General features: G+C 51.6%; 54 protein-coding genes and 1 other RNA gene (1 of these 55 running past the window's edge). 37 read left to right on the forward strand and 18 right to left on the reverse strand.

The features are described 5' to 3' along the window. Both C9J01_RS20495 and C9J01_RS20500 read right to left on the reverse strand, forming a co-directional pair. Positions 1-760, reverse strand: the 5' portion of a protein-coding gene (locus tag C9J01_RS20495; protein WP_107300007.1) for a KpsF/GutQ family sugar-phosphate isomerase. 212 nt of this gene lie to the left of the window's left edge; 760 of the gene's 972 nt are visible here — the first part of the coding sequence; the start codon lies at positions 758-760; its stop codon lies off the left edge, out of view. Between the two features lie 14 nt (positions 761-774). Then, positions 775-1,743, reverse strand: a complete 969-nt coding sequence (locus tag C9J01_RS20500) for a calcium/sodium antiporter (RefSeq protein WP_107300008.1) — start codon at positions 1,741-1,743, stop codon at positions 775-777. A gap of 456 nt (positions 1,744-2,199) precedes the next feature. On the opposite strand from C9J01_RS20500, the gene mlaF reads away from it, so the two are divergent. Genes mlaF through murA form a run of 7 tightly spaced genes read left to right on the forward strand, consistent with a single transcriptional unit; the run spans position 2,200 to position 6,823 of the window. After that, positions 2,200-3,024 carry a phospholipid ABC transporter ATP-binding protein MlaF gene (gene mlaF, locus C9J01_RS20505; RefSeq protein WP_107300009.1) on the forward strand — a complete coding sequence of 275 codons (825 nt, stop codon included), beginning with the start codon at positions 2,200-2,202 and terminating at the stop codon, positions 3,022-3,024. Continuing rightward, positions 3,024-3,803, forward strand: coding sequence for a lipid asymmetry maintenance ABC transporter permease subunit MlaE (mlaE, locus tag C9J01_RS20510; RefSeq protein ID WP_201797854.1), 780 nt, complete (start codon positions 3,024-3,026; stop codon positions 3,801-3,803). Before mlaF ends, mlaE begins: the two co-directional genes overlap by 1 nt. A gap of 37 nt (positions 3,804-3,840) precedes the next feature. After that, on the forward strand, positions 3,841-4,317 hold the full coding sequence (mlaD, locus tag C9J01_RS20515; RefSeq protein WP_107300011.1) for an outer membrane lipid asymmetry maintenance protein MlaD: 477 nt from the start codon (positions 3,841-3,843) through the stop codon (positions 4,315-4,317). A 12-nt stretch (positions 4,318-4,329) separates the two neighbouring features. Then, a complete protein-coding gene (gene mlaC / locus C9J01_RS20520) occupies positions 4,330-4,974 on the forward strand; it encodes a phospholipid-binding protein MlaC (RefSeq protein WP_107300012.1) in 645 nt (214 codons plus the stop codon). Next, positions 4,967-5,278 (forward strand): STAS domain-containing protein, encoded by a 312-nt coding sequence (locus C9J01_RS20525; RefSeq protein ID WP_107300013.1) that lies wholly within the window; start codon positions 4,967-4,969, stop codon positions 5,276-5,278. Before mlaC ends, C9J01_RS20525 begins: the two co-directional genes overlap by 8 nt. Before the next feature lie 20 nt (positions 5,279-5,298). Further along, positions 5,299-5,556 carry a BolA family iron metabolism protein IbaG gene (gene ibaG / locus C9J01_RS20530; protein WP_107300014.1) on the forward strand — a complete coding sequence of 86 codons (258 nt, stop codon included), beginning with the start codon at positions 5,299-5,301 and terminating at the stop codon, positions 5,554-5,556. 10 nt (positions 5,557-5,566) lie between these two features. Next, complete coding sequence (gene murA / locus C9J01_RS20535) at positions 5,567-6,823, forward strand: UDP-N-acetylglucosamine 1-carboxyvinyltransferase (RefSeq protein ID WP_107300015.1); 1,257 nt, start codon at positions 5,567-5,569, stop codon at positions 6,821-6,823. A 218-nt stretch (positions 6,824-7,041) separates the two neighbouring features. Here murA and degS read toward each other — a convergent pair whose 3' ends face one another. From degS to zapG, 3 genes are all read right to left on the reverse strand, one after another. Beyond that, a complete protein-coding gene (gene degS, locus C9J01_RS20540; RefSeq protein WP_107300016.1) occupies positions 7,042-8,109 on the reverse strand; it encodes an outer membrane-stress sensor serine endopeptidase DegS in 1,068 nt (355 codons plus the stop codon). 191 nt (positions 8,110-8,300) lie between these two features. Further along, positions 8,301-9,668 carry a Do family serine endopeptidase gene (locus C9J01_RS20545; protein ID WP_107300017.1) on the reverse strand — a complete coding sequence of 456 codons (1,368 nt, stop codon included), beginning with the start codon at positions 9,666-9,668 and terminating at the stop codon, positions 8,301-8,303. A 110-nt stretch (positions 9,669-9,778) separates the two neighbouring features. After that, positions 9,779-10,228 carry a Z-ring associated protein ZapG gene (zapG, locus tag C9J01_RS20550; RefSeq protein ID WP_107300018.1) on the reverse strand — a complete coding sequence of 150 codons (450 nt, stop codon included), beginning with the start codon at positions 10,226-10,228 and terminating at the stop codon, positions 9,779-9,781. A 240-nt stretch (positions 10,229-10,468) separates the two neighbouring features. Here zapG and zapE point away from each other — a divergent pair, with 240 nt between their 5' ends. From zapE to sspB, 8 genes are all read left to right on the forward strand, one after another. Continuing rightward, the gene (zapE, locus tag C9J01_RS20555; protein ID WP_107300057.1) at positions 10,469-11,566 is read left to right on the forward strand and encodes a cell division protein ZapE; all 1,098 of its coding nucleotides are present in this window, start codon (positions 10,469-10,471) and stop codon (positions 11,564-11,566) included. Between the two features lie 285 nt (positions 11,567-11,851). Beyond that, positions 11,852-12,280: a 50S ribosomal protein L13 gene (gene rplM / locus C9J01_RS20560; protein WP_107300019.1), complete on the forward strand. Its 429-nt coding sequence runs from the start codon at positions 11,852-11,854 to the stop codon at positions 12,278-12,280. 15 nt (positions 12,281-12,295) lie between these two features. Then, positions 12,296-12,688, forward strand: coding sequence for a 30S ribosomal protein S9 (gene rpsI / locus C9J01_RS20565; RefSeq protein WP_107300020.1), 393 nt, complete (start codon positions 12,296-12,298; stop codon positions 12,686-12,688). A gap of 446 nt (positions 12,689-13,134) precedes the next feature. Beyond that, complete coding sequence (gene petA, locus C9J01_RS20570) at positions 13,135-13,725, forward strand: ubiquinol-cytochrome c reductase iron-sulfur subunit (RefSeq protein ID WP_107300021.1); 591 nt, start codon at positions 13,135-13,137, stop codon at positions 13,723-13,725. Beyond that, entirely contained in the window at positions 13,725-14,990 is a 1,266-nt protein-coding gene (locus C9J01_RS20575; protein ID WP_107300022.1) for a cytochrome b, read from the forward strand. Before petA ends, C9J01_RS20575 begins: the two co-directional genes overlap by 1 nt. Further along, the gene (locus C9J01_RS20580) at positions 14,987-15,724 is read left to right on the forward strand and encodes a cytochrome c1 (RefSeq protein WP_107300023.1); all 738 of its coding nucleotides are present in this window, start codon (positions 14,987-14,989) and stop codon (positions 15,722-15,724) included. Before C9J01_RS20575 ends, C9J01_RS20580 begins: the two co-directional genes overlap by 4 nt. A gap of 85 nt (positions 15,725-15,809) precedes the next feature. Next, complete coding sequence (sspA, locus tag C9J01_RS20585) at positions 15,810-16,448, forward strand: stringent starvation protein SspA (protein WP_107300024.1); 639 nt, start codon at positions 15,810-15,812, stop codon at positions 16,446-16,448. 2 nt (positions 16,449-16,450) lie between these two features. Further along, positions 16,451-16,945 (forward strand): ClpXP protease specificity-enhancing factor, encoded by a 495-nt coding sequence (sspB, locus tag C9J01_RS20590; protein WP_107300025.1) that lies wholly within the window; start codon positions 16,451-16,453, stop codon positions 16,943-16,945. Between the two features lie 104 nt (positions 16,946-17,049). Here sspB and C9J01_RS20595 read toward each other — a convergent pair whose 3' ends face one another. Genes C9J01_RS20595 through C9J01_RS20610 form a run of 4 tightly spaced genes read right to left on the reverse strand, consistent with a single transcriptional unit; the run spans position 17,050 to position 20,382 of the window. After that, entirely contained in the window at positions 17,050-17,589 is a 540-nt protein-coding gene (locus C9J01_RS20595; protein ID WP_107300026.1) for a BON domain-containing protein, read from the reverse strand. Positions 17,590-17,609: 20 nt separating this feature from the next. Then, a complete protein-coding gene (locus C9J01_RS20600) occupies positions 17,610-18,200 on the reverse strand; it encodes a phosphoheptose isomerase (RefSeq protein WP_107300027.1) in 591 nt (196 codons plus the stop codon). A 3-nt stretch (positions 18,201-18,203) separates the two neighbouring features. Continuing rightward, positions 18,204-18,572, reverse strand: coding sequence for a YraN family protein (locus C9J01_RS20605; RefSeq protein ID WP_107300028.1), 369 nt, complete (start codon positions 18,570-18,572; stop codon positions 18,204-18,206). Further along, positions 18,556-20,382, reverse strand: a complete 1,827-nt coding sequence (locus C9J01_RS20610; protein WP_107300029.1) for a penicillin-binding protein activator — start codon at positions 20,380-20,382, stop codon at positions 18,556-18,558. The genes C9J01_RS20605 and C9J01_RS20610 overlap by 17 nt, the downstream gene beginning before the upstream one ends. A gap of 61 nt (positions 20,383-20,443) precedes the next feature. Between C9J01_RS20610 and rsmI the strand changes: the two genes are divergently transcribed. The 16 genes from rsmI (at position 20,444) to lpxC (ending at position 38,956) form a co-directional block, all read left to right on the forward strand. Continuing rightward, a complete protein-coding gene (gene rsmI, locus C9J01_RS20615) occupies positions 20,444-21,304 on the forward strand; it encodes a 16S rRNA (cytidine(1402)-2'-O)-methyltransferase (RefSeq protein WP_107300030.1) in 861 nt (286 codons plus the stop codon). Between the two features lie 283 nt (positions 21,305-21,587). Next, an RNA gene (gene rnpB, locus C9J01_RS20620) (RNase P RNA component class A) lies at positions 21,588-21,976 on the forward strand. Between the two features lie 312 nt (positions 21,977-22,288). After that, positions 22,289-23,236 carry a 16S rRNA (cytosine(1402)-N(4))-methyltransferase RsmH gene (gene rsmH / locus C9J01_RS20625; RefSeq protein WP_107300031.1) on the forward strand — a complete coding sequence of 316 codons (948 nt, stop codon included), beginning with the start codon at positions 22,289-22,291 and terminating at the stop codon, positions 23,234-23,236. Continuing rightward, positions 23,233-23,553, forward strand: a complete 321-nt coding sequence (gene ftsL, locus C9J01_RS20630; RefSeq protein WP_107300032.1) for a cell division protein FtsL — start codon at positions 23,233-23,235, stop codon at positions 23,551-23,553. The genes rsmH and ftsL overlap by 4 nt, the downstream gene beginning before the upstream one ends. Further along, a complete protein-coding gene (gene ftsI, locus C9J01_RS20635; RefSeq protein WP_107300033.1) occupies positions 23,553-25,331 on the forward strand; it encodes a peptidoglycan glycosyltransferase FtsI in 1,779 nt (592 codons plus the stop codon). Before ftsL ends, ftsI begins: the two co-directional genes overlap by 1 nt. Beyond that, complete coding sequence (gene murE, locus C9J01_RS20640; RefSeq protein ID WP_107300034.1) at positions 25,318-26,829, forward strand: UDP-N-acetylmuramoyl-L-alanyl-D-glutamate--2,6-diaminopimelate ligase; 1,512 nt, start codon at positions 25,318-25,320, stop codon at positions 26,827-26,829. Before ftsI ends, murE begins: the two co-directional genes overlap by 14 nt. Beyond that, positions 26,826-28,217: a UDP-N-acetylmuramoyl-tripeptide--D-alanyl-D-alanine ligase gene (gene murF, locus C9J01_RS20645; protein ID WP_107300035.1), complete on the forward strand. Its 1,392-nt coding sequence runs from the start codon at positions 26,826-26,828 to the stop codon at positions 28,215-28,217. Before murE ends, murF begins: the two co-directional genes overlap by 4 nt. Beyond that, the gene (mraY, locus tag C9J01_RS20650) at positions 28,214-29,296 is read left to right on the forward strand and encodes a phospho-N-acetylmuramoyl-pentapeptide-transferase (RefSeq protein ID WP_107300036.1); all 1,083 of its coding nucleotides are present in this window, start codon (positions 28,214-28,216) and stop codon (positions 29,294-29,296) included. The genes murF and mraY overlap by 4 nt, the downstream gene beginning before the upstream one ends. A 1-nt stretch (position 29,297) precedes the next feature. After that, a complete protein-coding gene (gene murD / locus C9J01_RS20655; RefSeq protein ID WP_107300037.1) occupies positions 29,298-30,662 on the forward strand; it encodes a UDP-N-acetylmuramoyl-L-alanine--D-glutamate ligase in 1,365 nt (454 codons plus the stop codon). Then, a complete protein-coding gene (gene ftsW, locus C9J01_RS20660; protein WP_107300038.1) occupies positions 30,662-31,870 on the forward strand; it encodes a cell division protein FtsW in 1,209 nt (402 codons plus the stop codon). Before murD ends, ftsW begins: the two co-directional genes overlap by 1 nt. After that, on the forward strand, positions 31,857-32,930 hold the full coding sequence (gene murG / locus C9J01_RS20665) for an undecaprenyldiphospho-muramoylpentapeptide beta-N-acetylglucosaminyltransferase (protein WP_107300039.1): 1,074 nt from the start codon (positions 31,857-31,859) through the stop codon (positions 32,928-32,930). The genes ftsW and murG overlap by 14 nt, the downstream gene beginning before the upstream one ends. Positions 32,931-32,944: 14 nt before the next feature. Further along, positions 32,945-34,402, forward strand: a complete 1,458-nt coding sequence (gene murC / locus C9J01_RS20670; RefSeq protein WP_107300040.1) for a UDP-N-acetylmuramate--L-alanine ligase — start codon at positions 32,945-32,947, stop codon at positions 34,400-34,402. Positions 34,403-34,618: 216 nt separating this feature from the next. Next, positions 34,619-35,386, forward strand: a complete 768-nt coding sequence (locus tag C9J01_RS20675) for a cell division protein FtsQ/DivIB (protein ID WP_107300041.1) — start codon at positions 34,619-34,621, stop codon at positions 35,384-35,386. 52 nt (positions 35,387-35,438) lie between these two features. Beyond that, positions 35,439-36,695, forward strand: coding sequence for a cell division protein FtsA (gene ftsA / locus C9J01_RS20680; protein WP_107300042.1), 1,257 nt, complete (start codon positions 35,439-35,441; stop codon positions 36,693-36,695). Positions 36,696-36,729: 34 nt separating this feature from the next. Then, positions 36,730-37,923 (forward strand): cell division protein FtsZ, encoded by a 1,194-nt coding sequence (ftsZ, locus tag C9J01_RS20685; RefSeq protein WP_107300043.1) that lies wholly within the window; start codon positions 36,730-36,732, stop codon positions 37,921-37,923. 115 nt (positions 37,924-38,038) lie between these two features. After that, positions 38,039-38,956, forward strand: a complete 918-nt coding sequence (lpxC, locus tag C9J01_RS20690) for a UDP-3-O-acyl-N-acetylglucosamine deacetylase (protein ID WP_107300044.1) — start codon at positions 38,039-38,041, stop codon at positions 38,954-38,956. A 66-nt stretch (positions 38,957-39,022) separates the two neighbouring features. Here the strand turns inward: lpxC and C9J01_RS20695 are convergent, their stop codons facing one another. Then, positions 39,023-39,487: a DUF721 domain-containing protein gene (locus tag C9J01_RS20695; RefSeq protein WP_107300045.1), complete on the reverse strand. Its 465-nt coding sequence runs from the start codon at positions 39,485-39,487 to the stop codon at positions 39,023-39,025. 433 nt (positions 39,488-39,920) lie between these two features. Between C9J01_RS20695 and secA the strand changes: the two genes are divergently transcribed. Both secA and mutT read left to right on the forward strand, forming a co-directional pair. After that, positions 39,921-42,647 (forward strand): preprotein translocase subunit SecA, encoded by a 2,727-nt coding sequence (gene secA, locus C9J01_RS20700; protein ID WP_107300046.1) that lies wholly within the window; start codon positions 39,921-39,923, stop codon positions 42,645-42,647. Between the two features lie 142 nt (positions 42,648-42,789). Further along, entirely contained in the window at positions 42,790-43,188 is a 399-nt protein-coding gene (gene mutT, locus C9J01_RS20705; protein WP_107300058.1) for an 8-oxo-dGTP diphosphatase MutT, read from the forward strand. Positions 43,189-43,265: 77 nt separating this feature from the next. On the opposite strand, the gene yacG is transcribed toward mutT, so the two are convergent. The 8 genes from yacG to nadC form a co-directional block, all read right to left on the reverse strand. Further along, the gene (yacG, locus tag C9J01_RS20710) at positions 43,266-43,484 is read right to left on the reverse strand and encodes a DNA gyrase inhibitor YacG (protein WP_039459319.1); all 219 of its coding nucleotides are present in this window, start codon (positions 43,482-43,484) and stop codon (positions 43,266-43,268) included. Positions 43,485-43,492: 8 nt separating this feature from the next. Further along, positions 43,493-44,230, reverse strand: a complete 738-nt coding sequence (gene zapD, locus C9J01_RS20715; protein WP_107300047.1) for a cell division protein ZapD — start codon at positions 44,228-44,230, stop codon at positions 43,493-43,495. Between the two features lie 19 nt (positions 44,231-44,249). Continuing rightward, complete coding sequence (gene coaE / locus C9J01_RS20720) at positions 44,250-44,870, reverse strand: dephospho-CoA kinase (protein WP_107300048.1); 621 nt, start codon at positions 44,868-44,870, stop codon at positions 44,250-44,252. A gap of 3 nt (positions 44,871-44,873) precedes the next feature. Further along, positions 44,874-45,743 carry a prepilin peptidase gene (locus C9J01_RS20725; RefSeq protein ID WP_107300049.1) on the reverse strand — a complete coding sequence of 290 codons (870 nt, stop codon included), beginning with the start codon at positions 45,741-45,743 and terminating at the stop codon, positions 44,874-44,876. Between the two features lie 339 nt (positions 45,744-46,082). Further along, a complete protein-coding gene (locus tag C9J01_RS20735) occupies positions 46,083-47,303 on the reverse strand; it encodes a type II secretion system F family protein (RefSeq protein ID WP_107300050.1) in 1,221 nt (406 codons plus the stop codon). 59 nt (positions 47,304-47,362) lie between these two features. Beyond that, entirely contained in the window at positions 47,363-49,063 is a 1,701-nt protein-coding gene (gene pilB / locus C9J01_RS20740; protein ID WP_107300051.1) for a type IV-A pilus assembly ATPase PilB, read from the reverse strand. Continuing rightward, entirely contained in the window at positions 49,064-49,492 is a 429-nt protein-coding gene (locus C9J01_RS20745; RefSeq protein ID WP_107300052.1) for a prepilin-type N-terminal cleavage/methylation domain-containing protein, read from the reverse strand. Positions 49,493-49,861: 369 nt separating this feature from the next. After that, on the reverse strand, positions 49,862-50,749 hold the full coding sequence (gene nadC, locus C9J01_RS20750) for a carboxylating nicotinate-nucleotide diphosphorylase (protein ID WP_107300060.1): 888 nt from the start codon (positions 50,747-50,749) through the stop codon (positions 49,862-49,864). Between the two features lie 392 nt (positions 50,750-51,141). On the opposite strand from nadC, the gene ampD reads away from it, so the two are divergent. The 4 genes from ampD to C9J01_RS20770 form a co-directional block, all read left to right on the forward strand. Next, a complete protein-coding gene (ampD, locus tag C9J01_RS20755) occupies positions 51,142-51,696 on the forward strand; it encodes a 1,6-anhydro-N-acetylmuramyl-L-alanine amidase AmpD (protein ID WP_107300053.1) in 555 nt (184 codons plus the stop codon). Between the two features lie 314 nt (positions 51,697-52,010). Next, positions 52,011-52,784, forward strand: a complete 774-nt coding sequence (pdhR, locus tag C9J01_RS20760; RefSeq protein WP_107300054.1) for a pyruvate dehydrogenase complex transcriptional repressor PdhR — start codon at positions 52,011-52,013, stop codon at positions 52,782-52,784. An 82-nt stretch (positions 52,785-52,866) separates the two neighbouring features. Then, positions 52,867-55,530, forward strand: coding sequence for a pyruvate dehydrogenase (acetyl-transferring), homodimeric type (aceE, locus tag C9J01_RS20765; RefSeq protein ID WP_107300055.1), 2,664 nt, complete (start codon positions 52,867-52,869; stop codon positions 55,528-55,530). 14 nt (positions 55,531-55,544) lie between these two features. Continuing rightward, a partial coding sequence (locus C9J01_RS20770; protein ID WP_336596081.1) for a biotin/lipoyl-containing protein occupies positions 55,545-56,368 on the forward strand: 824 nt, incomplete at its 3' end.

Genomic DNA, 56,368 nt, shown 5'->3' on the forward strand with positions numbered 1-56,368 from the left:
GCAGGTCACCATCGGTAAAGATACCAAGTAGTTGTTGGTCTTTATCAATGATAGCTGTCATTCCCAAGCCTTTGCGAGAGACTTCCAGCAAGGCATCTTTGATCAACGCCTCTTCGCCAACCAACGGAAGGCGCTCGCCCGTGTGCATGATATCGCTGATACGGAGTAGCAACTTGCGGCCCAGCGCACCGCCTGGATGGGATAGGGCAAAGTCATCGGCGGTAAAGCCACGCGCTTCCATCAGGGCTATTGCCAGGGCATCGCCCATTGCTAGGGTTGCTGTCGTGCTGGATGTTGGTGCGAGGTTCAGCGGACAGGCTTCTTTGTTAACAGTGATCTGCAAGTGGATCTGAGACAGTTGTGCCATGCTAGATTCTGGCTTTCCCGTCATGCTGATCAATGGAATGCCCAAGCGTTTGATCACTGGAAGCAAGGTCATAATCTCCGATGCTTCCCCTGAGTTGGAAATTGCCAGTACTACGTCACCTTTTTCAATCATGCCCAAATCGCCATGGCTAGCCTCGCCTGGGTGAACAAAAAAGGCCGGCGTGCCGGTGCTAGCCAAAGTGGCGGCAATCTTGTTACCGATATGGCCCGATTTCCCCATCCCCATCACGATGACTTTACCGTTACATTCATGAATGAGCTGGCAAGCCTGAGTGAAGCTGCCATTGATGTAATGGGTCAGGCCATGAAGCGCTTCTGCTTCAATTTCAATAACTTTGCGGCCAATTTCGCAATAATCAAACGCTGTAGACATAATTTTCCTCTCCATTAGGCGGCCAGATTATAAAACAGATAACCTTGATAGGCGATAAAGGTCACCAATAGGATCAAGCCTTCTACACGGTTGATTCGGCGGCGCTTTCCAAGCGCCATCAAGACAAGCAATACTGATACACCCAGCATGACATAGTAATCACGCCCCATCGCCAGTGGGCTTAGGGTCGATGGGTTTAGCAGGCCAGGGATCCCCATAACAGCCAGAATATTGAAGACATTGGAGCCGATAATGTTACCGACCGCCATATCATCTTCGCCTTTGAACAAGCTGGCAACGGAAGCCGCGAGCTCCGGTAAGCTGGTACCAATCGCAATAATGGTTAGGCCAATTACCAGATCGCTCATGCCGAAGTATTTAGCAATGGTGACCGCTGAATCAACCAACATGCTGGCTGCATAAGGCAGTAGCACCAAACCAATAAGTGTCCACATAATTGCTTTCGGGTTGCTGACACCATCGGGAATATCGGATTCTTGCTCTTCAACAAGAGGATCACCGCCAGTGGCTTTGGCGTTGCGGCTGATTCTTAGCATTGCCAGCAAAAAGGCAACGAACAGCACGACGAGCAGCACACCTTCAAAGAAACCCAGGTGGCTATCCCACAGCAGGACACCGGCAATCAAGGTGACGCCCATCATCAGCGGCAGTTCTCGGCGGATAATCTCAGAGCTGATTGAAAGGGGTTTTATCAGTGCAGTAATACCTAGGATAAGGGCAATATTGGCAATATTTGAACCCAGCACATTGCCGACAGCGGTGTCTGTTTTGCCATCCAGAGCAGCGGTGGCCGACACCATCATTTCAGGCGCCGACGAGCCCATGGCAAGGATGGTCATACCGATGACCAGCGGGGTGACACCAAGATTTTTCGCAAGCGCCGCAGCGCCATAAACAAGTCGATCTGCGCTCCATACCAGTAAGGTCAGGCCGATACAGAGAAACACGATGGCTTCGAGCATTGTTATCCCTTTTGTAAAAATGTGCTGGATTGAATCACAACAGCATGCCGATAAAGCGGCAGCGATCCAATTGGGGTGATTAATTATAAGAGACTAATTTTGACGGTTCGGCCATGAAAAAGAAAGCAAAAGGGGTGAGAAATTACTTATTGCCGGCGCTTTTTTAATAGCTTGGGGCAATGGCTAAATAAGGTAAGGAGTTTTAATCATAATCGTGTTGGGTATTGAGGGCTGCAGATGATTTCTTTCTAGCCCGTATAGGGGACAAAGGGGTATCCGTAGTGCCGTGCTGACTAATAAATCACAGACTTCTTACAGTTCATCTCTTGAGTTGGTTGCATAATCTACCTATCATCAAAGACATAAAGATAACTAATTAATTCTATTCATATAATGTCGCTTGTTATTTTAGCAGGCCGACTTTTGGACTGGCAGGACAGCCATAATAAGGTAACTATGGAGCAGACAGAGGCGCTGGTTTCTATCCGGCAAATGACCTTCTCCCGTGGTGAACGGAAAATCTTTGACGATGTTTCGTTGGATGTGCCCAAGGGCAAAGTGACAGCAATTATGGGGCCGTCGGGAATAGGTAAAACGACCTTGCTACGTTTAATCGGCGGCCAGATCTTGCCTGATAGCGGTGATATCTGGTTTGAAGGTTGGAATATTCCAGCATTGAGCCGCCGTGAACTGTATCTGGCCCGCAAGAAAATGAGCATGCTTTTCCAATCCGGCGCCTTGTTCACCGACATGACGGTGTTTGACAACGTAGCGTTTCCGCTCCGTGAGCATACCCAACTTCCCGAAGACTTATTGCGTACCCTTGTGCTGCTCAAGCTCGAAGCTGTTGGGCTCCGAGGAGCTGCGCAATTAATGCCGAGTGAGTTGTCGGGTGGTATGGCCCGCCGGGCTGCGCTCGCTCGTGCAATCGCCCTGGACCCTGATCTGATCTTGTACGACGAGCCTTTCGTTGGCCAAGATCCGATCACCATGGGGGTACTGGTTAAGCTGATCCGTGATCTTAATCAGGCTCTAGGGACGACGTCAGTGATCGTCTCTCACGATGTGCCAGAGGTGATGAGTATTGCTGATTATGTTTACATTCTTTCAGGCAGTAAGATCATTGGCCAGGGGACACCACAGCAACTGCTTGATAACCCGGACCCGCGCATTCGTCAGTTCCTCGATGGTGATGCCGATGGGCCGGTACCGTTTCGTTTCCCGGCCGAGCCGATGGAGCAGGAATTGTTTGCGCTTGACGGTAAGGAGCGCAGTGCATGATGACTGAATTTATTTCCCGACAGGGGCGTCGGGCGCTGGATATTTTCCAGACCATGGGGCGAGCGACCCTTGTGCTATTCGGCGCCTTGGTCAGTCGGCCACAGCCTGGCAAGATGTTCCCGCTACTGGTACGCCAACTCTACAATGTAGGTGTCTTGTCCGTTGCTATCATCTTGGTCTCTGGGCTGTTTATCGGCATGGTGCTTAGCTTGCAGGGCTACATTGTGCTGGTGGATTTCGGGGCTGAAACCAGCTTGGGCCAGATGGTTGCCTTATCCCTGTTACGGGAGTTAGGGCCAGTGGTGACCGCCTTGCTATTTGCCGGCCGAGCAGGCTCGGCATTGACGGCTGAAATCGGCTTGATGAAAACCACCGAGCAATTGTCGAGCATGGAAATGATGGCGGTAGACCCGCTGCGCCAGGTTATTGCCCCGCGCTTCTGGGCTGGCGTGATTTCAATGCCATTGCTGGCGATGCTGTTCTGTGCCGTGGGTATTTGGGGTGGCGAGTTGGTGGGTGTCGAGTGGAAAGGGATCGATCACGGCAGCTTCTGGTCAGTGATGCAGTCTTCTGTTGACCTTGGCTACGACATCGGCAACAGCATAATCAAATCTGTCGTTTTCGCAATTACCGTCACATGGATTGCGGTTTTCAATGGTTACGATACAGTGCCGACTTCTGAGGGGATCAGCCGCGCGACCACACGTACCGTGGTGAATTCGTCACTGGCTGTATTGGGACTGGACTTTGTCCTAACGGCACTGATGTTTGGCAACTGATAAAGCCGCAATGCGGTAATACAACAGGAATTAACTGATGCAGCAAACGAAAAAACTAGAATTATGGGTAGGCAGCTTTGTATTGGCTGGCCTTGCTGCCCTGCTGGTCTTGATCTTCAAAGTTGCCGATGTCCAGAATTTAGGTGGCTCGGAGACTTATACCCTCAAGGCCCATTTCGACAATATTGGTGGCCTGAAAGTGCGCTCACCGATCAAGGTGGGTGGCGTAACCGTTGGTAAAATCACCAACATTACCTTGGATACAGAAACGTATGTCCCAGTGGTAACACTGTCAATCGAGAAGAAGTATGGCTACTTCCCAGAGACCAGTTCGGCAGCCATTCTTACCTCTGGCCTATTGGGTGAGCAGTACTTGGGCATTTCCCCGGGCTTTGTTGATGAAGACATTGAAATGCTGGGAGACGGTGATCTACTTGAGGACACCAAGTCTGCACTAGTATTGGAAGATATGATTGGCCAGGTGCTGTATAGCATCGGCGGAGACAGTAACTAAGAGAGCACAATTATGAAATGGTTTCGCTATGTACTTATGATGTTTGTCTGCCTGCCGTTGGTATCACAGGCAGCACTGGTTGATAAGACAAATCCTTATACCATGATGGATCAGGTTTCGCAGAAGACCTTTTCCCGCCTGAAGTCCGAGCAGAGTTTGATTCAGCAAAACCCTGAGCGCTTGCGTACCGTCGTACAGCAGGAGTTGTTGCCTTACATCAATACCCGCTATGCCGCTTATAAGGTGTTGGGGCCGCAACTGAAGAAAACGACCGCTCAGCAGCGCAATGATTTCGTAGCAGCGTTTACCGATTACCTGGTGGCGTCTTATGCCCAGGTACTGACTCAGTACACCGATCAGGATATTGAAATTGAATCGCCAAAATCGATTCCTGCTGATCGTAGCGTTGTGTCTGTTCGGGTTGATATCGTCGATAGCAAACGCCCTCCTATCCGTTTGGACTTCAAGTTACGCAAGAACAAGAAGACTGGTGAGTGGCAGGGCTTCGATATGGTGGCCGAAGGGGTTAGCATGATCTCGACTAAACAGAGCGAGTGGAGCGGTCAGTTGCGTAGTCAAGGTATAGACGCTGTGACCCAGGATCTGAAGCGATTGGCCGCCAAGCCAATTCGCCGTGAGCCAGAAAACAATGACTAAGCAAAAGATTGAGTGGCAAGCTCAGGAAAATGGTCTTTACTGCTTGTCAGGGGCATTGGAACGTGACACAGTTCCAGCTTTTTGGCAGCAACGCCATGAATGGATGCCGAAGGATAGTCAGGTTAAGTTGGATCTGGCCTCAGTCGGGCGTATCGATTCTGCCGGTATGGTGATGTTGCTACACGTATACCAACAGCTGAGCCAGAATGGGTCTGAGCTGAAAATATTGAATGTGCCAGAGCAGCTAGTCACGCTGCTTCGTCTGAGTCACGTTGAGTCAATGTTAGCAGCTTGCATCGAGTGAGCTGCGAAAGAGGATAGCTTGTGGAAATCTCTGAAATTAAAGAAATTCTAGAAAATGCTCTGGAACTTGACGAAGTGATCGTCAAGAGCGACGGCAGCCACTACGAAGTGATTGCGGTTGGCGCCATGTTCGAAGGTATGAACCGTGTGAAGAAGCAGCAGGCTATTTACGGTCCGCTGATGGGACAGATCGCAGCGAATGAAATTCATGCGTTGAGCATCAAGACGTACACACCGGAAGAGTGGGCACGTGACAAAAAATTGATGTCGCTGTCTTAAGAGGTTAATGATGCAGAAGTTTCGAATCCAGGGCGGTGGCCCATTAAGTGGCGAAGTCTCCATTTCTGGTGCTAAAAATGCAGCATTGCCTATTTTGTTCGCAGCTTTGCTGGCCGAAGAGCCGGTAGAAGTCGCGAATGTACCAAAGCTACGTGATATCGACACAACCATGGAGCTATTGAGCCGCCTGGGTGCCAAGGTATCGCGCAACGGTTCTGTGTACGTAGATGCAGGTCCGGTTAATGAATTTTGTGCGCCGTATGATTTGGTAAAAACCATGCGTGCGTCTATCTGGGCTTTGGGTCCATTGGTAGCGCGTTTTGGCCAGGGTCAGGTATCACTACCGGGCGGTTGTGCGATTGGTGCCCGTCCAGTTGACTTGCACATTCACGGCCTTGAGCAGCTAGGTGCGGAAATCATCTTGGAAGAAGGTTACGTCAAAGCGACAGTTGATGGCCGCCTGAAAGGTGCCCACATCGTGATGGACAAAGTCAGTGTGGGTGCGACGGTAACTATCATGTCTGCAGCAACATTGGCTGAAGGCACAACCGTGATCGAGAATGCGGCCCGTGAGCCAGAAATCGTCGATACAGCGGATTTCCTTAACACCCTCGGTGCGAAAATCACTGGTGCAGGTACTGATACCATCACTATCGAAGGTGTTGAGCGTTTGGGCGGTGGTTACCATGAAGTGGTTGCTGACCGTATCGAAACCGGTACTTTCCTTGTCGCAGCTGCGGTATCTGGCGGTAAGATCATGTGTCGCCACACCCGTCCATCACTGCTAGAAGCAGCGTTGGCAAAACTAGAAGAAGCCGGTGCCAAGATTGAAACCGGTGACGACTGGATCAGCTTGGACATGACTGATCGTGAGTTGAAGGCGGTAAATATCCGTACCGCTCCGCACCCTGGTTTCCCAACCGATATGCAGGCCCAGTTCTCGCTATTGAACCTGATCGCCAAAGGTACAGGTATCATTACCGAAACTATCTTCGAAAACCGTTTCATGCACATTCCTGAGCTGATCCGTATGGGCGCCCGTGCTGAAATCGAAGGTAACACAGTGATTTGTGGTGATACTGATGGTTTGAGCGGTGCACAGGTAATGGCAACAGACCTGCGTGCGTCTGCTAGTTTGGTCATCGCCGGCAGCATCGCCAAAGGTGAAACGATCGTTGACCGCATCTACCACATCGACCGTGGTTACGAGCACATCGAAGACAAGTTCAGCGCCCTAGGCATGAGCATCGAGCGCTTTAGCGAGTAAGAGCGGTTTTGCTTGAACTGAATATGTGAAAAATCCCCGGCCTTGGTCGGGGATTTTTTTATTGGGTGGACAGAATATGGCCCTAGGAAAAGCGGGCCCTAGGCGCTGGGAAGAGCCGAAGAGCATGACAATGATTTAGCTCCTGGCTTTGTTCGTTTTTTCCTCTAGCCCCGAGCCGAGGACCCAGGACCTGAGCCTTTGGCTCATAGCCCTTCGGCTCAGTATCCATTCGGCTCATCGCCAATCTGGACTGTTAGGTCGGTTGGTTGACCGTTGCGCAGGACCTTCATTACCACTTCGGTTCCCGGGCGAAGCTCGGTGACGATATCCAGTACGTTGCGGCGGTCGGTGACCCGCTTGCCGTCAATCTCGATCAGGATATCCTGTACCTTGAAGCCGGCTTTGGCGGCGGGCCCATTCGGATCCATGCCCATGACAATGATCCCACTGATCTGTTCAGCATCGTAAAGCCTTGCCATGACCGGGTTGATATCCCGTGCCTCCAAACCGATATAACCCCGGATAACGCGTCCGTCGGCAATCAGCTTGTCCATGATTTTACGGGTCAGTTCATAAGGGATCGCAAAAGAAATGCCGTAAGTTTCAATGTCGGTAGCCTGCTGGAAGGAGGCGGTATTGATCCCGACCAACTCACCACGGGTATTGACCAAGGCACCACCGGAGTTACCTTCATTGATTGCTGCATCGGTCTGCAGGAAGTCTTGCCTGCCGTAAAAACTCATGCCTGAACGGCCAGTGGCCGAGATAATGCCGTAAGTTGTTGTCTGTCCAAGGTTGTAAGGATTACCTATGGCTAGCACAACGTCGCCAACGGCCGGGCGGTAGTCTGGACTTGTTGGGATCACCGGTAGGTTTTCGGCTTGGATCTTCAATACCGCGAGGTCGGTACGTTGGTCTTTACCAATTAATTGGGCGGTAAGGATGCGACCGTCTTGCAGGGCGACAATGACCTGATCGGCTTCGGCGACAACGTGGTAATTGGTAACGATGTAGCCTTTGTCACTCATGATCACGCCTGAGCCTAGGCCCTGGGTACTGAGCTGTAGGCGGTCTTCGGCGTTGTAGCGACGATTGTAGATATTCACCACCGCTGGAGAGGCACGGCGTACTGCGTAGTTGAAAGAGACTTGGGTCTGGTTTACTTCAACAGGAGCCAATACCTGAGGTGTATCAAGCATTTGGGTCCGGAGATCAGGGAAGATCAGTAGCAGGGCGGTGGCCGTAATGACACCAAGCAACGTGGATCTAGCCAAAAAAGCCAGCATGTGTGCTCCCTTGAATGAATAAACTACTGATAATAACCGAAGAGGGTACCATTACCTTAGACAAGATAACAAATGTTGGCTGTGTATTTTATTGAATAATGTAGCGAAAGCTTAACCGCAACTTGTCTGCGGCAGCTGATATGGAGAGGGGGTATAGCAGCCGGTGTTGGCCGGCTGCCGGGGGATCAAGCTTAACGGATAATGAGGTAAAGGACGCTGTTATCTCGTTTCACTTCGAGGGCCAGCACGCTAGGTTTTTTATCCAGCGCTTTTCTCAACTCTCCGAGGTTTCGGATTGGCTGGCGGTTAACACCCTGAATGATGTCGCCTTCGCGCAAGCCATAACGGGCCGCTTCGGAGTTCTCCTGCAGAGCGGTGACTTTGACGCCTTTGGCACCGTCCTTCGAGGTTGTGTTGGCAAACTCGGCACCGGTAAGGCCTTCGTGCATACTCTCGGCTTTCACCTTGTTAACCGTAGCCTCCTGCAGTTTGGCAGTGACATCCATTTCCTTTCCGTCACGGACAATACCCAGGGATACATCTTTGCCTGCGCCAAGGGTCGCGATTTTCGCCCTTAGCTCACCGAAGGTGCGGATCTGTTTGCCATTAACCGACACAATAATATCACCGGCCTTCAGGCCTGCTTTTTCGGCGGCAGAATCAGGCATTACCTGGTTGATAAAGGCGCCATGGTTGGTTTCGTAGCCGAAGGCTTCAGCCAACTCGGAGGTGAGCTCACCACCTTGTACACCGAGGATACCGCGTTTGACTTCACCGAATTCAATGATCTGCTCGGTCAGGTTCTTCACCATATTGACCGGAATCGCAAAGCCGATACCGACGTTACCGCCGTTAGGGCCAAGGATTGCGGTGTTGATACCGACGAGCTCACCATTGAGGTTGACCAGTGCGCCGCCGGAGTTACCGCTGTTGATAGCTGCATCGGTCTGGATAAAGTTTTCGAAGTTCTCGATATTCAGGCCGCTGCGGCCAAGGGCTGAGATGATCCCGGAGGTGACAGTCTGGCCAAGGCCAAATGGGTTACCGATGGCCACGGCAAAATCACCGACACGTAGCTTGTCTGAGTCGGCCAGTCTGATTTCGGTCAGGTCGCTGGCGTCTTTGAGTTTGAGCAGGGCGATATCTGACATCTCGTCGCTACCAATCAGCTCGGCAGTGACTTCACGGCCATCATGTAGCTGGACCATGATTTTATCCGCACCACCGATAACGTGGTGGTTGGTGACGATATAGCCCTTGTCGGCATCGACAATTACCCCTGAGCCCAAGCCGCGGAATGGGCGCTCTCGCATTTGTTCTTCAGGGAAGTCGGGACCGAAAAAGAAGCGGAATGTTTCTGGTAAGCGTTGTCTGGATACTTGTTTACCTTCAACGGCAATACTGACGACAGCAGGGGTCACTTGCTCTAGCATTGGGGCCAGGCTGGGAACCTGCTGGTTGTTGACTGACTGGGGAAGGGCGGCGGTCGCCGTCACAGGGGTAATAACTGAGCTGATGCCGATTGTCAGGGCACTTAAAACAAGTAATGTTTTTTTCATTATTACTAAACTCCGGTTTTCAAGTCCAATCGCAGCCATACATCCTAGTGTATTGATATGGCTGCTTAATCTCAGACTTGAAAACTGGTGTTTAGTTCCTAAGAATTTTCTTAGCTTGCCTTTGACTCTTCAGCGACAGGCTTTGTTTCTTCGGAAACCACTTCAGGCTTTTGGTCCTTTAGTAGGCCCGTTGCACCATTGGCGTAATCGCGAGGTTGCTCGTCTTGGCTCTCTTTGACGTCCTTGACTGCTTCCAGTGTGCTAATACGGTGGGCAAATGGGTTGTCTTGCTCTGGTAGGTTAGGCATCAACTCGGTAGAGGTTTTCGCCATGTGCTCGTATAGCTTGCTGTAGTCTTTGGCGATGTTATCCAGTAGCTCTGAGCTCTGGGCGAAGTGGTCGACCAACTCCTGGCGGAATTGCTCTAGTTCGTATTTTGACTTATCCAGCTCTTTTTTCAGTTCTTTTTGCTGTTTCAAGCCTTTATTGCTCAGCCTCGTGGCAAAGGCACCGACAATGGCACCGGCAATGAAAATCAGCAGCGCATAAATCCAAGCCATGAAAAACTCCTTTTGCTCTTCTCTTATAGGGACAGGGGGATAACGTACTACGGCAGGCTGGCCTGCTGGGGGAATGGTGTACGTACGTCATCATGCCTGTTGTATAACATCAAGATTTAATTGGTGCTGAATAGCACGTCAACTTCATCTGCGCATCAACTTGTCTAGATACTATACATGTACATGAAGCAGCATGGTACTATCTCGCATACGGAGAATGACGGTTTGGGCTTTACAAGGATGACCCCACAACAAAAATACCAGCAAGATCTGAAGCGTAGCGATTTTATTGCCGATCCGGCCCAGGCCGCCGCTGTCGGCCACCTTGATGATTTGTATCACCGACTTCAAGCACCGAAACCCGAAATGACCCGGAGTTGGGTTGATCGCTTGATGCGTCGCCCAGTCGAGCCACTGGCGCCGGTAAAAGGCCTCTATTTCTGGGGCGGGGTGGGGCGAGGCAAGACCTATTTGGTCGATACCTTTTTTGACTGCTTGCCGACAGAGCGCAAAATGCGGGTCCACTTCCACCGGTTCATGCACCGGGTGCACCAGGAAATGAAGCAGTTAGAGCAGCAAAGTGATCCGTTGGAAACCGTAGCTGAGCGGTTTGCCGCTGAGACCGATATTATCTGCTTCGATGAGTTCTTTGTGTCGGATATTACCGATGCCATGATCCTTGGCACCTTGTTCGAGGCGTTGTTCCGCCGGGGGATCACCTTAGTGGCTACTTCGAATATCCCACCGGACGAGCTCTACCGCAATGGCCTACAGCGGGCTCGCTTCCTGCCAGCCATCGACCTAATCAATACCCACTGTGAAGTGGTTAATGTCGACTCAGGGGTCGACTACCGCCTGCGTACACTTGAACAGGCCGAAATCTACCATTATCCGCTGGATGCTCAGGCGGAGCAGAATATGCTGCACTATTTCCAGCAGTTGGCTGCCGGCGAGCAGCGTGAGGGCGGCTTGATAGAAATCAATAATAGGGACTTGCCAATCCGGCATGAAGGGGAGGGGGTGATCCATTTTGATTTTGCTACCCTGTGCCAAACAGCCCGCAGCCAAAGTGATTATATGGAGCTGTCGCAGATCTACCATACCGTCCTGCTCTCAGAGGTCGTCCAGATGCAAGAGGATGACAGTGATGCCGCAAGGCGCTTTATCGCTTTAGTGGATGAATTTTACGAGCGGAATGTCAAACTGATCATCTCGGCTGAAGTCGAGCTGGCACAGCTTTACCAAGGCGAAAGGCTGGCTTTCGAGTTCAAGCGCTGTTGCTCAAGGCTTATCGAAATGCAGAGCCACGACTACTTGGCTAGCCCACATATTCCATAACGCTACGTGTACTGGGCCAGTCATCTGTGATGGGAAAACCGCCCAAATTAGAGGTTGATAACCTGCTGTTTTGGGCCTTAAACCGCTCCAGAGAAAAAATCGCAATTTTTTTTCAAAAAAAGGTGATTTTTTCTCCACCCTTCCCTATAATCTTGCGACCCACCGTACCTGTAACGGCAAAAGCCGGGAGTGCCAACCACTCGAAGGGGTGATGAGAGGGCTCTGTACAGAGGGAGCATTATGCTCCTATGAAGTGAAACTATTTAATTTTGGGTAAGAATTAGCATGAAAACTTTCGTTGCTAAACCAGAAACTGTAAAACGTGACTGGTATGTTGTTGACGCTGAAGGTAAAACTCTTGGTCGTCTAGCAACTGAAATCGCATCTCGTCTACGTGGTAAGCACAAGCCGGAGTACACTCCGCACGTTGACACTGGTGACTACATCGTAGTTATCAACGCTGAAAAAGTTGCAGTAACTGGTGCTAAGCGCACTGACAAGATGTACCACCACCACACTGGCTACATCGGTGGTCTGAAGTCTATCAGCTTCGACAAGCTTCTTGATAAGAAACCAGAAATGATTATCGAGACTGCTGTTAAAGGCATGCTTCCTAAAGGTCCTCTAGGCCGTGCTATGTACCGTAAGCTGAAAGTTTACGCTGGTACTGAGCACAACCACGCTGCACAACAGCCTAAAGTTCTAGACATCTAATTGGGGAAGATGACAATGGCAGAGAATCAATACTACGGCACTGGTCGCCGCAAAAGCTCAGCTGCTCGCGTTTTCATTAAACCGGGTACTGGTAACATCGTAATCAACAAGCGTAGCATCGAAGAATACTTCGGTCGCGAAACTGCTCGCATGGTTGTTCGTCAGCCACTTGAGCTAGTTGAAATGATTGAGAAACTAGATCTATACATCACTGTTAAAGGTGGTGGTATCACTGGTCAATCAGGCGCTATCCGTCACGGTATCACTCGTGCACTTATGGAATACGATGAGACTCTACGTCCAGCACTACGCGCAGCGGGTTACGTAACTCGTGACGCACGTAAAGTTGAGCGTAAGAAAGTTGGTCTACGTAAAGCACGTCGTCGTCCACAGTTCTCTAAGCGTTAATTTTACGCTTCAGAATTTATTCTGGAAACTGTGTGCAAAAGCTCAACCTTCGGGTTGGGCTTTTTTATTGCCTGAAATTCAGCGCTTGGTATTTCTCTCGGTTGTCACATCTAGGCAACAAACCACGGCTTTCTAGCCCGTAATCCGCACCAATATCTTTCCTCTTTTCCCAATCAAAATACCGTAGCAACAGCTGTTTGCATTACAGGTAGTAACAAAAAGCACATACCTCTCACATTTGTTGCGAAAAAGTAGCTTTATCTTGTCAAAAGGTGGGGTTTTTTTTATCATTTGGCGTGATAAGCAACAGCTTTATACCGCCACTTTAGCCTTCCGGGTTGGAAGGGGTCGCTGTTGTTTCTTTCCGTTGAAAGTTAGCCGTAAGCTCCAGGGACGCAAAAGGACATAATAATAATCCAGAGCGGGAGCACATGGGAGAATGTTGGATGAGCAATGCGCCAGTAAGTAACGGCCGACGCCGCTTCCTGACTGCAACGACTTCGGTTGTTGGAGGCTTGGGTGCAGCTGCTGTAGCTGTGCCTTTTATCAAATCTTGGAACCCGAGCGCGAAAGCAAAAGCCGCCGGTGCGCCAGTTGAAGTTGATATCAGCAAGTTGGAAGAAGGCCAGATGGTCCGCGTCGAGTGGCGTGGTAAACCTGTCTGGGTAGTCCGCCGTAGCGATGCTGTTTTAAATGAATTGGGTGGCCATGATGGTCAGCTTCGTGATCCGTCTTCGGCGGAGCCGCAGCAACCCGAATATGCCCAAAATAAATTTCGTTCAGTTAAACCTGAAATCTTTCTAGCCGTAGGTATTTGTACCCACCTAGGCTGTTCACCTACTTATTTACCCAATACCTTCAGTGAGCAGGTAAGTGGTATTTCAGCCGGTTTCTTCTGTCCTTGCCACGGGTCGAAGTTCGATATGGCTGGCCGGGTCTTTGCGGGGGTGCCAGCACCATTGAACCTGGTTGTGCCGCCTCATACGTTCCTGGATGACAATACCATTCTGGTTGGTGTAGATGAGGAGGCAGCCTAATGGACGGTTTACTTGGATGGGTTGAAAAACGCCTGCCAATGATGAATGCCTATAAAAAGCATTTGTCTGAATACCCGATGCCAAAGAACTTCAACTTTTGGTATCTGTTTGGATCGCTAGCCATGCTGGTACTGGTCAACCAGATCATTACCGGGATCTGGCTGACTATGAACTACGTGCCTTCCGGCGACGGGGCCTTTGCCTCGATCGAATACATCATGCGTGATGTAGAGTACGGTTGGCTACTCCGTTATATGCACTCGACGGGAGCCTCGGCCTTCTTTGTCGTGGTTTACCTGCATATGTTCCGTGGTTTGATCTACGGCTCTTACCAGAAACCCCGTGAGCTGCTATGGCTGTTCGGGATGCTGATCTTCTTGGTACTGATGGCTGAAGCCTTCATGGGCTACCTACTGCCATGGGGCCAGATGTCTTACTGGGGTGCGCAGGTAATCATCTCGCTATTTGGTGCGATTCCGGTCATCGGTGATGACCTCACGCTTTGGATCCGTGGTGACTACGTGATCTCCGGCGCGACCCTGAACCGCTTCTTTGCCCTCCATGTTATCGCATTGCCTATCGTGTTGTTGCTGCTGGTTGTTCTGCACATTCTTGCGCTGCACGAAGTGGGTTCTAACAACCCAGACGGTATCGAGACCAAGCTGCCTAAGGGTACCAAGGGTGAGGACTACAAAACTCAGTTCCCATTCCATAGCTACTACAGCAAGAAGTACGACATTATCGACTCTATTCCTTTCCACCCATACGGGACGGTGAAGGATATGGTAGGTATTGCCGTGTTCGCTTTCTTGTTCAGTTACGTGATCTTCTTCAACCCAGAGATGGGCGGCTACTTCCTTGAGCCACCTAACTTTGAAGCGGCTAACCCGCTGAAGACCCCAGAGCATATTGCCCCGGTTTGGTACTTCACACCGTTCTACGCTATTTTGCGTGCGGTTCCTGACAAACTGCTGGGTGTTGTGGCGATGGGTGCCTCGATCGTGGCGTTGTTCCTGCTGCCATGGCTTGACCGCTGTAAGGTGCGTTCTTACCGCTACCGCAGCAAATTGCACTTGGCTAACATTGTCCAGTTCACCATCAGCTTCATTGCTTTGGGTATTCTGGGTGCATTGCCGGCAACCCCGACATACACCATCTTGGCGCAGATCTTCAGCTTTGCGTATTTCATGTTCTTCGTCCTGTTGTTCTTCTACAGCAAGAATGAAGCAACCAAACCGCTACCAGAGAGGGTGACATTCAAATGAAGAAGTTGATTGTAATGCTATTTGCCCTGCTGCCTTCTCTGGCTATGGCAGCGGGTCCATCGGTGCCACTGGATAAAGCTGGTAATGACCTGACGGACAAGGCCTCGCTGCAGCGCGGTGCCCAGACCTTCATGAATTACTGCTTTGGTTGTCACGCGACCCAGTACCAGCGCTATGAGCGAGTGGCGACGGATCTGGGGATCCCAGCTGATCTAATGATGGATAACATGGTGTTTGACCCAGAAGCCAAAATTGGTGACCTGATGGTCAATGCTATCCCGACCGAGTACGCTGCGGCTTCGTTCGGTGCTCCGGCGCCGGACCTGACCATGGTTGCCCGTGTTCGAGGTAGCGACTGGCTTTACACTTACCTACGCTCTTTCTACGCGGATCCTAGCCGTCCGTTTGGAGTCAACAATGTTGTCTTCCCGAGTGTAGGTATGCCCCATGTTCTGGAAGAGCTGCAAGGTGTACCGACTAAAGTGTACGAAACCCGCCTGATTGACGGTGAAGAAGTACAGGAATATGTTGGTATCAAATCTGACGGCACGGGTGAGTTGAATGATGAAGAATATGACGAGGCTGTTCGCGATCTGGTCAATTTCCTCGAATATTCAGCAGAACCAATGAAGTTGGAACGCCAGCGTCTGGGTTACTGGGTAATGGGCTTTATTGCCGTATTCTTTGTACTAACATTACTGTTGAAGAAAGAATATTGGCGTGATGTCCACTGATCAGGTAATCTAGTGGGTTAGAATCTCGCAATGGGGGCCGGTGCCCCCGTTGCTTTTTGTGTATTTAAGTATACTGGAGGGGTTAATGGCTGTTGCTGCCAATAAACGCTCTGTGATGACTCTGTATTCTGATGCTTCTGACATCTACAGCCATCAGGTGCGTATCGTACTAGCAGAAAAAGGTGTAAGCGTTGAAATCGAGCTGGTTGACCCAAACAACCTGCCGGAAGACTTGCTAGACCTAAACCCGTACAACTCTGTGCCGACTTTGGTTGACCGTGAGCTTGCACTTTACCAAGCAAGCATCATTATGGAGTATCTGGATGAGCGTTTCCCTCATCCACCATTGATGCCTGTTTACCCTGTTGCTCGTGGTAACAGCCGTTTGATGATGTACCGTATCGAACGTAACTGGTACACACTGGCAGAAAAAATTAACAAAGGCTCTGGTGACGAAGCTGATAAAGCACGTAAGCAATTGCGTGAAGAGCTACTCGCTCTTGCTCCTGTATTTGCTGAGTTCCCTTACTTCATGAGCGATGAGTTCAGCCTAGTTGATTGCTACCTTGCCCCACTGTTGTGGCGTTTGCCTGAAATGGGTATCGAACTGACTGGCGCTGGCGCTAAAGAAGTTAAAAACTACATGACCCGCGTTTTCGAACGTGATTCATTCTTGGCTTCATTGACTGAAGCTGAGCGCGAAATGCGTTTGGCTGGCAGCTGATGATGGACATCGACAACATGACACCGCGTCGACCGTATTTGCTGCGCGCTTTCTATGATTGGTTGGTAGATAACGATTTGACCCCTCACTTGGTGGTCGACGCTACGCTACCGGGTGTCAAGGTTCCGATGGAATTTGTCAGTGACGGACAGATTGTCCTGAACGTAGCCCCGCGTGCAGTGGGTAACCTGGAATTAGGTAATGAGGCGATCAGCTTCAGTGCCCGTTTCAGCGGTCGTCCTCACTCGGTGATTGTTCCACTTTATGCCGCTATGGCTATCTACGCGCGTGAAAACGGTGCTGGCACCATGTTCGAGCCAGAGCCTGCCTATGCGACAGACATGGCAGATATCGAAGAAGTGGAAGAAATCGCAGAAGAGCAGATGCAGGATGCACTAGCGCCTGTTGAGCCTGTGACTGAAGCGGTTTCAGATATCGAACCTGATGATGAGCCACCACGTCCTCGTGGCCGCCCAAGCTTGCGAGTTGTGAAGTAATTTCATAGCACCCATCGCTTGGTAAGCTTACCGCATTAAAAAACGCAGCATTCGCTGCGTTTTTCTTTTTCTGGCGGAGTGTCGGTGACCTTTGCCGATAACCTCTATTTCTCAGGGTACTCAAAGACCTTGACGACTTTTTTGACCCCGGAAACATTGCGGGCGATATCTGCTGCGACATTACCTTGTTCACGGCTGACATAGCCGAGCAGGAAGACTTCCTGGCCTTCGGTGATGACTTTGATCGTCGCATCGCGCAGTTGCTTGCTGCCAATCAGCTGAGCTTTGACCTTGGTGGTTAGCCAGCTATCTTTGCTCACTTCGCCAAGTTGCGGCAGCGGACGGATCTGGATTTGGTTATAGACGGTATTGACGTTTTTCAGCTCACGGACCTGTTGTTCTAGTTGGTTGCTATAGGTTGACTCTGTGGCTTGGCCAACCAGCAATACCTTGCCATCGACAGCTATTGCATTAACCCGGGTTTGCTGGCGGTAGGGTGGTTTGTTGGCCAGCCCACCGACTTCCATTTCGATCTCTTGGTCATACCATTGCTGCTTGGTCGAGCGGGTATCAGCTGGATCCAAAGCAGCACAGGCCTGCAGGCCGAACGCCAGCAGAAGAACAATAAGCGGACGCCAGTTCATGGTTACCTTCCTTGTTGTATTTATCCTTCGTGATGAGGGAACAGGACCTTGTCGATCAGATCACACAGGCAGTGGACGACCAATAGCTGGCCTTCCTGGATCCTCGCCGTGCGCTGGGACGGAATACGGATCTCGACGTCTTGGATACCCAGCAACCCTGCCATTTCGCCACCGTCTTTACCGGTCAGGGCGATGATGGTCATATCACGGGTCAGGGCGGCTTCCATCGCCTTGATGATGTTCTTGCTGTTGCCGCTTGTCGATAGCACAAACAGGATATCCCCACCTTGGCCTAGAGCCCTGACTTGCTTGGAGAAAATCTCGTCGTGGTGATAGTCGTTGGCAACAGCCGTCAAGGTGGTGGTATCCGCGGTCAGCGCTAATGCTGGCAGGCTTGGACGCTCGGTCTCGAACCGGTTGATCAGGCAGGAGGCAAAGTGCTGTGAGTTTGCCGCCGAGCCACCGTTACCGCAGCAGAGGATTTTGTTGCCATTGAGCAGGCTTTGCACCATGACCTGTGCTGCCTGGGAAATTGCGTCTGGCAGGGCCTCGGCGGCGGCAATCTGGGTTTGGATGCTTTCGGTGAAACTTTCTTTGATGCTCTCTAGCATGGATTAACCTTCTACTAGGGTGTTGGTAAACCATTCGATCTGTGGTGGTGTGCCCTCAAGCGAGACCACATCAAACCGAAACTCTGTATGTTCAATGGCGAAGCCATTTTTCTTTAGCCAAAACAAGGCCGCACGCTTAACACGTTGTTGCTTGCGCCAGTTTACCGCTTCTGCGGCCGAACCGTAATGATTGTTTTTGCGGAATTTGACTTCAACAAAGACCCAGCACTGCTGGGAGCGCATGATCAGGTCAATTTCGCCGCTGCGGCACTGGAAGTTGCGGGTGTGGGGGTGTAGGCCATGGCGGCAGAGGTACTGCTCGGCCATGGCCTCGTAGGTTTGCCCTTGTTGGCGCTTATTGAGCAGGCTCAATACCGTTCCCGGTATAGATTGCCCAGCTTAGCTGGCGCTGGATGACACACTGGTCATCAAGGCTCAGTTGGCCGGTGTTGCCCTGGGTGCTGTAGTTATCGACGACACGCATCTGCGGTAGCTCAGACACCATCTTGTAGGCATCCATCCCGAAGGCGTGGAGACGAACATCGGTATTCTTGCTGTCCGGCCACAACTCTTCATAACGGTTCATGAAGTTGTGGTTAGCATCGACTAGCAACGGGATGTCGCTGAACTCGATACCACGGATCTCGGAGGTATCTGCGTTGCGGTCAGGGTAACTGCGCGAACTGGCGTATAGCTTTGGCTGGGAAGCATCCGGGTTAATAGCGACTTCGATAAACGGCTTGAGCAAGGTCAGCTCATTGACGTTGGCAATTAGGTAAACCGAATCGGTATCCCGGCGACTACGCGGTTCGGCTTCCAGTTCCATACCCAACACCTGCTGCATTTGCTTGATGCGGTTCTGGCTGTCGGTTAGGCCGAACACCGAGGCAATTTCTTGCTGGATCTGCTTACGTGAGCTGAACTGACGGGTTGCTGGTGTCTTACCTGTCAATTGCTGCCATTGCTCGATGAACGCATTGCTGACGCGTTCGCCGTAGCTGTTGCCTGGAGCCAAGACCATCGGGTACTGGTGCCCCTTAGCAAACAGGTGGCGGGCAGCCTGTTCAGCTTCCTGTTCTGGAGATAGCGAGAAGTAACAGGCATTGTCCTGGGTAAGCTGGCTTGGGTCTGGCTCGTTCAAGGCCAACAAGGCAATATTGCTGCTATTCGCACGTTGGAACTCGGTAATCTTGTTCTTGCGCAGCGGACCGATCACCATTTCGACACCGGTTTGCTCGAGCTTGGCCATAATAGAAGCCATGCTTTCAGCCTCGGTATCATAGACCGTCAGCTCAGTCTGTGCCTCACGGCCAGAGTCATCGAGCATGGCGTTGATAAAGCCATCGCGCACTGCTTTGCCTGACTGTTCGAAACGACCAGTCAGTGGAAGTAACAGGGCCACGTTATCTAGCTGGGCAATTTCCAGAGACATGATGCTCTCGAGATCTGCCGGTAGGTATTGGTTGGCTGGATGGTATGGGTTGCTACCAAGCCACTCTTCGACCATCGCCTTGAGCTTGGCTGGGCGCTGGGAGTAGGTGTTTTTCAGAACTGCCAACTGAATCCAGCCCCGCAGCACTTCTTCATCACCGGCTAGGGTGACAGACTGCAGTTGGTTGTTGTTGTAGTTGGACAGATCCTGCCACAAGTTCTGCCAGTTGGCCGCTTTCTTGTCATTGCTCAGGTACTGGTCCAAAGCTGTGCGGGAGCGGGCAGCATTGAGTGGCTGGTTGGTTTGGCGGAATAATTCTGCGCGTAGCATGTGGTAGCGCAGGTACTGGCTGTCAGCCAGTGTCCACCATGGTTGGAAGTTGAGTGAATCAAGGGCCGCTTTAGGCTGGCCTTGCTGGTAGCGCAGGGTCGCACGTGCCAGTTGCCATTCGGCCATTTGCAGCGGGTCCATATTCATCCGGCTCAGGCGATCCGCCAGTTGCTCGGCCTGATTCCATTGGCCTTCCTTGATCAATGCCTTGAGTGCCAAGATATTAAAGTTGATGCTTTCGGCACCTTCACTTGACTCGGCTTTGATCAGATAATTGGCTGCGCTATCAGTAGCGGCAGCTGTAATATCGGTGACCACGACAGGTTGGTTAGAGGTACTACAGCTTGCCAGAAGCACGGCAAGGGCTACAGGGGCTAACAGTCGTGATACACTTTTACGCTTATGGGTAAAATTGAGCATTGAATTCATTCAACTGTGACAAATTACTCTCTATATTAATTGCAGATGAGATCTTAGACAAATGAGTGAGACCAATTCATGCACGGTAGATGTCGCAACTTTGTACATCGTACCTACTCCAATCGGTAATTTGGCGGATATCACGCAGCGTGCATTGGACGTATTGGCAAATGTCGATCTGATTGCCGCCGAGGATACGCGACACACATCGCGCCTGCTGACCCATTTTTCGATCTCGACCCGCACCTTTGCGCTTCACGATCACAACGAGCAGCAAAAAGCTGACTATCTGATCGAAAAACTTCAGGCCGGTACCAGTATCGCACTTGTGTCCGATGCTGGTACGCCGCTGATCAGTGATCCAGGATACCATCTTGTCAACCGTTGTCGTCAGGCGGGTGTTAAAGTTGTCCCTCTTCCAGGGCCTTGTGCCGTTGTCACTGCGCTGAGTGGTGCCGGTCTGCCGTCGGATCGCTTCAGTTTTGAAGGCTTCCTGCCGCCAAAAAGTAAGGGCCGCCGTGATCGTTTCCAAGAGTTGGCCAACGACGAGCGCACTATGATTTTCTACGAGTCACCGCACCGCATCATGGACTCGCTGGCCGATATGCTGGCTGTACTTGGCCCTGAACGCCAAGTCGTACTAGCCCGCGAACTAACCAAGACCTACGAGACTATCCACGGCGCGCCGCTGGGCGAGTTGATTGACTGGTTGGGTGAAGACAGCAACCGTACCCGTGGCGAAATGGTACTGCTGGTGGCCGGCCACCGCGCCGAGAAAGAAGACCTTCCGGCTGACGCTCTGCGCACCCTTGGCCTGCTGGTTAAAGAACTTCCCCTGAAGAAGGCGGCAGCACTGACAGCAGAAATCCACGGCGTGAAGAAGAACGCGCTGTATAAGTGGGGGTTGGAGAATTTAGATTGATAAGAGTGGGTTCGAGGAAGAGCTGGTCCTCGCCCCTAGGAAAAGCGGAAAGCAGAAGCTTGAACTATCGCAGCTAAAAGCGAATACTGCCTGCAGGACCCAGGACCCAGGACCCAGGACCCAGGACCCAGGACCCAGGACCCAGGACCCAGGACCCAGGACCCAGGACCCAGGACCCAGGACCCAGGACCCAGGACCGCTCTTGCTTCCTTTTCCACCGCTTCGCGCTTTTGTCGGCTTTTTCACTGGTAACTGTGAGCCAAGTCCTATACAATCGCCCGCCTGAGTTGGCCAGGTAACCGCTGCCTCGTTGATGTCCTTTGGGAGACTGACGGGGGGGAGGAAAGTCCGGGCTCCACAGGGCAGGGTGCCAGATAACGTCTGGGAGGCGTGAGCCTACGACCAGTGCAGCAGAGAGCAGACCGCCGATGGCCCATTCTTCGGAGTGGTGCACAGGTAAGGGTGAAAGGGTGCGGTAAGAGCGCACCGCGCGGCTAGTAATAGTTCGTGGCACGGTAAACTCCACCCGGAGCAAGACCAAATAGGTCCCTAATGGCGTGGCCCGCGTTGGGGACGGGTAGGTTGCTTGAGCCTGTGAGTGATTGCAGGCCTAGAGGAATGGTTACCACCGCGCAAGCGGGACAGAACCCGGCTCATCGGCCAACTCACCCCTTTAAGTACAAAAGGTGATGTGAGGTCTCAAATGAGGCTTTACATCACCTTTTGTCGTTTTGGGCCCGGTGAATTTACCGTGAGCCTCTGCCTTAGCCTCCGTAATTTATTTCAAGTGATTGTTAGAATTGCGGCCCTCGGCTTGACATCTTTTTTATCAAATACGTACACTTTGCGGTGGGAATTTGCGGAAAATGCTTTTAAAACAGTGTTTTAATATCCTAAGTTAATGAATTTCCACTGTTACTGGATTTTATGCTGACTTGTTGACTAACGGGTTGGCTCGCTTTTACAAGAGCTGAATAATTACTTATGTCTGAACAGTTTGAGCACGTCTCGGTTTTACTTCATGAATCTGTTGATGGCTTGGCCATCAAACCAGATGGTATCTACGTCGATGGTACATTTGGTCGCGGTGGACACAGCCGCCTGATCCTATCCCAGTTAGGTGAAAACGGACGCCTTTACAGTATTGACCGCGATCCCCAGGCGATTGCCGAAGCCCAGAAGATTGATGACCCACGCTTTACGATTATCCATGGCCCGTTTTCTGGCATGGAAAAATACATGGAAGAGCGCGATCTGATCGGCCGTGTTGACGGTGTGTTGCTGGACTTGGGGGTTTCTTCCCCGCAATTGGACGATGCCGAACGTGGCTTTAGTTTTATGCGCGATGGGCCGCTTGATATGCGTATGGACCCAACGTCTGGTATTTCTGCAGCAGATTGGCTGGCAGAAGCGGAAGCGGATGACATTGCTTGGGTATTGAAAGAATTTGGTGAAGAGCGTTTCGCCAAGCGTATTGCCCGTGGCATTGTGGCTTACCGTGAGGATCCTGAGAACGAGCCTTTGACCCGTACTACACAACTGGCTAAGCTGATTGCGGATGTTTCGCCGTTCAAAGATAAGCACAAGCACCCAGCTACCCGTAGCTTCCAGGCGATCCGTATCTATATCAACAGTGAGCTTGAAGAGATTGAAACGGCCCTTAAAGGTGCGATGAATATCCTAGCTACAGGTGGCCGCCTATCGGTGATCAGCTTCCACTCGCTGGAAGATCGTATGGTTAAGCGCTTTATTCGTAAGCAGAGCAAAGGGCCAGAAGTCCCGGCGGGTCTGCCATTGACTGAAGAGCAGATCAAAGCACTGGGCAGTCCTGATCTCAAGCCAGTCGGCAAAGCGATCAAGCCATCGAAAAACGAAGTGAGCGATAACGCTCGTTCCCGTAGTTCTGTATTGCGATTGGCTGAACGCCTATGAACCAGCAGCCGGAACCAACTGACAACCTGGCCCAGATCATTGGCCGGGATTTGATTTCTGTCGGCCGTATTCCGCTGATAATGTTGGTTCTGGTACTGATTTCTGCAATGGGGGTGGTATTGATCACCCACCATTCACGCCAGTTGATTGCTCAGCAAGAGCAGCTGCTTATTGAGCGGGATCAGCTCGATATCGAGTGGCGAAATCAGATCCTTGAAGAAAGTTCATTGGCCGAGCACAGTCGCATTGAACGTCTAGCCGAACAGGAGATGGAGATGCAGCGTCCATCCCGTGATAGCGAAATTATTGTTAAATAATGAAAATAACAAAACCCTTCAAGCGTTCTGACAAACAGAATCAACGACGCCAGAAAGCGCCACCGGCATTCATCCCGTGGCGCTTTGGTGTTATTTGTATATGTATTTTACTGGCGGTGATCGCATTAATTGCGCGCTCGGCCTATATCCAGGTCCTCGAGCCTGGCAAGTTAATCCAGGAAGGTGACCTGCGCTCGTTACGAGTCAAGGCACTCCCATCTGCACGCGGTATTATTTCCGATCGTAATGGCGAACAGCTAGCGGTCAGTGTGCCTGTCCAGGCGGTGTGGGCTGATCCGGTCCAGATCTTCAAAAATGGCGGCTTGGCCCAGGCTGAGCGTTGGTACGCCCTGGCAGATGTGCTGGGGCTTGATCGCCAAGGCCTGATGACGCGCCTCGAGAAGAACAGCAAGCGCCGCTTTATTTACCTGCAACGCCAAGTTAGTCCTGCCATGGCAGCCTATGTCAGCAAGCTCAAGCTACCCGGCATTGGCCTCAAAGACGAATCCCGCCGTTTTTATCCTGCCGGTGAAGTCAGTGCCCACCTGATTGGTGTGACGGGGATTGATAGCCACGGCCTTGAAGGCGTGGAGCGTACCTATGATGGTTGGCTGACAGGTGAACCGGGCCGCCGCACCGTCCGAAAAGACCGCTATGGCCGGGTGGTTGAGAATATCTCCCTCAAGAAGCGTGAGCCGGGCCAGTCACTTAGCCTGAGTATCGACCAGCGCTTACAGGCTGTTGCATACCGCGCGGTAAAACAGGCCGTTGCCGATTACCAAGCAACTTCAGCGTCGGTGGTTATGGTGGATGTGCGTACCGGCGAGGTACTGGCGATGGTCAATGCACCGTCCTACAACCCGAACAACCGCGACCAGTTACAGAGCTTCAGGATGCGCAACCGTGCAATCACCGATGCGATGGAGCCGGGCTCGACCATCAAGCCCTTTGTGGTATTGGCAGCGATGGAAAACGGTGTTGCAGATGAAGATACCGTTATCGATACCGGAAACGGGCTGATGCAGATCGGTGGTAGCCGGGTGCGTGATGTGTCCCGGGTTGGCAAAGCAAACCTTGCGAAGATCTTGCAGAAATCCAGTAATATCGGTGTTAGTAAACTGTCGTTAGCGATGCCGGTCGATGCCGTGTTGGGTATGTACAGCAGTGTTGGTATGGGGGATGCCTCGGGCATCAACCTGATCGGTGAGGCACAAGGCTTCTTCCCAGATCGCCGCCGTTGGTCTGACTTTGAGCGCGCCACCCTGTCTTTCGGTTACGGCATTTCTGTTACCCCTATCCAGTTGGTACGTGCATACGCGACGCTGGGCGCAATGGGTGTCAACCGACCGCTATCTATTCTAAAGACCGAGTCGGTGGTGCCGGGACGCCAGGTCGTGTCGGCTGAAAATACCCGCAAGTTGCTCAATATGCTTGAGCTGGTTACCCACAAAGGGGGCAGTGCCCGTCGTGCAGCTGTACCTGGTTATCGAGTGGGTGCTAAAACCGGTACTGCGAAAAAAGCAGCAGCCGGTGGTTATAGCGATGAATATGTCGCGATGACCGCCGGATTGGCCCCGATCAGTAATCCGCGATTGGCGATGGTTGTGGTGGTTAACGAGCCACAGGGTGATGCCTATTATGGTGGTGCGATTGCCGCACCGATCTTCTCCGAAGTGATGGAGAGCGCCTTACAGATTTTGAATATCCCGCCGGATGCGGGAACGCTTGAAGAGTTAAACGTTGTGAACCACAGGGGCAATACCCATGCCGGAACCTAAACAAATACACGCTATCGGTGAGCTGTTGTCACCATGGCTGGAAGGCCTTTGCCTGCCGCAATCATTGGCAGCAGAGACAATTTCTGGGATGACCCTTGATAGCCGGCAGATCAATGCTGGAGAGATGTTTGTTGCCGTGAAGGGCCACACGGTTGATGGCCGTCAGTTTATCGGCAAGGCGCAACAAGTCGGTGCGGCTATCGTGTTGGCTGAAGCGGATACCGATCAACCTTATCTTGAACACACTGACAATGGTGCCGTGATTTATCTCCCATTACTTGGTGATTTGCTGTCGGCGATTGCCAAGCGCTTCTATGGGGCACCGGACGAACAGATCGAAGTGGTTGCCGTAACGGGAACCAATGGTAAAACCACCATCAGCCAGATACTGGCCCAATGGACAATGCTGCTAGGTAAGCCAGCAGGGGTGATGGGGACGACTGGCAATGGCCTTTTGGGGCATATCCAACCGGCAACCAATACCACCGGCAGTGCACTGGAGATCCCTTGCGTACTTCAGCAAATGGCTGGCCAAGGTGCCCGTTTTGCCGCAATGGAAGTCTCTTCCCATGGTTTGGTACAAGGGCGGGTGAAAGCGCTAGAGTTCAAAGCCAGTATCTTTACCAACCTTAGCCGTGACCACCTTGATTACCATGGTGATATGGCGAGTTATGCCGCCGCGAAGAAAACCCTGTTTACTGAGCACCAGAGTGGTGTTGCGGTGATCAATGCCGATGATGAGGTTGGTCGTGAATGGTTAACTGATCTGCCGCAGGCTGTCGCTGTTGCTATGTCCCAGGCAAATGTAGTGGGACACCAAGGACAGTCACTATGGCTGGAGTCGGTTGAGTACAGCGCAAAAGGCGTGACCGTCGCTTTTGATTCAAGTTGGGGGGCAGGGCAGTTTACGGCGCCTTTGGTTGGTGCCTTTAACGTGACTAATTTGCTGCTATCTTTGGCTACCTTGCTAGCGACAGGCCATGAGATGGCTGCGCTTTTGGCTGTGGCGCCACAACTTCAGGCGGTCACTGGCCGGATGGAAGTTTTTCAAAAGCCTGACAAACCTATGATGGTTGTTGATTATGCTCACACCCCTGATGCACTGGAAAAAGCCCTGCAGGCGCTACGCGTACACTGCCATGGCAAACTCTGGTGCATTTTTGGTTGTGGTGGTGACCGTGACCGTGGCAAGCGCCCTTTGATGGCGGTAGCGGCAGAGAGCCTGGCAGATAAGGTGATCCTGACCGACGACAACCCGCGTAGTGAAGCACCAGAAGCGATAATGGCTGATATGCTGGCAGGTCTGGCGCAGCCAGATCAGGCTCGAACCATTCACGATCGCCGAGAAGCCTGTCAGTGGGCACTTACCCATGCCGGTGCCGATGATATCGTGTTGGTGGCGGGTAAAGGCCATGAGGATTACCAAATCTTGGCTGATCGCACTATTCATTACTCTGACCGTGAAACGGTCGCCGAATTGCTGGAGGCAAAGGGATGATCCCGGTTCAACTTTCTCTATTGGCTGACGTATTGGATGGCCAGTTGATTGGCTCTGATACGACTATCTCGGCAGTTTCTACCGATACCCGCCAGATAGCAGATGATACCCTTTTCATTGCTTTGGTCGGCGAGCGTTTTGATGCCCATGACTTTTGCCAGAACGCCAAAGAGCAAGGCGCATCGGCATTGCTAGTAAGCAAGCACTTACCTGTCGACTTGCCACAGCTGGTGGTTGAAGATACCCATCAGGCGCTAGGCCAATTGGGTGCTTGGCTTAAAGCCGAAATGGAACAGCGTCATGGCCTGAAGACAGTGGCACTGACCGGAAGCTGTGGTAAAACCACGGTCAAAGAGATGACAGCCGCTATCTTGGCGCACAAAGGCAAGGTGTTGGCAACGGGCGGAAACTTCAATAATGACATTGGTGTCCCGCTGACTTTGCTTCGCTTGGAACCTGAGCATGAATTTGCGGTGATTGAGCTAGGCGCCAACCACCAGAAAGAAATTTCCTACACCACCAACTTGGTCAAGCCCCAAGTGGCATTGATCAACAACCTAGCTGCCGCCCACCTTGAAGGGTTTGGCTCGCTGGACGGGGTGGCGAAAGCTAAAGGGGAGATTTTCGAAGGGCTTGAGGAACGCGGTAAAGAAGCTGTTGCGATCATTAATCTAGACTCTAATGACCAGAAAAAATGGCAGTCGATGCTGGACAAGCACCAGTTGCAGACATTTTCTGCCACTCAGCCAGAAGCAGATTTTCACGCTCTTGACATAAACATTAACAGTATGGGGCGCGCTTGCTTTACAATGCGCACCCCCTTGGCAACATTTCCGGTCAGTTTAACACTGGCAGGTGGCCATAATGTCGCCAATGCCCTAGCAGCGGCAGCGTTAGCTATGGCTCTGGGGGCAACGCCAGAGCAGGTACAGGCTGGCCTAGGTGGCGTAGCCAATGTCAAAGGCCGTGCTGATGTGACCGAGCCGCGTCCTAACCTGAGGCTGGTCGATGATACCTACAATGCCAGTGTCGCGTCGGTAAAGGCGGCGATCGACTTATTGGCCGGTTTTGACGGCCAGCGCTGGTTTGTACTGGGGGACATGGCTGAGTTGGGTGATGATAGTGCAGCGCTGCACCAAGAAGTTGCAGAATATGCGCATGCGCGTCACCTCGACAAGGTACTGACATTTGGTAAAGCGAGTCAAATCGTCAGTACGCTAAACAACGGCCAACATTTTAACGATAAAACAGCATTGATTGAGACCTTGCACCAGCAGCTTGATCCTTTGCTCAATGAAGACAACATCCAAGTGACAGTGCTAGCAAAAGGAGCCCGCAGCTCCCGCATGGAAGATGTGATTGTTGCACTGCAGGAACATAAAGAATGATTTACTGGTTAGCTGATTTACTGGAATCGACATTTCCATTTTTTCGACTGTTTGAATACCTGACTTTCCGCGCCATCATCAGCATCTTGACAGCCTTGATGCTGTCGCTGTGGATGGGCCCGCGCCTGATTGCCCGTCTGCAGATGCTGCAGATCGGCCAAGTGGTTCGCCACGATGGCCCAGAGTCACACTTTAGCAAGCGTGGCACCCCGACAATGGGCGGGATCATGATCTTGGCCTCCATCGCAATTACCGTGTTGCTTTGGGCAGACCTGACCAACCCGTATGTCTGGGCGGTACTGGTCGTGATGCTGGGCTATGGCGCAGTGGGTTTTGTCGATGATTACCGCAAGGTGGTACGCAAAAATACCGACGGCCTGATTGCGCGCTGGAAATACTTCTGGCAGTCAGTGATTGCGCTCGGTGTGGCTTTTGCACTGTATGTCCACGGCCAAGATACCGTAGCGACTCAATTGGTGGTGCCGTTCTTCAAGGATGTAATGCCACAGCTTGGCTTGTTCTATATTGTTTTCACTTACTTTGTGATTGTCGGTACCAGTAATGCCGTTAACTTGACCGATGGCCTAGATGGTCTGGCGATTATGCCAACCGTGATGGTCGCCGGTGGTATGGCATTTATCGCTTGGGCAACGGGTAACGTCAACTTTGCCAACTACCTGCATATTCCTTACCTCAAAGATGCCAGTGAGTTGGTCGTTGTCTGTACCGCTATCGTTGGTGCCGGGCTTGGTTTCTTGTGGTTCAACACCTACCCTGCACAGGTCTTCATGGGCGATGTAGGCTCATTGGCTCTAGGTGGTGCATTGGGCACTATTGCCGTATTGGTTCGCCAGGAGCTACTGCTGGTTGTGATGGGCGGTGTGTTCGTGATGGAAACGGTATCGGTGATCCTGCAGGTTGGCTCATACAAACTGCGTGGCCAGCGAATCTTCCGCATGGCGCCAATCCACCACCACTATGAATTGAAAGGCTGGCCGGAGCCACGCGTTATCGTGCGCTTCTGGATCATTACCCTAATGCTGGTACTGATCGCGCTGGCAACCCTGAAGGTACGATAAGATGAAAGGCTTGGAAGGCGTAAAACAGGTGGTAGTGATCGGGCTGGGCATGACCGGCCTGTCGGTGGTGAACCACCTGCTGAGGGCTCCTCAGTCGCTGGACATCAAGGTCATTGATACCCGCGAGCACCCTCCAGGCCGAGAGCAGCTACCCCCATCGGTGGCACTGTGCAGTGGCCAGTGGCAGATGGACTGGCTGATGGCTGCCGATTTGATTGTTTCAAGCCCGGGTATCGCCCTGGCTACCCCGCAGCTGCAGCAGGCTGCTAGTGCGGGAGTTGAAATTGTCGGTGATATCGAACTGTTTGCCCGTGCGGTAGAGAAGCCTGTGGTCGCAATCACTGGCTCCAACGGCAAGAGCACAGTGACTAGTCTCGTTGGCGAAATGGCCAAAGAGGCCGGCATCAATGTCGGTGTCGGTGGCAATATCGGGTTTGCTGCGCTGGATATGCTGGCAGAGGAGCACGACCTGTATGTCCTCGAGCTGTCCAGTTTTCAACTGGAAACTACGTCGAGCCTGTCGCTCAAAGCGGCGGCTTACCTCAACCTGTCTGAAGACCATATGGACAGGTACCCTGGCGGCTTGGCGCAGTACAGCGCGGCCAAGATGCGTATTTTCAACCATGCTGAGTTAGCGGTTTTCAACCGGGAAGATCTCGCGACTAAGCCAGACACTGATGCTTGTGAGCTTGAACTGGTCAGCTTTGGCCTCAATGCTGGCAACAGTAATAGCACCGAGCGCTACGGCTTGGTAGAGCACCAAGGTGAAGAGTGGCTAGCTATCGCAGGAGAGCCTGTGATGCCTAGCAAGGATATTGCCTTGGTCGGCCGCCACAACGTAGCTAATAGCTTGGCGGCACTAGCGCTGGCGGATGCGGTGGATATTGACCGTGAAGCTTCATGCCGTGCGCTTCGTCGCTACAACGGCCTAGCTCATCGCTGCCAGTTAGTGGCTGAGCAACATGGCGTGAAATGGGTCAATGATTCAAAGGCGACCAATCTTGCCAGTACCTTGGCAGCCCTGAAAGGCTTGCAGCTCAATGGCAAGCTTCACTTGCTGGTGGGTGGTGACGGCAAGGGCGCCGACTTTTCCGAACTGGCACCGGTTCTGGCAAAATTAGACGCTCAGTTATACTGCTTTGGCCGCGATGGCTCTCACTTTGCGCCATTGGTCGATAACCCCTTGATGGTTGAGACCATGGAGCAAGCTATGTCACAGGCGGCAAAAATTGCCAGTGCAGGAGATATGATCTTGTTGTCTCCGGCCTGTGCGAGCTTCGATCAATTTGCTAACTTTATGGTGCGTGGTGATACGTTTGTCGAGTTGGCACAAACATTACAGCACCAGGTAGGCAAGGATAGCTGATGTCAGGAGCGGTAAAGGAAGGGATGGGGCAGTTTTTTGATTGGATGACAAAACCGGCGGCGCAGAGCCCGTATGACAGGCAGCTGGTTTGGATTGCATTAGCCTTGATGGCAACGGGTTTGGTGATGGTTACATCTGCCTCGGTGCCGATCGCGACCCGCCTAACAGACATGCCGTTCTATTTTGCCCTACGCCATGGTTTCTTTCTTGTTTGTTCTCTGGTGTTAGCCAGTTTTGTACTGATGATCCCGCTTGAAAGGTGGCGGCAGTACAGCGTGCCGATGCTGATAGTATCGATTGTGCTGTTGATTGCTGTACTGGGTGTCGGCCGCTCGGTCAACGGTGCATCCCGCTGGATCCCGCTAGGGATCTTCAACCTGCAGCCTGCTGAAGTCGCCAAGCTTTCCCTATTCCTGTTTTTATCTGGTTATCTGGTGCGTCAGTACCAGCAAGTGCGCGAGACCTTCGTCGGTTTTGCTAAGCCTTTGCTGGTGCTTGTCCTGCTAGGTGGCTTACTGCTTGAACAACCCGATCTCGGTTCATTCGTGGTGATGTTTGTGACCACGGTCGGCATGTTGTTTATCGCAGGTGCTAAGCTGTGGCAGTTCATCGTAATGATAGCCACGGCGGGCGTTGGAATCGCCTCCCTGATTTATTTCGAGCCATACCGTTGGCGCCGAGTGACCTCGTTCCTCGACCCGTGGGATGATCCGTTTGGCAGTGGTTACCAGCTTACCCAGTCCCTGATGGCCTTTGGCCGTGGTGAATGGCTGGGGCAAGGTCTAGGTAACTCTATCCAGAAGTTGGAATACTTGCCCGAAGCCCATACCGACTTTGTGTTTGCCGTATTGGCTGAGGAAGTGGGTCTTATTGGGGTGACGGTGGTTCTGCTACTTATTTTTGCCTTGGTATTTAAAGCCTTGATGATTGGCCGTCGCTGTTTGCAGACAGAACAATTATATGGCGGCTTCTTGGCTTTCGGCTTTGCTTTCTGGTTTGCTTTCCAAACCTTGGTCAATGTTGGTGCGGCTGCCGGTATGGTACCGACCAAAGGGCTAACCTTGCCACTCATCAGTTATGGTGGCTCCAGTTTATTTATTATGGCTACTGCGGTCGCCATTTTGATCCGGATAGATTATGAGCAGCGAATCGCTGCCAGAGCGATGCCGGATCCGGAAGTAGAAGAAAATGACAATGAACAAGAATAAGCGCTTGCTCGTCATGGCGGGCGGCACCGGAGGCCATGTTTTCCCAGGCTTGGCGGTTGCCAAGCGGTTACAGCAAGAAGGCTGGGAGATCCGCTGGCTTGGTACAGCTGATCGTATGGAAGCCGAATTGGTGCCCAAGCACGGTATTGATATCGACTTTATCAAGGTCAAGGGCTTACGTGGTCAGGGCTTTACCCGCTTGTTGGCTGCGCCTTTTAAGATTGTTGGTGCCATCTTGCAGGCGCGAAAATATATCAAGGCGTGGCAGCCTGATGCGGTACTTGGCATGGGCGGTTATGTCAGCGGGCCGGGCGGTGTTGCTGCATGGTTATCGGGCGTGCCGGTGATTCTGCATGAGCAAAACGCGGTTGCCGGTTTGACGAACCAATGGCTTTCACGCATAGCGGCGAGTGTACTTCAGGCATTCCCAGGCGCTTTCCCAAACCGCGAAGTGGTTGGTAACCCAGTTCGTCAGGATGTAGTTGCACTAGCCTCTCCGGAGCTGCGCTTTGATGAACGTGACGGTCCAATTCGGGTATTGGTGATGGGAGGCAGCCAGGGAGCACGCATCCTAAACCAAACCCTGCCTCAAGTTGCGGGTCTGCTGGGCGATAAAGTCACTGTATGGCATCAGGCCGGTAAAGGTGCCCAGGAACAAACTGAACAAGATTATGCCCAATACGCTAATGCGCAGGGCAATAACTACCAAGTAACAGAATTTATCGATGATGTGGCAGCAGCTTACGCTTGGGCTGATATCGTTGTTTGTCGCTCAGGAGCCCTGACGGTGTCTGAACTGTCAGCGGCCGGCCTTGGTGCGGTCTTTGTGCCATTCATGCACAAGGATCGCCAGCAGGCGCTCAATGCCGACCACCTCGTGCAGTGCGGCGCGGCGAAAATGATTGAACAGCCTGAACTGACGGTAGAAGGGCTGGCTGACATCTTACAACAATTAGACCGTGCACAGCTGGCCAAGATGGCGCAGGCGGCACGGGACGCAGCGATTATTGATGCTGACCGCCGTGTGGCGGAGGTGATTAAGTCGCTGGCAAAGCAATAAGACGAGACAAAGTGATGAGTAAACTGGATAACCAGCAATTAGCAAAAATTAGAACCATGGTGCCAGAGATGCGCCGCGTAGAGCGTATCCACTTTGTTGGAATTGGCGGTGCCGGTATGAGTGGTATCGCAGAAGTGTTGGTTAACGAAGGCTACCACGTCAGTGGATCAGACCTGGCGCCGAATGCGGTGACTAATCGCTTGGCGAGCAAGGGCGCTGAGATCTTCTTTGGCCACCAAGCCAGCAATATCGATGGCTCTAGCGTGGTGGTTGCCTCGACGGCCATCGACCAGAGCAACCCTGAATTGGCGGCTGCCCGTGAGCTACGTATTCCGGTGGTACGTCGCGCGGAGATGCTGGCTGAGCTGATGCGCTACCGTCATGGCATTGCCATTGCCGGTACCCACGGTAAAACAACCACGACAGCTTTGGTTACCCAGATTTACTCTGAAGCAGGGTTGGATCCAACATTTGTTAACGGCGGCCTGGTGAAAAGTGCCGGTACTAATGCCCGTCTTGGCTCGAGCCGTTACCTGATTGCTGAAGCTGACGAAAGTGATGCTTCATTCTTGCACCTACAGCCGATGGTGTGTGTCGTCACCAATATTGAAGCTGACCATATGGACACTTACGGCGGTGATTTCGAAGTGCTGAAGCAGACATTTGTCGATTTCTTGCACAACCTACCGTTCTACGGTTTGGCGGTAATGTGCATTGATGATCCTGTCGTGCGTGAGCTACTTCCAAGAATTGGCCGACAAGTCATCACATATGGCTTTTCTGAGGATGCAGATGTGCGTTTGGTTGATTATGATCAGCGCGGTCAGCAGGGACATTTCTCGATACTACGTAAAGGTAAGCCTGCCCTTGAGATCAAACTGAACATTCCGGGTAAGCACAATGCCTTGAATGCGACGGCTGCTGTTGCAGTCGCTACGGAAGAAGGCGTCGCTGATGACGCTATCATCCGTGCATTGGCTGAATTTGAAGGCACCGGCCGACGCTTTGACCATCTTGGCGAGTTCGATACCGGTAACGGCAAGGTGATGCTGGTTGATGATTATGGCCATCACCCGAGTGAGGTTGATGTGACTATTCAGGCGGCACGCGCAGGTTGGGAAGACAAGCGTCTGGTGATGGTATTCCAGCCACACCGCTACAGCCGCACCCGTGATCTTTATGATGATTTTGCTAATGTGCTCGAGCAGGTTGATGTGCTTGTCATGCTGGATGTGTATGCTGCGGGTGAAGTGCCTATTGCCGGTGCAGATGGCCGTGCCCTGTGCCGTACTATTCGTGGCCGTGGCAAACTGGACCCGATTTTTGTGCCAACAATCGATGCCCTGCCGTCAGCGTTAGCCAATATTCTACAAAATGATGATTTGGTTCTGACACAAGGTGCCGGTGATGTTGGCAAGATTGCTAGGCAGCTTGCGGATATGCAACTGAATATTGAGCAAATGAGCCAGTAATCTTACTGTATAAAAAATATATATTTGGCTTGTTTTTTGCTTTGATTTAAGCTTATAGCCAGAGATCTGCGAGGAATCGGCTTTCAGATGTTGGAGAGCCGGGGCTTGCTCGCTATAATCTGTCAACTTTACGCGAGAAAGCGGAAAGGGTTGAGGGAATGGCCTTGCCGCTTTTGCTAGGTAAATATCGGCTATGACATCGGGATTAAACTATTTATGGCTGATAGTGTCCTAAAAAGAATATCGTTTTCCTCTGCGGCGCCAATACACCACCGTGGGGGACTGGCTTTTTTTCTCTTTGTGATCGGGTTTGTTGTCTGGCTGTTCAGCGCGGCAATCAACTGGATGACAGATGCCAACCGGCTGCCGTTGTCACAGCTGGTGATTCAAGGTGAGTTGCATTACTTGACCCCTGGCGATGTCCGGGAAGGCATAATGCACCTTGAGCAGCTTGGCAGTTTCATGACCCAAGATGTTGATGATATTCAACATGTGCTGGAGGCCATGCCTTGGGTGGCCAGGGCGGCGGTGCGCAAGCAGTGGCCCGATACCCTCAAGGTATTTTTGGTCGAGCAAGAGCCGGCAGCTTCTTGGAATGGCCACGCGATGGTCAACCAAGACGGGGAAGTCTTTGAGGCCCCCCCAGAGCAAGCAGGCCAACTACTGGTTGGCCTTGCAGGGCCGGATGGTACCAGCCTCGAAGTGTTGAGCGCATTGCGTGAAATGCAACCGAGGTTACAGCATGCGGGCTTTGAAATTGCTACGCTGGCATTGAATGAACGTCGGGCTTGGCGGGTTTGGTTAACTAACGGCGTCAGGCTTGAATTAGGGCGTAAGGAGCGGATGGAGCGGATCGAACGTTTCATTGCCTTATCCCCGCAATTAGAGCAGCAAGGAAAGGCTATCGAGTACATAGACTTACGCTATGATACCGGAGCCGCTGTAGGCTGGGTCACTGACCCAGAGCAAAGCGAGACCAAATAGATCGGCTCGGCCGCAGCCTGTTTGGCTTAAGAGAACTATAAGAGTAGGCGCTATGACGAAGGCGGCAGATAAAAAACTGATAGTAGGCCTGGATATTGGCACGTCCAAAGTCAGTGCTTTGGTCGGTGAAGTGCTACCGGATGGCGAAGTGAATGTCATCGGTGAAGGTAGCAGTCCGTCCGGTGGGATGGACAAAGGCGGTGTGAATGATCTCGAGTCTGTAGTTAAATCGGTACAGGGCGCGATCTACAAAGCTGAGTTGATGGCTGACTGTCAGATTTCATCGGTATTTTTGTCCCTGTCGGGCAAGCACATTCGCTGCCAGACAGAAGAAGGCATGGTGCCGATTTCCGACAAAGAAGTGACTCAGGATGACGTTGATAATGTCATCCATACCGCTAAATCGGTAAAAATTAGTGACGAACATAAAGTTTTGCATGTAATTCCTCAGGAATTTGCTATTGATTATCAAGAGGGAATTAAAAACCCTGTTGGTCTATCTGGGGTACGCATGGAAGCGAGTGTTCATTTGATCACCTGCCATAACGACATGGCGCGGAATATCGTCAAGGCGGTAGAGCGCTGTGACCTCAAAGTCGATCAGCTTATTTTCTCCGGCTTGGCTGCCAGCCACGCAGTATTGACGCCTGATGAGCGTGAACTGGGTGTCTGTGTGGTCGACATCGGCGGCGGTACGATGGATATCGCTGTCTGGACCGGTGGTGCATTGCGCCATGCGGCCGTGATTCCTTATGCGGGCAATGTGGTAACCAGTGACATTGCCTATGCGTTCGGCACTCCACTTGGGGATGCCGAGGAAATTAAAGTGAAATATGGCTGTGCGCTAAGCGAGCTTGTTAGCAAGGATGCCAAGGTAGATGTGCCAAGTGTTGGTGGTCGACCGTCGCGTAGCCTGCAGAGCCAAACATTGGCGGAAGTGATAGAGCCCCGTTACAGCGAACTGTTGGGACTGGTTAATCAGAAGCTGATTGAAGTACAAGAACAATTGCGTAATGCGGGAGTGAAGCATCAACTGGCGGCAGGTATTGTCTTAACCGGTGGTGCGGCCCAGATGGAAGGTCTGGTGGAGTGTGCCGAGCGCGTCTTCAGTAACCAGGTACGTGTTGGCTTGCCACTTAACGTGACAGGGCTGACCGAACATGTGCAATTCCCACATTATGCGACTGCAGTAGGTCTACTGCATTACGGAAAGGATAGTCAGACATTTGATGACAGTGAAATTGAGCAGAAGCGTTCTGTTTCTGGCTTTTTTACTAAGCTCAGTGGCTGGTTTAGAAAAGAATTTTAAAACCTGATGCGAACAGGATGGACGGAGAGAACACATGTTTGAACCGATGATGGAAATGTCTGACGAAGCGGTAATTAAAGTCATAGGCGTTGGCGGCGGCGGTGGTAATGCTGTCGATCACATGGTACGTGAATCAATCGAAGGCGTTGAGTTTATCAGTGTGAACACTGATGCTCAGGCGCTACGTAAAACCAATGTAAGTACAGTGATCCAGATCGGTGGGGCAATCACCAAAGGTCTGGGTGCGGGTGCCAACCCACAGGTTGGTCGTGACTCGGCACTGGAAGATCGCGAAGCGATCAAAGCTGAGCTTGAAGGCTCAGACATGATCTTCATCGCAGCCGGCATGGGTGGCGGTACCGGTACCGGTGCGGCGCCAATCATTGCTGAGGTGGCGAAAGAGCTAGGGATCCTGACTGTAGCGGTGGTGACCAAGCCATTTAGCTTCGAAGGCAAAAAGCGTATGGCGTTTGCCGAGCAGGGCATCGAGGAACTGTCTAAGCACGTTGACTCGCTGATCACTATCCCGAACGAGAAGCTACTGAAAGTGCTTGGCCGTGGCATAACATTGCTTGATGCTTTTGCCAAAGCTAACGATGTACTGAAAAACGCAGTACAAGGTATCGCCGAGCTGATCACCCGTCCGGGCATGATCAACGTCGACTTTGCTGACGTTCGCACTGTAATGTCTGAAATGGGTCATGCCATGATGGGCAGCGGTGTTGCTACTGGTGATGACCGTGCTGAAGAAGCAGCTGAAATGGCTATTTCGAGCCCGCTACTTGAAGATATCGATCTAGCTGGCGCACGCGGTGTGTTGGTTAACATCACAGCTGGCCTAGACATGCGTCTAGATGAGTTCGAAACGGTAGGTAACACGGTGAAAGCCTTTGCCTCGGATAACGCTACTGTTGTTATCGGTACCTCGCTTGACCCAGAAATGTCTGACGAGCTTCGTGTAACTGTTGTTGCAACCGGTATTGGTAAAGAGTGCAAGCCTGATATCACTTTGGTAACCGGTACGGCGAAGCCAGTACAGGCAGTGGCATCAGAGAAGCCTGCACCTACAGCGGCACCTGCTGAAGAGACTAAAGCTGCGCCTTTGAGCCAGCCAGCTCCAGCAGCTGAAACTGCTAACCAGCAGGCGGCAACGGCGGCAAATCCTAAGCCTCAGGCGGATCACGACTACTTGGATATCCCAGCATTTTTGCGCAAGCAAGCTGACTAAGCGCGCAATTAATTTTGGGAAACTGGTTAAAAAGTGATATGATGCATGTCCCTGTCCTTTTTTTGACGAAGGATAGGGGCCGATATCATGGCAATTTTATAGTTGAGAAAAGCAGATGATAAGACAACGTACACTGAAAAGCATTGTGCAAACGACTGGGGTGGGCCTTCACTCTGGGCGTAAAGTGACGCTTATTCTTCGTCCTGCTGCTGCGAACACTGGTGTGATTTATCGCCGTACCGATTTGAATCCGCCTGTTGATTTCCCAGCAGATGCAGATTCGGTCCGCGACACCATGTTGTGTACTGCCTTGGTTAACGAGCAAGGCGTACGTATCTCAACCGTTGAGCACCTTAACGCTGCGTTGGCAGGAATGGGTATCGATAATGTGATTATCGAAGTTGATGCACCTGAAATCCCTATTATGGATGGCAGTGCGAGCCCGTTCATCTACCTGCTGCAGTCTGCCGGCATCGATACCCTGAATGCGCCTAAGCGTTTCTTGCGTATCAAGAAAACTGTTCGCGTCGAAGATGGTGACAAATGGGCAGAGCTCCGTCCTTACAACGGGTTCCGTCTTGATTTCGCTATCGAGTTTAACCACCCGGCGATTGAATCAGAGCAGCAGCGTTTGGTACTGGACTTCTCCAGCCAGTCATTTGTTAAAGATATCAGCCGAGCCCGCACTTTCGGCTTCATGCGCGATATCGAATACCTCCAGTCACAGAACCTGTGTCTAGGTGGTAGCTTTGACAATGCCATCGTGCTTGACGATTACCGTATCCTTAATGACGAAGGCCTTCGTTTCGACAACGAGTTGGTTACCCACAAAGTACTGGATGCCATTGGCGACCTTTACATGTGTGGTCACAACATTATTGGTGAAATGGTGGCTTACAAGTCAGGCCATGCGCTTAACAACATGTTGCTGCGTGCAGTGCTTGCTGATCAGGAAGCGTATGAATGGTCTACCTTCACAGATGAACAACAGGTTCCAGTGACCTTTGCTCAGCCTGGAATGGTATTGGCCTAATCGGTTTTTGCCTCAAACGAATCTATAAACGCCGGACATTGTCCGGCGTTTTCTTTATCTGGCTTTTTATTTGTTCTGGCCAGCCTTCTCTGCTGCCAGCGCGGCAATGCGTTCGAGCCGCGATTTAATCTTGTCCGGTGCGCCCTCGGCGGTATGGAGCAGGTAGCCTGCAGCTTTGGCGGAAATAGGCTTGCGAACGATATCCGGCTGCTTTTCTTTTACCGGGGCCGCTGCTGCCAGAGCCGGGTTGACCTTGACCTCTATTTTGGCCAAGTTGGGCAGCAGCTTCTCGCGTAATTTGGTAATTAGTGTGTTGCGCTCATAGTTAAGCCGCATAGACCAAGCCGCCGAGGCCGTTTCGATGATCAGGGTTCCTTGGCGGTAGTTACTGACCCGGCAATGATCGGCGCAGGCAAGGTGCTCTTTAACCGCTTTGTCCAATTTACTCAGGGCAATGGCACGCTGCTGGATGTTCCCCACGTGGTTGTCATCAAGCAAATTTGCCGGTGTTTGTGGGCGATGATCGCGCATAGCTAAGGTTTCCTGGCTAAAAGTGGTGGCTAAGTTCTAATTTTTCGAATATGAAAAACATCGTCTGGGCATTTGCCATAGGCGACACAGTCAATATGGCTTATTATATCAAGCTTGGGAGAGCATTGACCAAGGTCGTTTGGCTTATTGGGTCTGCTTGGGTTTACACCCTCCACGGATAGCCGATGGTGTTCATTTTCTGGTATTGTTTTCATTTATCCCTTGAAATGGTCGACTCGTACCACAATATCATCAATAACCATTGTTTTTCGTATCGGCTTCCGTAGTCACAAAAGTGGCGAATTTAGACGGGACAGGGATGATTAATCGCAAGTCTTGGCCTAGCGCCTTGCTGATATAATCCCGGTTGAAAAATTCAGATTAAGAATTCAGCCTTGATAGGCTGAAATAACTAAGAGAAAACGGCAACGCCATGTTATCAAAACTACTGACCAAAGTTATCGGTAGCCGTAACGACCGCACACTGCGTCGTATGCGCAAAATTGTTGACCAAATCAACAAGCTTGAACCTCAATTCGAAAGTTTGCAGGACGAAGAACTAAAGGCCAAAACGGTTGAGTTCCGTGAGCGTCTGGAGCAAGGTGAGAACCTTGACCAGCTACTGCCAGAAGCCTTTGCAACGGTACGTGAAGCGTCCAAGCGTGTATACGGTATGCGCCACTTCGACGTTCAGCTTATCGGTGGTATGGTACTGAACGCTTGCCAAATCGCAGAGATGCGTACCGGTGAGGGTAAAACCCTGACGGCAACCCTGCCAGCTTACCTTAACGCCCTGACGGGTAAAGGCGTTCACATCGTAACGGTGAATGACTACCTGGCCGCGCGTGATGCCGAAACTAACCGACCACTTTTTGAATTCCTAGGTATGACCGTTGGCGTTAACGTGCCAAACATGCCGCCTCAGGCGAAGAAAGAAGCCTACGCTGCCGACATCCTTTACGGAACAAACAACGAATTTGGTTTTGACTACCTGCGTGACAACATGGCGTTCCGCCCGGAAGATCGCGTACAGCGCGAGCGCTTCTTTGCGGTAGTCGATGAAGTTGACTCCATCCTTATCGATGAAGCCCGTACCCCGCTGATCATTTCTGGTCCTGCGGAAGATAGCTCTGAACTATACACCAAGATCAATACCCTGATCCCACAGCTAACCAAGCAGGATCAGGAAGACAGCGAAGAATACCGTGGCGAAGGCCACTACACGGTGGATGAAAAGTCGAAGCAAGCTCACCTTACCGAGAACGGTCAGGAATTTGTCGAAGAGTTGCTTAAGCAAAACGGCATGATGGAAGAGGACGACACTCTTTACTCGCCAACTAACATCAGCCTGCTTCACCATGTTAACGCTGCCCTACGTGCCCATGTTCTGTTTGAGCGCGACGTTGACTACATTGTTAAAGATGACGAAGTAATCATCGTTGATGAGCACACTGGCCGTACTATGCCGGGCCGTCGCTGGTCTGAAGGTCTACACCAGGCTGTAGAAGCCAAAGAAGGTGTGAAGATCCAGAATGAAAACCAGACGCTAGCGTCGATCACTTTCCAGAACTACTTCCGTCTGTACACCAAACTATCTGGTATGACAGGTACAGCCGATACCGAAGCGTTCGAATTCCAGTCTATTTACGGTCTTGAGACTGTCGTACTGCCAACTAACAAGCCGATGATCCGTGATGACATGGGTGACTTGGTTTACATGACCGAATTGGAAAAATTCGCTGCGATCAGCGAAGACATCAAGAACCGTGTCGAAAATGGTCAGCCGGTTCTGGTTGGTACCGTATCGATTGAAAAATCTGAGCTACTGTCTAAGTCACTGAAGAAACAAGGTATCAAGCACGAAGTCTTGAACGCCAAGTTCCACGAGCGTGAAGCAGACATCGTTGCCCAGGCGGGTGCACCAAAAGCGGTAACTATCGCTACTAACATGGCCGGCCGTGGTACGGATATCGTACTGGGTGGTTCATGGCAGAGCGAAGTGGCTAAGCTGGACAACCCAACTGACGATCAAATTGCCAAGATCAAAGCGGACTGGAAGGTACAGCACGATGCCGTTCTAGCCTCTGGTGGTCTGCACATCATCGGTACCGAGCGTCACGAATCTCGCCGTATCGATAACCAGCTACGTGGTCGTTCGGGCCGTCAGGGTGATGCCGGTTCTTCCCGTTTCTACCTATCGATGGAAGATGGCCTGATGCGTATCTTCGCTTCGGATCGTGTGTCTAACATGATGAAGAAGTTGGGTATGGAAGAAGGCGAAGCGATCGAGCACCCATGGGTGACCAAGGCTATCGAAAATGCCCAGCGTAAAGTTGAAGGCCGTAACTTCGATATCCGTAAGCAGTTGCTTGAATTCGATGACGTAGCTAACGACCAGCGTAAGGTGGTTTACGAGCTTCGTGATGAGCTGATGAATGCCGAAGACATCAGCGAAATGATCGAGCAGAACCGTGAAGACGTTATTCAGGCGGTTATCGATGGCTACATCCCGCCACAGTCGTTGGAAGAGATGTGGGACATCCAAGGCCTGGAAGAGCGCCTGAAGGCCGACTACGACATGGAACTACCTATCCAGGAGTGGTTGGACAGCGAAGAGAAGCTGTATGAAGAAGCGCTGCGTGAGCGCATCGTCGAGAAAGCGGTTGAGATCTACCGTCATAAAGAAGAAGTGGTTGGTGCACCGGTACTACGCAACTTCGAGAAAACGGTAATGCTTCAAAACCTAGATACGCTATGGAAAGAACACCTAGCGGCAATGGACCACCTACGTCAGGGTATTCACCTGCGTGGTTATGCGCAGAAGAACCCGAAACAGGAATACAAGCGTGAGTCGTTTGAACTGTTCGAAGGTATGCTGGAAAGCCTGAAGTCTGATGTGATTGCGATCCTGAGCAAGGTACGTGTCCAGCAGCAGGAAGAAGTTGAGCGTGTTGAAGCTGAGCGCCGCCGTCAGGCCGAAGAGCTAGCCCGCCGCCAGCAATTCCAGCACCAGAATGCGGAAAACCAAATTGCCGATGAAAGCCAGGAAAGCGACGAAGCGGCGCCTTACCAGCGTGAAGAGCGCAAGGTAGGCCGTAACGAGCCTTGTCCATGTGGCTCTGGCAAGAAATACAAGCAATGCCACGGTAAAATCAACTAACCAGGCAGCTTAAATGATACAAAAGGCCGCAATCGCGGCCTTTTTTCTATCCTCGGATAACTCACGGTAACAGTGTTGGTGGGGGTATATGCTTAAAGAAGAGACCTGCCTAGCAGGCAATGAGAAAGTCAAAGGTAGCGGTTTGGAAAAGAAACAAGTGTGGATCTCGGCGGGGATCATCCTCAATGCCGAACAGGATAAGGTTTTCATCACCCAGCGCGCCGCCAAAGCGCACAAGGGCGGTTTCTGGGAGTTTGCCGGGGGTAAGGTCGAAACCGGTGAAACAGCCGAGCAGGCGGTGATCAGGGAGTTGCACGAAGAGGTTGGTATCCAAGCGACTGAACTGGAGCACTTCATGGCACTGGAGCATGACTACCCAGAGAAGTCATTGAAGTTTGATTTCTTCCTGGTACGTGCCTTCGAAGGCAAGGCATACGGCAAGGAAGGCCAGCCAAGCGAGTGGGTACGCCTAGAAGAGCTAACCAACTACGCCTTCCCGGAAGCGAATGAGGTTGTGTTAGAGAAGTTGATGGCGTTATAAAAGCGGTTCTGGGTCCTTGGTCCTAGGAGGTCCGGGGGGGTATTCCCTCGTCCCCAGGACCTAGCACCCCGTACCCTTTAATACCCCATATCTTCCGACCAGCCGTCGGAATCAGACATATCCGGCGCGCCCGGGATAGCCTTTTCTTCTTCAGCCCACTCACCGAGATCGATAAGCTGGCAGCGCTTGCAGCAGAACGGACGGAATGGGCTTTGCTCACCCCAAACAACGTCGGTTTGGCAGGTTGGGCATTTCACCACGGTGATCGGTGTAGTTGGCGTGTTGGATTGCGTCACTTGTTACCTCAGCAAATCGCTAGTTTAAATTCTATCGTCTCGGCAATGCCGGCGCCTTCTTCAAATGGCATGAAGCGGATGGCAAACCGGCTGCGGTGTCCCGATATCATAGGGTAGACACCATGGCTGGGGCAAATCTCAAGCCGGATCAAACTGGCTTCTTCGGCTTCATGCTGGAAGAAACCACCGCGTGCGACCTGATCTTGGAACTGTCCGGTTTCCCTGACTAGCTTGAGCCACAGGTTGAGGGCAACACTTAGCTCTTTGATTTGGGACAGCCAGTTGGCCAGATCATTTTGCTTATGGGCCAGTGGCAGGTGTAGCCAATGGTGCAGGGCCGGTAGATCGAAACAACAGCTACCGCCAGGAATAGAAAGGCGTTGCTTGATCCCACCAAGGAAGCGGTCTTCGCGCAGGGCTTGGCCAAGGCGGTTAGCGGTAAGTAGTTGGTGCTGGGCGAGCTCTAGCTGGTCCAACAGTGCCAGTAGGGCAGTTTGATCGACCCCTTCAATGTTTAGCCATTGCTTGAGGCGGCCACGTTGTTTCTCGAGATCTTTGGCAAGCTCCGACTTGAGCTGGATTTGATCAAGGATTTCCAGCAAATCAAACAAAGCGCGGAAGAATAGCTGATGTTGCCAAGGATCGGTTAGATCACTGGCATGTTGCATTTGGCGGATCAGGTATTCCAAGCGAAGGTAAATTCGTACCTTCTCATTTAACGGGTGTTCAAAGCGGTTTATTTGCATATCAACCTACCCAAATTAGTTAGCACTGCGGTGTGTTGTTCTGCTGGCGGCTTAACGCCAGGTATTCTTGGTGCAGTTTGGCAACTTGCTGCTCAAGGTTGTCACCATTGCCATTATTGCAGATCACATCATCGGCAGCCGCAAGGCGTTGTTCACGGCTGGCTTGGGAAGCAAGGATGCTGCGAACCTGTTCGGCAGGGACATTATCCCTTTGCTGGGTCCGGGCTACCTGAACCTCTTCATCAACGTCGACCACCAATAAGCGGTCTGTCATTGCCTGTAGGTTATTTTCCACCATAAGCGGCACAACCAGCAAGCAATACGGCGACTGGGCGGCGGCAATATCTTGCTGCATTTTCTCCCGGATCATCGGATGCAATAATTGGTTAAGCCATTCTTTTAATTGATTATCACTGAAGATGGCTTCACGCAGCTTACTGCGATTAAGCGTACCATCTGTCAACAAGATGTCAGAACCTAGTTTCTTAACAATGGCTTGCAAACCGGCACTGCCCGGCTCGACCACTTCACGGGCAACGATATCGGCATCAATGATCTCTATCTGCTGTGCTGCAAACAGATTGGCAACCGTGGTTTTGCCACTACCGATCCCGCCGGTTAATCCAATAACAAAAGACATAATTTAAAGCCCCAGGTAAGCGGTTAGGTACCAGTTGAGCAACGGCTCACCCCATAACATGGCCACCCAGCCGGCAATAGCTAGATAAGGACCAAAAGAAAATGGCTGCTGGCCGTCATTCTTCTGACGGCGCATCATGATAATGCCGCAGATTGCTCCAACCAGAGAGGAAAGCAGTACCACAAAAGGCAGCAACTGCCAGCCAAGCCATGCACCTAGTGCCGCCAGTAGTTTGAAGTCTCCATAACCCATGCCTTCCTTGCCCGTCAGCAGCTTGAAGACCCAGTACAGGCTCCATAGCGACAGGTAACCGGCCATGGCACCAATAACGGCATCCTGCAGGCTGACTGGGGAGATCCCGAGTAGCGACAGCATCAAGCCTGCCCACATCAAGGGTAGGGTAATTTGATCCGGCAGCAGCATTTTGTCGATATCGATAAACGTCAGGGCTATCAGGGCAAAGCTAAACAGGATCACTGCCAGCGCCCAAGGCGAAGCTGGCAGGGTGAAAGCGATAGTTGCGCTAATCACTGCGGTTAATGCTTCGATCGCCGGGTAACGGGCACTGATACTGGCTTTACAGTTGCGGCATTGGCCTTTGAGCAGTAGCCAACTGATCACCGGGATATTGTCCCACATGCTGATTGGGTGCTGGCAATGCGGGCAGCGCGAACGCGGGATACTGAGATTGAAGGTGCCGGTGTCTTCTTGCGGAGTAAGCTCAGGAAAATACTCGGTGCAGTCGGCTCTCCATTGGCGCTCCATCATGATAGGCAGGCGGTAGATCACCACGTTAAGAAAGCTACCTACCAGCAACCCGAAAATTGCAGCAAAAACAGGAAATAACCAAGGGTATACAGACAGCAACACCATGAAAAAAGTCTCTTATTACTCAATGGGGATATTGTAGGGGAAAGAGCGCCTAGATCCTAGAACCGAGTTCCCGGATACTGGCGGAGGCAGGTCCTAGGAGGAGATGGCCCTGGGGCCTAGGGTAAGAAAAAGCGAAAATCCAAGTAAGTGCTTGATACTACATCGAACCCATTGGAATCGTCCTGCAGTTCCCAGTTCCCAGTTCCCAGTTCCCAGTTCCCAGTTCCCAGTTCCCAGTTCCCAGTTCCCAGTTCCCAGTTCCCAGTTCCCAGTTCCCAGTTCCCAGTTCCCAGTTCCCAGTTCCCAGTTCCCAGGAACTAGGATCTCGTCACTACGTTCCTATCCCACCACACTCATCAACTTGAACACCGGCATATACATGGCGATCAGCAATCCGCCGATAACTGTGCCGAGGAACATGATAATCAAGGGTTCGATGATTTTGCCGAGGTTATCGACGGTATTGTCGACATCATCCTCATAAGTAATGGCAATTTTATTGAGCATATCGTCAATCGAACCGGACTCTTCGCCAATCATCACCATCTGCAGCATAAGTTCTGGGAAGACCTCGCTATGGCGCAGGGCCAAATGTAGCGGCATACCGGCCGCTGTATCATTGTGGGCACCTTCGATTGCCTGTTCGATAAAACGGTTACCACTCGTTTTTCCTGCAGCTTCTAACCCGGTTAGGAGTGGGATCCCTGAAGAGAAGGTGGTGGCAAGGGTGCGGGAAAAGCGGGCGATAGCCGCTTTGCGCAAGACTGGCCCCAAGATGGGGAGGGCCAGTAGCATACGGTGAACACGCAGTTTGTGTTGGTCTGACTTACGGTAAGCAGTAACGGCAATAATCCCTGACAACAGCAAGCCGAGTGCGAGGTAGAGCCCATGGCTGAGCATAAAATCGGAGATGTCGATAATACACTGGGTAAACCATGGTAATTCTGCACCGAAGCTATTGAAGATACTGGCAAATTGTGGAATCACGAAAATCAGCATCATCACTGTGACGATAATTGCTGTCAGGGTCACCATTGTTGGGTAGATCATCGCCTTGATCACCTTCTTGCGCATGGCTTCGCTTTTTTCCCGGTAGGTGGAAAGCCGGGAGAACGCATGGGCCAAATGGCCGGTTTGCTCGCCAGTGGCAACCAGATCGCAGTAGAAATCATCAAACAGGGGGGAGCTGGTATGCATGGCCCGGGAGAGGCTTAAGCCAGCCTCAACTTGGTTGCTTATCATAGCAAGGGTCGCGCGCCCTTCGGCTTTGTGGTGGCTGGTGGCAATCAGCTTGAGTGCTTGCACCACAGGGACACCGGAGTTCACCATAGTGGCAAGCTGCCGGGTAATAGCGGTGATGTCGGTGGCCTTGAGTTGGTTCTTGCGTTTGCTTAGCGTCGAAGGGTTATGACGCTTGAGCTTCCGGACCTGAATTTGTTGCTCGTTGAGCTTGGCACGGATCTCCTGCTCCTGAAACCCTAGCATCACACCGGATAAACGCTTGCCGGTCGGGTTGATCCCACGCCAGCGGTAGTAACGTATTTTTCTGTCCTTGGCCATGGGAAGGTCCTTATGCTGCTAGAAAACTGTTTGGGTTAAGTGGTTATAAGGAAGTGTGTTCAAGCAAAATGCAGGACACGTTGTAGCTCGGCAAGGCTGGTGGTGCCTTGGCAGAGCTTTTCAATTCCGGCTTGCTTAAGGGTGAGCATTCCGTTCTGACGGGCGATATCTTCCAACTCCAAAGTGCTAGCGCCTTGCATCAAGGCTTGTGACAGCGGACGGGAGAAGGGCATCACTTCATAAATACCGACCCGCCCGAGATAGCCTTTGTTGCAGTCATCACAGCCTGTTGAACTGGCTTTGAACAGTTCGATATCTGCTGGGATTTCCAGTTTGGCCCGAAGCAAAGGGTCGAGATCGTCAGGCTCTTTGCAGTGGTGGCAAAGCCGTCTGGCAAGGCGTTGGGCAATGATCAGGCTGAGTGATGACGCCAAGTTAAAATCTTCTATCCCCATATTTGTCAGGCGGGTGATGGTTTCTGCTGCCGAGTTGGTATGCAAAGTTGATAGGACCAAATGCCCGGTTTGCGCCGCCTTTACCGCAATGCCCCCAGTTTCGAGATCTCGGATTTCACCCACCATCACCACATCGGGGTCCTGACGCAGAAAAGCCCTTAGTGCCTCGGCGAAGCCAAGCCCGGAAGTTGGGTTGATCTGGACTTGGTTGATCCCCGGCAGGTTGATCTCGATCGGATCTTCGGCGGTGGAAATATTACGAGCTTCGGTGTTGAGGATTTTTAGCCCCGAATAGAGTGAAACAGTTTTGCCGCTTCCGGTCGGCCCGGTCATTAGGATCATCCCTTGTGGCTGGCCAAGAGCATCAAGGTAGGCCTTTTTTTGCACCTCGTTATAGCCAAGGTGATCGATATCCAGCTTGCTGCTACTGCCATCGAGGATCCGCAGTACGATTTTCTCGCCCCACATGGTTGGCAAGGTGGATACCCGTAGATCGACAGACACACTGTCAGAGAGTTTAAGCTTGATCCGGCCATCTTGCGGTATCCGCCGTTCGGCAATATTGAGCCGTGACATTACCTTTAATCGGGTTGATAAGCGGCGGGATAGGTTTGCTGGTGGCGTCGCATACTGATGTAAAATGCCGTCGCAGCGAAAGCGGATCCGGTAGTGTTTTTCGTACGGCTCGAAATGGATATCCGAGGCGTGTTTGCGCAGGGCATCAAGTAAGGTCTGGTTGATATAGCGCGTCACCGGTGCGGTGTCGCTGCTGAGATCCGTCGCTTCATCAACTAGCTCGCCATCACTGAGCTCAACCAACTCAGTCAGTTCGCTGTCGCTGATCCCTCTTTGCGGTGTCTGCTGTTCTGCACCTTTTAGTTCGCTCCCGTAGACCCTGCGGATAGCGGCCTCAAGTTGTTTGTACTCAAGCAGAGCCGGTTCGACATGCTTACCGGTAGCAAAACGGAACTCATCAAGGGCATCAAGCAGGGTTGGGTCGCACAGGCCTATATGCAGGGCGCTGTCGGTGACACTTAACGGCAACATCCGGTGGCGCAGTATCAAATCGCGCAGGTTGAGCGACTTGCAGCACCCGGCATAGTCATACTGGTGGGTATCAACCAGCGCGACCGAAAAAATGTTTTCCAGCTGCCGCGCTAAATCAAGGCTAGTCATAACCCCTAGCCCGATCAAAGCAGCAGGTACAGACTGGCTTTCAGCCTGTACCCGGTCAACCACCTGTTGCAACTGCACCGGGCTGATCAGCTCAGCCTGATGCAGGATAGAAGCGAGGTTGGTCTGCATTTAATAAATAGTACCAGTATCTAAGCAACCCTTCGATTCAACACCTGTATTTTGAATGCACATCCAACCTGTAGAACTTTTTTGGAATTGAACTTTTTTTGAGTCTGTTATTGTTGAATTAGAACCAAAAGTAAAAGTAGCGACCCCTCCTGAAATATCAGGCACAGGTTTTATACCTATTTTACCTAGAGCACTCATATCCTCGTGTGCACCAACGTTAGCTAAATCTGTTGCTGCAGGAAACTCCCCTTTTTCTTGTTCCAACATGTCAATATTTGTCAGTAACGAACGAAGTGTTGCGACTGCACTGGCCACCTCCGACTTTTTTGTATAGCTTTGGTAAGCAGGAATTGCTATTGCTGTTAGAGCTCCAATAATCGCCACCACTATCATCAATTCAATAAGCGTAAAACCTTGTTGCTTCTTCATTTCCTTGTCCTTGTTAAATAGCCATGAATGTAAAGTAGGGCCAGCATACCTATGATATGCAAAGGGTTTTATTGGTGGCGAAAGGTTGCTGGAAATGGCTCGGAAAAAACGCGGCAGCGTTACATTTTTTGCGTCAAATTTGCGGCGAGGGTGGGAAGCAGGCCATCGGCCATAGGAAGAGCAGGCTAGGGGAGGAGCAAAAGCGGTGTAAAAAATCTAGTTAAGATCCTAGGTCATTGGCTTGGGTTATCGGGTAATGTTTGGGGGGATTGGTGCAGAGGGGATGTGCTAATAAGGGAAGCGAAATTTAGAGGCAAGTGTTAAATACCTGCGACGCCAAGCGCCGCTAGCCACTTGCCTCTGGCCGGTTTATTTAAACCGCATCGACAAATCCATCGCCTTGAGATGCTTGGTCAGTGCGCCGACCGAGATGTAATCGACACCGGTTTGGGCAAACTCGCGGATGGTTTCAAGCGTTACGTTGCCGGAGTTCTCTAATGCAGCGCGGCCTGCGTTGATTTTCACGGCTTCGCGCATCATGTCGGTAGTGAAGTTATCGAGCATGATGATATCGGCGCCGGCATCGATGGCTTGTTGTAGTTCTTCCAGCGATTCGGTTTCAACTTCTACTGGCTTGCCAGGATTAAGCTGCTTGGCAGTGCTAATGGCCTGCTCGATGCCGCCGCAGGCGATAATGTGGTTTTCCTTGATAAGGTAAGCATCGAACACACCGATACGGTGGTTGTAGCCGCCACCGCAGGTCACGGCGTATTTCAGCGCGCTGCGAAGGCCCGGAATCGTCTTGCGGGTATCTAGTAGGCGGCAGTCAGTACCTTCCAACTGCTTGGCATACTCGGCAACCGTGGTGGCACAGCCAGACAAGGTCTGGATGAAGTTCATCGCGTTGCGCTCGCCGGTCAGCAAGATACGCGACGGGCCGCGCAGGGTGCACAGGGTCTGGTTCGGCTCAACCTTGTCGCCGTCTTCAACATGCCATTCAATGCTGACTTCACCGCCCAGTTGGCGGAACACTTCCTCGGCCCACATCTGGCCGCAGAAAATACCGTGCTCGCGGGTAATAATGGTTGCTACCCCTTGGCTGTCGGCTGGGATCAGACCCGCCGTTACATCAAGGCTGGCATCAATCTCGCCACCGAGGTCTTCACGCAGGGTGTCGGCAACGGCACGGGTAATTTCGAGGGGAAGCTGCTGTTTAAGGTAATTCAAGCGCGATTCGCTGTCGTGCTTCTTTTCCATTTGAGTCATGACAAATCCGTAGCAAGGTTAGCTGCTGAAGAGGGGCGGGGAGTGCCCTTGTGTTTTCTGGCGCTGATGATACCGCGATGCGTCCTCAGATCCTAGGTGCGAGTTCCTAGTTCCTGGGAAAAGCGGGTAAAGATGGTGCTAGGACCTAGTAGGAGCAGGCCCTCGGAAAAGTAGAAAAGGCAATAAATAAGAGCGAGGAGCTTGACGTATAATCGCGATCAGTAAATGCTTTACGGACCAAGGACCAAGGACCAAGGACCAAGGACCAAGGACCAAGGACCAAGGACCAAGGACCAAGGACCAAGGACCAAGGACCAAGGACCAAGGACCAAGGACCAAGGACCTCTCTAGGAACTAGGATCTCGCCTCTAGGATCTAAACAAATGCTAACAATCAATCAAAACCACTGGCTGGAAGGGGTCAAGCATGTGCCTTCGCCGTTCTTTGATACCCGGCCGGAAAGTGACGATATATCGCTGCTGGTTGTACATAATATCAGCTTGCCACCGGGCCAGTTCGGCGGGCCGTATATCGAACAGCTATTTACTGGCACGTTAAAACCTGACGAACATCCCTATTTTGAGTTAATTTCCGGTTTTCGGGTCTCGGCTCACTGTCTAATCAGGCGAAATGGCGATATTATCCAATTCGTTCCGTTTGACTGTCGGGCTTGGCATGCGGGTGTGTCGACATTTGCAGGCCGCGACAAATGCAATGACTATTCAATCGGGATTGAGCTGGAAGGAACGGACACACTGCCTTATACCCAGGCCCAGTACGATACCCTTGCCGCACTCACCCGGGTGCTGCTCGATAACTACCCCCGCACGGAAGCCAGCCGGATCACCGGCCATGAGTTCATCGCCCCCGGTCGCAAAACCGACCCGGGCTTAGCATTTGATTGGCTTGCCTATAAGTCTTCAATATTGCTCAAGTAATCGCCAATCAGGGCGACTGCTGATGGGAAAACTGGCGAGAAAATGTAACAAATAATTGGTCTGACCATTGGTTGTTTTCTCGTCAAACATTGCTCTAACCCCTGTTGACTACTAGTGTTTGTCATGTTTTAACAAGTTTTCATAATTTGAAATTTTTGTTAAATCACCCCTCATTCTATGATTTCAATCAAGTTGTCGGTAGACATCCTCAATTATTTCTGTAAACTTTCCTTCCATAGTTAAATTGGTAATACCAATTATCCGCATTCCGGACTACCTTGAAACGTATAAGTACAACCAAGAACGAATAACGAATGACTTATAAACGAATCCGCCAACCCAAGCTCTCCGATGCTATCGAGCAGGAACTGGAGCACCTGATCCTCGAGGGAATCCTATCCCCGGGTCAGCAGCTTCCGCCTGAGCGTGAGCTTGCCAAGCAATTCGATGTTTCTCGCCCGTCTGTCCGTGAAGCTATCCAGCGCCTAGAAGCAAAAAAACTGCTCACGCGCCGCCAAGGTGGCGGTACCTTCGTGACCGAAAAGCTATGGCAGAGCTTTTCTGAGCCACTGTTGGAACTCCTATCCGCCCACCCCGAGACCCAACTAGATTTGTTGGAGTCGCGCCACGCCCTTGAGGGCCTGGCTGCCTACTACGCCGCCCTTCGCGGTAACGAAGAAGATTTCACCCGTATCCGTGACTGCCATTCACGTATACAGGACGCCCAGCAGCAAGGTGATTTGCCGGCCGAAGCCGCCGCCGTGATGCAATACCTGATAGCGGTAACCGAGTCCGCTCACAACGTGGTATTGCTCCATATCATCCGTAGCCTTGCCCCTCTGCTGGAGCAAAACGTATTACAAAACTTTGAGCTCCTGAACCGTCGCCCAGAAGTGGTGGAAAAGGTGCGCAATCATCGAGCCAACATTGTCCAGGCGATTGTTTCGGGTGAGCCCGTACAGGCCCGCGAAGCATCGCATGCACATTTGGCTTATATCGAGGAAACCTTGTTGGATTTATCGCGTGAAGACAGTAGACGAGAACGCTCTCTTCGACGCATTCAACAACGCAAGGACGGGCTGGATTAGTACCCCTCATATAAGCCGAGGGCACTAGTAAACAGTCGCGACATTGTTAGTTTTGTAGATTATCAACGAAAGGATAGATCGCATGTCTGAAGTCATGAAAAATGACGTGGACGCACTGGAAACTCAAGAGTGGCTAGCAGCCCTTGAGTCAGTCGTTCGTGAAGAAGGTGTAGAACGCGCCCAGTACCTACTTGAGCAAGTACTGGACAAGGCTCGTCTTGATGGCGTAGATATGCCAACCGGTATCACTACCAACTACATCAACACCATCCCATCAGATCAAGAACCAGCTTACCCTGGTGACACAACGCTTGAGCGCCGTATCCGCGCGATCATCCGTTGGAACGCAGCGATGATCGTACTGCGTGGCTCTAAGAAAGACCTTGAGCTTGGCGGTCACATGGCTTCATTCCAGTCTGCTGCAGCGTTTTACGAGACTTGTTTCAACCACTTCTTCCGTGCTCCGAACGAGAAGGACGGTGGTGACCTAGTTTACTACCAAGGCCACATTGCCCCTGGTATCTACTCTCGTGCATTCGTTGAAGGTCGTCTGACTGAAGAGCAGCTAGACAACTTCCGCCAGGAAGTAGACGGTAAAGGTATCCCTTCATACCCGCACCCTAAACTAATGCCTGAGTTTTGGCAGTTCCCGACCGTATCTATGGGTCTGGGTCCAATCTCTGCTATCTACCAAGCACGTTTCCTTAAGTACCTTGACGGCCGTGGCCTGAAAGATACCAAAGAGCAGCGCGTATACGCGTTCCTAGGTGACGGTGAGATGGATGAGCCAGAATCACGTGGTGCAATTTCTTTCGCTGCGCGTGAGAAACTGGACAACCTATGCTTCCTAATCAACTGTAACCTACAGCGTCTTGACGGCCCAGTTATGGGTAACGGCAAGATCATCCAAGAGCTAGAAGGCCTATTCAAAGGTGCTGGCTGGAACGTGGTTAAAGTTATCTGGGGTAACAACTGGGATTCACTACTGGCGAAAGACACCTCTGGTAAGCTGCTTCAGCTTATGAACGAGACTATCGACGGTGACTACCAGACATTCAAGTCGAAAGACGGCGCTTACGTACGTGAGCACTTCTTCGGTAAGTACCCTGAAACTGCTGCACTAGTTTCTGACATGACTGACGAGCAGATCTTCGAGCTTAAGCGCGGTGGTCACGAGTCATCTAAGCTGTACGCAGCTTACAAGAACGCGGCGGAAACCAAAGACCGTCCAACTGTTATCCTGGCTAAAACTGTTAAAGGTTACGGCATGGGTGAAGCAGCGGAAGGCAAGAACATTGCGCACCAGGTTAAGAAGATGGACATGTCTTCTGTTATGCACCTGCGTGACCGCCTAGGCCTACAAGACCTAGTTTCTGACGAAGAAGTGAAGAACCTGCCTTACCTGAAACTGGAAGAAGGTTCGAAAGAGCACGAGTACCTACACGCTCGTCGTAACGCACTGCACGGCTACACGCCACAGCGTCTGCCTAACTTCACTGAAGAACTAGTGATCCCAGAAGTTGAAGAGTTCAAGCCACTGCTAGAAGAGCAGAAGCGTGACATCTCTACAACAATGGCATTCGTTCGTGCGCTAAACGTTCTACTTAAGAACAAGAACATCGGTAAGAACATCGTTCCTATCATTGCTGACGAAGCACGTACTTTCGGTATGGAAGGCCTGTTCCGTCAAATCGGTATCTACAACCCGCACGGCCAGCAGTACACTCCGCAGGACCGTGACATTGTTTCTTACTACAAAGAAGCGACTTCGGGCCAGGTACTACAGGAAGGTATCAACGAGCTAGGTGCAATGTCTTCATGGGTTGCTGCGGCAACGTCATACAGCACCAACGATCTTCCAATGATCCCGTTCTACATCTACTACTCAATGTTCGGCTTCCAGCGTGTGGGCGACATGGCGTGGATGGCAGGTGACCAGCAGGCGCGTGGTTTCCTACTAGGTGCGACAGCAGGTCGTACTACCCTGAACGGCGAAGGTCTACAGCACGAAGACGGTCACAGCCACATCATGGCTAACACTGTTCCTAACTGTATCTCTTACGACCCAACGTTCGCTTACGAAGTTGCTGTGATCATGCAAGACGGTATCCGTCGCATGTACGGCGAGCAAGAGAACGTGTTCTACTACCTAACGGTAATGAACGAAAACTACGCGATGCCAGCAATGCCAGAAGGCGCTGAAGAAGGCATCCGTAAGGGTATCTACAAGCTAGAATCTTACGCGGGTGATAAGTCTAAAGTTCAGCTAATGAGCTCGGGCACCATCATGAACGAAGTTCGTAAAGCAGCACAGATCCTAAGCGACGACTACGGTATCGCTTCTGACATCTACTCTGTGACGTCTTTCAACGAACTAACCCGTGAAGGTCAAGACGTAGAGCGCTTCAACATGCTTCACCCAGAAGCTGAAGCGAAAGTACCGTACATCGCACAGGTTATGGGCACTGAGCCTGCAATCGCTGCAACTGACTACATGAAGAACTACGCAGAACAAGTTCGCGCGTTCATGCCTTCTGAGTCTTTCAAAGTACTTGGTACTGACGGTTTCGGCCGCTCTGACAGCCGTGCGAACCTACGCCGCCACTTCGAAGTTAACGCTGGCTACGTAGTTGTTGCTGCACTGACTGAACTGGCTAAGCGTGGTGATGTTGAGAAATCTGTAATTGCTGAAGCAATCGCGAAGTTCGACATCGACGCTGACAAGATCAACCCGCTATACGCGTAAGAGGCAAATTAAACATGGCAATCGAAATTAATGTACCTGATATCGGTGCGGATGAGGTTGAAGTAACTGAGATTCTTGTTAGCGTTGGCGACAAGGTTGAAGAAGAGCAGTCTCTGATCACTGTAGAAGGCGACAAGGCTTCTATGGAAGTACCAGCTTCTCAGGCGGGTATCGTTAAAGAAATCAAAGTGGCTGAAGGCGACAAGGTTTCTACCGGTTCTCTAATCATGATTTTCGAAGCCGAGGGTGCTGCAGCTGCAGCACCTGCTCCTGCGGCTGAAGCAGCGCCTGCTGCTCCAGCTCCAGCAGCAGCGGCTGAACTGAAAGAAGTTCACGTACCGGACATCGGTGGTGACGAAGTTGAAGTGACTGAAATCATGGTAGCCGTTGGCGACAGCATCGAAGAAGAGCAGTCTCTTCTTACTGTTGAAGGCGACAAGGCATCAATGGAAGTACCAGCACCATTCGCCGGTACTCTAAAAGAGATCAAAGTAGCGGCAGGCGATAAAGTATCGACTGGCTCTCTAATCATGATCTTCGAAACGGCAGGCTCTGCACCTGCAGCGGCTCCAGCAGCAGTAGAAGCGCCAGCGGCAGCTCCTGCAGCGGCAGCTGACAAAGAAGTGAACGTACCGGACATCGGTGGCGACGAAGTAGAAGTGACTGAAATCATGGTAGCTGTTGGCGATATGATTGAAGAAGAGCAGTCTCTTATCACTGTAGAAGGTGACAAGGCTTCTATGGAAGTACCTGCACCGTTCGCTGGTAAGGTTAAAGAAATCAAGATTGCAGCTGGCGACAAAGTGTCAACTGGCTCGCTAATCATGGTATTCGAAGT

It is taken from the genome of Photobacterium rosenbergii, assembly GCF_003026455.1.
In the GTDB taxonomy this organism is placed as follows: Bacteria; Pseudomonadota; Gammaproteobacteria; order Enterobacterales; family Vibrionaceae; genus Photobacterium; species Photobacterium rosenbergii.

What these genes read in the sequence shown, in the direction of transcription:
- murA (WP_107300015.1), top strand. Translation starts at nt 5,567, where the DNA reads ATGCAGAAGTTTCGAATCCAGGGCGGTGGCCCATTAAGTGGCGAAGTC.
- rsmI (WP_107300030.1), top strand. Translation starts at nt 20,444, where the DNA reads ATGAGTGAGACCAATTCATGCACGGTAGATGTCGCAACTTTGTACATC.
- C9J01_RS20575 (WP_107300022.1), top strand. Translation starts at nt 13,725, where the DNA reads ATGGACGGTTTACTTGGATGGGTTGAAAAACGCCTGCCAATGATGAAT.
- murE (WP_107300034.1), top strand. Translation starts at nt 25,318, where the DNA reads ATGCCGGAACCTAAACAAATACACGCTATCGGTGAGCTGTTGTCACCA.
- zapE (WP_107300057.1), top strand. Translation starts at nt 10,469, where the DNA reads ATGACCCCACAACAAAAATACCAGCAAGATCTGAAGCGTAGCGATTTT.
- C9J01_RS20595 (WP_107300026.1), bottom strand. Translation starts at nt 17,589, where the DNA reads ATGAACTGGCGTCCGCTTATTGTTCTTCTGCTGGCGTTCGGCCTGCAG.
- zapD (WP_107300047.1), bottom strand. Translation starts at nt 44,230, where the DNA reads ATGCAAATAAACCGCTTTGAACACCCGTTAAATGAGAAGGTACGAATT.
- aceE (WP_107300055.1), top strand. Translation starts at nt 52,867, where the DNA reads ATGTCTGAAGTCATGAAAAATGACGTGGACGCACTGGAAACTCAAGAG.
- ampD (WP_107300053.1), top strand. Translation starts at nt 51,142, where the DNA reads ATGCTAACAATCAATCAAAACCACTGGCTGGAAGGGGTCAAGCATGTG.
- C9J01_RS20580 (WP_107300023.1), top strand. Translation starts at nt 14,987, where the DNA reads ATGAAGAAGTTGATTGTAATGCTATTTGCCCTGCTGCCTTCTCTGGCT.
- C9J01_RS20745 (WP_107300052.1), bottom strand. Translation starts at nt 49,492, where the DNA reads ATGAAGAAGCAACAAGGTTTTACGCTTATTGAATTGATGATAGTGGTG.
- mlaD (WP_107300011.1), top strand. Translation starts at nt 3,841, where the DNA reads ATGCAGCAAACGAAAAAACTAGAATTATGGGTAGGCAGCTTTGTATTG.
- C9J01_RS20610 (WP_107300029.1), bottom strand. Translation starts at nt 20,382, where the DNA reads ATGCTCAATTTTACCCATAAGCGTAAAAGTGTATCACGACTGTTAGCC.
- coaE (WP_107300048.1), bottom strand. Translation starts at nt 44,870, where the DNA reads ATGTCTTTTGTTATTGGATTAACCGGCGGGATCGGTAGTGGCAAAACC.
- secA (WP_107300046.1), top strand. Translation starts at nt 39,921, where the DNA reads ATGTTATCAAAACTACTGACCAAAGTTATCGGTAGCCGTAACGACCGC.
- mlaE (WP_201797854.1), top strand. Translation starts at nt 3,024, where the DNA reads ATGACTGAATTTATTTCCCGACAGGGGCGTCGGGCGCTGGATATTTTC.
- C9J01_RS20735 (WP_107300050.1), bottom strand. Translation starts at nt 47,303, where the DNA reads ATGGCCAAGGACAGAAAAATACGTTACTACCGCTGGCGTGGGATCAAC.
- C9J01_RS20600 (WP_107300027.1), bottom strand. Translation starts at nt 18,200, where the DNA reads ATGCTAGAGAGCATCAAAGAAAGTTTCACCGAAAGCATCCAAACCCAG.
- C9J01_RS20500 (WP_107300008.1), bottom strand. Translation starts at nt 1,743, where the DNA reads ATGCTCGAAGCCATCGTGTTTCTCTGTATCGGCCTGACCTTACTGGTA.
- C9J01_RS20725 (WP_107300049.1), bottom strand. Translation starts at nt 45,743, where the DNA reads ATGGTGTTGCTGTCTGTATACCCTTGGTTATTTCCTGTTTTTGCTGCA.
- ftsZ (WP_107300043.1), top strand. Translation starts at nt 36,730, where the DNA reads ATGTTTGAACCGATGATGGAAATGTCTGACGAAGCGGTAATTAAAGTC.
- mlaF (WP_107300009.1), top strand. Translation starts at nt 2,200, where the DNA reads ATGGAGCAGACAGAGGCGCTGGTTTCTATCCGGCAAATGACCTTCTCC.
- C9J01_RS20525 (WP_107300013.1), top strand. Translation starts at nt 4,967, where the DNA reads ATGACTAAGCAAAAGATTGAGTGGCAAGCTCAGGAAAATGGTCTTTAC.
- C9J01_RS20695 (WP_107300045.1), bottom strand. Translation starts at nt 39,487, where the DNA reads ATGCGCGATCATCGCCCACAAACACCGGCAAATTTGCTTGATGACAAC.
- ftsL (WP_107300032.1), top strand. Translation starts at nt 23,233, where the DNA reads ATGAACCAGCAGCCGGAACCAACTGACAACCTGGCCCAGATCATTGGC.
- ftsI (WP_107300033.1), top strand. Translation starts at nt 23,553, where the DNA reads ATGAAAATAACAAAACCCTTCAAGCGTTCTGACAAACAGAATCAACGA.
- sspA (WP_107300024.1), top strand. Translation starts at nt 15,810, where the DNA reads ATGGCTGTTGCTGCCAATAAACGCTCTGTGATGACTCTGTATTCTGAT.
- mlaC (WP_107300012.1), top strand. Translation starts at nt 4,330, where the DNA reads ATGAAATGGTTTCGCTATGTACTTATGATGTTTGTCTGCCTGCCGTTG.
- C9J01_RS20545 (WP_107300017.1), bottom strand. Translation starts at nt 9,668, where the DNA reads ATGAAAAAAACATTACTTGTTTTAAGTGCCCTGACAATCGGCATCAGC.
- petA (WP_107300021.1), top strand. Translation starts at nt 13,135, where the DNA reads ATGAGCAATGCGCCAGTAAGTAACGGCCGACGCCGCTTCCTGACTGCA.
- murF (WP_107300035.1), top strand. Translation starts at nt 26,826, where the DNA reads ATGATCCCGGTTCAACTTTCTCTATTGGCTGACGTATTGGATGGCCAG.
- pdhR (WP_107300054.1), top strand. Translation starts at nt 52,011, where the DNA reads ATGACTTATAAACGAATCCGCCAACCCAAGCTCTCCGATGCTATCGAG.
- nadC (WP_107300060.1), bottom strand. Translation starts at nt 50,749, where the DNA reads ATGGAAAAGAAGCACGACAGCGAATCGCGCTTGAATTACCTTAAACAG.
- mraY (WP_107300036.1), top strand. Translation starts at nt 28,214, where the DNA reads ATGATTTACTGGTTAGCTGATTTACTGGAATCGACATTTCCATTTTTT.
- lpxC (WP_107300044.1), top strand. Translation starts at nt 38,039, where the DNA reads ATGATAAGACAACGTACACTGAAAAGCATTGTGCAAACGACTGGGGTG.
- rplM (WP_107300019.1), top strand. Translation starts at nt 11,852, where the DNA reads ATGAAAACTTTCGTTGCTAAACCAGAAACTGTAAAACGTGACTGGTAT.
- murC (WP_107300040.1), top strand. Translation starts at nt 32,945, where the DNA reads ATGAGTAAACTGGATAACCAGCAATTAGCAAAAATTAGAACCATGGTG.
- rpsI (WP_107300020.1), top strand. Translation starts at nt 12,296, where the DNA reads ATGGCAGAGAATCAATACTACGGCACTGGTCGCCGCAAAAGCTCAGCT.
- rsmH (WP_107300031.1), top strand. Translation starts at nt 22,289, where the DNA reads ATGTCTGAACAGTTTGAGCACGTCTCGGTTTTACTTCATGAATCTGTT.
- C9J01_RS20675 (WP_107300041.1), top strand. Translation starts at nt 34,619, where the DNA reads ATGGCTGATAGTGTCCTAAAAAGAATATCGTTTTCCTCTGCGGCGCCA.
- degS (WP_107300016.1), bottom strand. Translation starts at nt 8,109, where the DNA reads ATGCTGGCTTTTTTGGCTAGATCCACGTTGCTTGGTGTCATTACGGCC.
- pilB (WP_107300051.1), bottom strand. Translation starts at nt 49,063, where the DNA reads ATGCAGACCAACCTCGCTTCTATCCTGCATCAGGCTGAGCTGATCAGC.
- ftsA (WP_107300042.1), top strand. Translation starts at nt 35,439, where the DNA reads ATGACGAAGGCGGCAGATAAAAAACTGATAGTAGGCCTGGATATTGGC.
- murD (WP_107300037.1), top strand. Translation starts at nt 29,298, where the DNA reads ATGAAAGGCTTGGAAGGCGTAAAACAGGTGGTAGTGATCGGGCTGGGC.
- murG (WP_107300039.1), top strand. Translation starts at nt 31,857, where the DNA reads ATGAACAAGAATAAGCGCTTGCTCGTCATGGCGGGCGGCACCGGAGGC.
- sspB (WP_107300025.1), top strand. Translation starts at nt 16,451, where the DNA reads ATGGACATCGACAACATGACACCGCGTCGACCGTATTTGCTGCGCGCT.
- ftsW (WP_107300038.1), top strand. Translation starts at nt 30,662, where the DNA reads ATGTCAGGAGCGGTAAAGGAAGGGATGGGGCAGTTTTTTGATTGGATG.
- zapG (WP_107300018.1), bottom strand. Translation starts at nt 10,228, where the DNA reads ATGGCTTGGATTTATGCGCTGCTGATTTTCATTGCCGGTGCCATTGTC.